51 protein-coding genes, 2 tRNA genes, 1 other RNA gene and 1 pseudogene (1 of these 55 only partly in view) are annotated in these 56,577 nt (G+C 60.6%); 42 read left to right on the top strand and 13 right to left on the bottom strand.

The genetic code is table 11. The features are described from left to right. The 3 genes from JMJ97_RS03355 to JMJ97_RS03345 all read left to right on the top strand — a co-directional run. Nucleotides 1–672 carry the 3' portion of a cell division protein SepF gene (locus JMJ97_RS03355; RefSeq protein ID WP_022094497.1) on the top strand. 51 nt of this gene lie to the left of the window's left edge, so only the last 672 of its 723 coding nucleotides appear in the window; its start codon lies beyond the left edge, outside the window; it ends in the stop codon at nt 670–672. Nucleotides 673–687: 15 nt separating this feature from the next. Further along, the gene (locus tag JMJ97_RS03350; protein WP_338404614.1) at nt 688–975 is read left to right on the top strand and encodes a YggT family protein; all 288 of its coding nucleotides are present in this window, start codon (nt 688–690) and stop codon (nt 973–975) included. Between the two features lie 61 nt (nt 976–1,036). Next, the gene (locus JMJ97_RS03345; protein ID WP_148346099.1) at nt 1,037–1,711 is read left to right on the top strand and encodes a DivIVA domain-containing protein; all 675 of its coding nucleotides are present in this window, start codon (nt 1,037–1,039) and stop codon (nt 1,709–1,711) included. A 166-nt stretch (nt 1,712–1,877) separates the two neighbouring features. On the opposite strand, the gene JMJ97_RS03340 is transcribed toward JMJ97_RS03345, so the two are convergent. The 3 genes from JMJ97_RS03340 to JMJ97_RS03330 form a co-directional block, all read right to left on the bottom strand. Further along, a complete protein-coding gene (locus JMJ97_RS03340; protein ID WP_260699163.1) occupies nt 1,878–2,408 on the bottom strand; it encodes a nitroreductase family protein in 531 nt (176 codons plus the stop codon). Between the two features lie 280 nt (nt 2,409–2,688). Continuing rightward, on the bottom strand, nt 2,689–3,312 hold the full coding sequence (locus JMJ97_RS03335; protein WP_055309822.1) for a DUF47 domain-containing protein: 624 nt from the start codon (nt 3,310–3,312) through the stop codon (nt 2,689–2,691). A gap of 67 nt (nt 3,313–3,379) precedes the next feature. Next, entirely contained in the window at nt 3,380–4,429 is a 1,050-nt protein-coding gene (locus JMJ97_RS03330; protein ID WP_117640318.1) for an inorganic phosphate transporter, read from the bottom strand. A 250-nt stretch (nt 4,430–4,679) separates the two neighbouring features. Between JMJ97_RS03330 and JMJ97_RS03325 the strand changes: the two genes are divergently transcribed. From JMJ97_RS03325 to JMJ97_RS03310, 4 genes are all read left to right on the top strand, one after another. Next, entirely contained in the window at nt 4,680–5,018 is a 339-nt protein-coding gene (locus JMJ97_RS03325) for a hypothetical protein (protein ID WP_006234236.1), read from the top strand. Nucleotides 5,019–5,102: 84 nt separating this feature from the next. Then, complete coding sequence (locus tag JMJ97_RS03320) at nt 5,103–5,798, top strand: Bax inhibitor-1 family protein (RefSeq protein WP_260699162.1); 696 nt, start codon at nt 5,103–5,105, stop codon at nt 5,796–5,798. Nucleotides 5,799–5,938: 140 nt separating this feature from the next. Then, nucleotides 5,939–7,072 carry a TIGR02452 family protein gene (locus tag JMJ97_RS03315; protein ID WP_260699161.1) on the top strand — a complete coding sequence of 378 codons (1,134 nt, stop codon included), beginning with the start codon at nt 5,939–5,941 and terminating at the stop codon, nt 7,070–7,072. A gap of 84 nt (nt 7,073–7,156) precedes the next feature. Beyond that, nucleotides 7,157–7,816, top strand: coding sequence for an SGNH/GDSL hydrolase family protein (locus tag JMJ97_RS03310; protein ID WP_260699160.1), 660 nt, complete (start codon nt 7,157–7,159; stop codon nt 7,814–7,816). Between the two features lie 326 nt (nt 7,817–8,142). On the opposite strand, the gene thiD is transcribed toward JMJ97_RS03310, so the two are convergent. Both thiD and thiC read right to left on the bottom strand, forming a co-directional pair. Then, nucleotides 8,143–8,973 carry a bifunctional hydroxymethylpyrimidine kinase/phosphomethylpyrimidine kinase gene (gene thiD, locus JMJ97_RS03305; protein WP_260699159.1) on the bottom strand — a complete coding sequence of 277 codons (831 nt, stop codon included), beginning with the start codon at nt 8,971–8,973 and terminating at the stop codon, nt 8,143–8,145. A gap of 182 nt (nt 8,974–9,155) precedes the next feature. Continuing rightward, complete coding sequence (gene thiC, locus JMJ97_RS03300; RefSeq protein ID WP_006234165.1) at nt 9,156–10,490, bottom strand: phosphomethylpyrimidine synthase ThiC; 1,335 nt, start codon at nt 10,488–10,490, stop codon at nt 9,156–9,158. A gap of 171 nt (nt 10,491–10,661) precedes the next feature. Between thiC and JMJ97_RS03295 the strand changes: the two genes are divergently transcribed. Continuing rightward, a complete protein-coding gene (locus tag JMJ97_RS03295; protein WP_260699158.1) occupies nt 10,662–11,177 on the top strand; it encodes a hypothetical protein in 516 nt (171 codons plus the stop codon). 23 nt (nt 11,178–11,200) lie between these two features. On the opposite strand, the gene JMJ97_RS03290 is transcribed toward JMJ97_RS03295, so the two are convergent. Continuing rightward, entirely contained in the window at nt 11,201–12,010 is an 810-nt protein-coding gene (locus JMJ97_RS03290; RefSeq protein ID WP_260699157.1) for a YaaA family protein, read from the bottom strand. A 103-nt stretch (nt 12,011–12,113) separates the two neighbouring features. After that, nucleotides 12,114–13,511: an aminopeptidase gene (locus tag JMJ97_RS03285; protein ID WP_260699156.1), complete on the bottom strand. Its 1,398-nt coding sequence runs from the start codon at nt 13,509–13,511 to the stop codon at nt 12,114–12,116. A 166-nt stretch (nt 13,512–13,677) separates the two neighbouring features. Here JMJ97_RS03285 and polA point away from each other — a divergent pair, with 166 nt between their 5' ends. After that, a complete protein-coding gene (polA, locus tag JMJ97_RS03280; RefSeq protein WP_260699155.1) occupies nt 13,678–16,428 on the top strand; it encodes a DNA polymerase I in 2,751 nt (916 codons plus the stop codon). A 343-nt stretch (nt 16,429–16,771) separates the two neighbouring features. On the opposite strand, the gene JMJ97_RS03275 is transcribed toward polA, so the two are convergent. Beyond that, entirely contained in the window at nt 16,772–17,599 is an 828-nt protein-coding gene (locus tag JMJ97_RS03275) for a Cof-type HAD-IIB family hydrolase (RefSeq protein WP_260699154.1), read from the bottom strand. Between the two features lie 554 nt (nt 17,600–18,153). Here JMJ97_RS03275 and JMJ97_RS03270 point away from each other — a divergent pair. The 4 genes from JMJ97_RS03270 (at nt 18,154) to ndk (ending at nt 22,123) form a co-directional block, all read left to right on the top strand. After that, nucleotides 18,154–19,380 (top strand): argininosuccinate synthase, encoded by a 1,227-nt coding sequence (locus tag JMJ97_RS03270; protein ID WP_035138001.1) that lies wholly within the window; start codon nt 18,154–18,156, stop codon nt 19,378–19,380. Between the two features lie 233 nt (nt 19,381–19,613). Next, nucleotides 19,614–19,784, top strand: a complete 171-nt coding sequence (locus JMJ97_RS03265; protein WP_260699153.1) for a hypothetical protein — start codon at nt 19,614–19,616, stop codon at nt 19,782–19,784. Between the two features lie 118 nt (nt 19,785–19,902). After that, nucleotides 19,903–21,333: an argininosuccinate lyase gene (gene argH, locus JMJ97_RS03260; RefSeq protein WP_260699152.1), complete on the top strand. Its 1,431-nt coding sequence runs from the start codon at nt 19,903–19,905 to the stop codon at nt 21,331–21,333. A gap of 385 nt (nt 21,334–21,718) precedes the next feature. Further along, nucleotides 21,719–22,123 carry a nucleoside-diphosphate kinase gene (gene ndk, locus JMJ97_RS03255; protein WP_260699151.1) on the top strand — a complete coding sequence of 135 codons (405 nt, stop codon included), beginning with the start codon at nt 21,719–21,721 and terminating at the stop codon, nt 22,121–22,123. Nucleotides 22,124–22,300: 177 nt separating this feature from the next. Here the strand turns inward: ndk and rpiB are convergent, their stop codons facing one another. Further along, a complete protein-coding gene (gene rpiB, locus JMJ97_RS03250; RefSeq protein ID WP_055251633.1) occupies nt 22,301–22,768 on the bottom strand; it encodes a ribose 5-phosphate isomerase B in 468 nt (155 codons plus the stop codon). A 271-nt stretch (nt 22,769–23,039) separates the two neighbouring features. Between rpiB and JMJ97_RS03245 the strand changes: the two genes are divergently transcribed. Next, nucleotides 23,040–24,359 carry an L-cysteine desulfidase family protein gene (locus JMJ97_RS03245; protein ID WP_260699150.1) on the top strand — a complete coding sequence of 440 codons (1,320 nt, stop codon included), beginning with the start codon at nt 23,040–23,042 and terminating at the stop codon, nt 24,357–24,359. Between the two features lie 189 nt (nt 24,360–24,548). On the opposite strand, the gene JMJ97_RS03240 is transcribed toward JMJ97_RS03245, so the two are convergent. Next, on the bottom strand, nt 24,549–25,307 hold the full coding sequence (locus tag JMJ97_RS03240) for an HAD family hydrolase (protein WP_260699149.1): 759 nt from the start codon (nt 25,305–25,307) through the stop codon (nt 24,549–24,551). 314 nt (nt 25,308–25,621) lie between these two features. Between JMJ97_RS03240 and rpsA the strand changes: the two genes are divergently transcribed. The 3 genes from rpsA to JMJ97_RS03225 all read left to right on the top strand — a co-directional run bounded on the left by rpsA (nt 25,622) and on the right by JMJ97_RS03225 (nt 28,193). Next, nucleotides 25,622–26,788, top strand: a complete 1,167-nt coding sequence (rpsA, locus tag JMJ97_RS03235) for a 30S ribosomal protein S1 (RefSeq protein WP_022095232.1) — start codon at nt 25,622–25,624, stop codon at nt 26,786–26,788. 326 nt (nt 26,789–27,114) lie between these two features. Then, nucleotides 27,115–27,476: RNase P RNA component class A (gene rnpB, locus JMJ97_RS03230), an RNA gene on the top strand. 78 nt (nt 27,477–27,554) lie between these two features. Continuing rightward, nucleotides 27,555–28,193, top strand: coding sequence for a YigZ family protein (locus tag JMJ97_RS03225; RefSeq protein ID WP_260699148.1), 639 nt, complete (start codon nt 27,555–27,557; stop codon nt 28,191–28,193). Nucleotides 28,194–28,261: 68 nt separating this feature from the next. Here the strand turns inward: JMJ97_RS03225 and JMJ97_RS03220 are convergent, their stop codons facing one another. Next, nucleotides 28,262–28,708, bottom strand: a complete 447-nt coding sequence (locus JMJ97_RS03220; RefSeq protein WP_260699147.1) for a C-GCAxxG-C-C family protein — start codon at nt 28,706–28,708, stop codon at nt 28,262–28,264. 231 nt (nt 28,709–28,939) lie between these two features. On the opposite strand from JMJ97_RS03220, the gene JMJ97_RS03215 reads away from it, so the two are divergent. From JMJ97_RS03215 to JMJ97_RS03200, 4 genes and pseudogenes are all read left to right on the top strand, one after another. Continuing rightward, nucleotides 28,940–30,223, top strand: coding sequence for an O-acetylhomoserine aminocarboxypropyltransferase/cysteine synthase family protein (locus JMJ97_RS03215; protein ID WP_006234141.1), 1,284 nt, complete (start codon nt 28,940–28,942; stop codon nt 30,221–30,223). A 140-nt stretch (nt 30,224–30,363) separates the two neighbouring features. Then, complete coding sequence (locus JMJ97_RS03210; protein ID WP_260699146.1) at nt 30,364–31,668, top strand: MFS transporter; 1,305 nt, start codon at nt 30,364–30,366, stop codon at nt 31,666–31,668. Between the two features lie 157 nt (nt 31,669–31,825). Continuing rightward, nucleotides 31,826–32,404 carry a xanthine phosphoribosyltransferase gene (locus JMJ97_RS03205; protein WP_055286127.1) on the top strand — a complete coding sequence of 193 codons (579 nt, stop codon included), beginning with the start codon at nt 31,826–31,828 and terminating at the stop codon, nt 32,402–32,404. 152 nt (nt 32,405–32,556) lie between these two features. After that, a pseudogene (locus JMJ97_RS03200) lies at nt 32,557–32,868 on the top strand (peptide chain release factor-like protein); the annotation flags it as partial. Between the two features lie 86 nt (nt 32,869–32,954). Here the strand turns inward: JMJ97_RS03200 and JMJ97_RS03195 are convergent. Both JMJ97_RS03195 and JMJ97_RS03190 read right to left on the bottom strand, forming a co-directional pair. Beyond that, nucleotides 32,955–33,917: a diacylglycerol/lipid kinase family protein gene (locus tag JMJ97_RS03195; RefSeq protein WP_260699145.1), complete on the bottom strand. Its 963-nt coding sequence runs from the start codon at nt 33,915–33,917 to the stop codon at nt 32,955–32,957. 87 nt (nt 33,918–34,004) lie between these two features. Beyond that, nucleotides 34,005–35,426: a chloride channel protein gene (locus JMJ97_RS03190; protein WP_260699144.1), complete on the bottom strand. Its 1,422-nt coding sequence runs from the start codon at nt 35,424–35,426 to the stop codon at nt 34,005–34,007. 210 nt (nt 35,427–35,636) lie between these two features. Here JMJ97_RS03190 and JMJ97_RS03185 point away from each other — a divergent pair, with 210 nt between their 5' ends. The 21 genes from JMJ97_RS03185 to JMJ97_RS03085 all read left to right on the top strand — a co-directional run bounded on the left by JMJ97_RS03185 (nt 35,637) and on the right by JMJ97_RS03085 (nt 56,414). Further along, complete coding sequence (locus JMJ97_RS03185) at nt 35,637–36,899, top strand: molybdopterin molybdotransferase MoeA (protein WP_260699143.1); 1,263 nt, start codon at nt 35,637–35,639, stop codon at nt 36,897–36,899. A gap of 10 nt (nt 36,900–36,909) precedes the next feature. Next, nucleotides 36,910–37,389 (top strand): MogA/MoaB family molybdenum cofactor biosynthesis protein, encoded by a 480-nt coding sequence (locus JMJ97_RS03180; RefSeq protein ID WP_022095222.1) that lies wholly within the window; start codon nt 36,910–36,912, stop codon nt 37,387–37,389. 203 nt (nt 37,390–37,592) lie between these two features. Then, a complete protein-coding gene (gene modA / locus JMJ97_RS03175; protein ID WP_260699142.1) occupies nt 37,593–38,468 on the top strand; it encodes a molybdate ABC transporter substrate-binding protein in 876 nt (291 codons plus the stop codon). 68 nt (nt 38,469–38,536) lie between these two features. Further along, entirely contained in the window at nt 38,537–39,979 is a 1,443-nt protein-coding gene (gene modB / locus JMJ97_RS03170; RefSeq protein WP_260699141.1) for a molybdate ABC transporter permease subunit, read from the top strand. A gap of 3 nt (nt 39,980–39,982) precedes the next feature. Further along, entirely contained in the window at nt 39,983–41,053 is a 1,071-nt protein-coding gene (locus tag JMJ97_RS03165; protein WP_260699140.1) for a sulfate/molybdate ABC transporter ATP-binding protein, read from the top strand. A 429-nt stretch (nt 41,054–41,482) separates the two neighbouring features. After that, nucleotides 41,483–42,766, top strand: a complete 1,284-nt coding sequence (locus JMJ97_RS03160) for a double-cubane-cluster-containing anaerobic reductase (RefSeq protein WP_260699139.1) — start codon at nt 41,483–41,485, stop codon at nt 42,764–42,766. A 184-nt stretch (nt 42,767–42,950) separates the two neighbouring features. Continuing rightward, on the top strand, nt 42,951–44,561 hold the full coding sequence (locus tag JMJ97_RS03155; RefSeq protein WP_260699138.1) for an ABC transporter substrate-binding protein: 1,611 nt from the start codon (nt 42,951–42,953) through the stop codon (nt 44,559–44,561). Nucleotides 44,562–44,649: 88 nt separating this feature from the next. Next, a complete protein-coding gene (locus JMJ97_RS03150; RefSeq protein ID WP_260699137.1) occupies nt 44,650–45,603 on the top strand; it encodes an ABC transporter permease in 954 nt (317 codons plus the stop codon). Beyond that, entirely contained in the window at nt 45,603–46,430 is an 828-nt protein-coding gene (locus JMJ97_RS03145; RefSeq protein WP_260699136.1) for an ABC transporter permease, read from the top strand. The genes JMJ97_RS03150 and JMJ97_RS03145 overlap by 1 nt, the downstream gene beginning before the upstream one ends. A gap of 3 nt (nt 46,431–46,433) precedes the next feature. Continuing rightward, the gene (locus tag JMJ97_RS03140; RefSeq protein WP_260699135.1) at nt 46,434–47,429 is read left to right on the top strand and encodes an ABC transporter ATP-binding protein; all 996 of its coding nucleotides are present in this window, start codon (nt 46,434–46,436) and stop codon (nt 47,427–47,429) included. Beyond that, complete coding sequence (locus tag JMJ97_RS03135) at nt 47,419–48,204, top strand: ATP-binding cassette domain-containing protein (protein WP_260699134.1); 786 nt, start codon at nt 47,419–47,421, stop codon at nt 48,202–48,204. The genes JMJ97_RS03140 and JMJ97_RS03135 overlap by 11 nt, the downstream gene beginning before the upstream one ends. 76 nt (nt 48,205–48,280) lie before the next feature. Further along, on the top strand, nt 48,281–49,444 hold the full coding sequence (locus tag JMJ97_RS03130; protein ID WP_260699133.1) for a double-cubane-cluster-containing anaerobic reductase: 1,164 nt from the start codon (nt 48,281–48,283) through the stop codon (nt 49,442–49,444). A gap of 155 nt (nt 49,445–49,599) precedes the next feature. Further along, nucleotides 49,600–50,364: an acyl-CoA dehydratase activase gene (locus tag JMJ97_RS03125; protein ID WP_260699132.1), complete on the top strand. Its 765-nt coding sequence runs from the start codon at nt 49,600–49,602 to the stop codon at nt 50,362–50,364. A gap of 14 nt (nt 50,365–50,378) precedes the next feature. Beyond that, nucleotides 50,379–51,596, top strand: a complete 1,218-nt coding sequence (locus JMJ97_RS03120; protein ID WP_260699131.1) for a glycosyltransferase family 4 protein — start codon at nt 50,379–50,381, stop codon at nt 51,594–51,596. Further along, on the top strand, nt 51,589–52,638 hold the full coding sequence (selD, locus tag JMJ97_RS03115) for a selenide, water dikinase SelD (protein WP_260699130.1): 1,050 nt from the start codon (nt 51,589–51,591) through the stop codon (nt 52,636–52,638). Before JMJ97_RS03120 ends, selD begins: the two co-directional genes overlap by 8 nt. A gap of 58 nt (nt 52,639–52,696) precedes the next feature. Further along, on the top strand, nt 52,697–53,323 hold the full coding sequence (yedF, locus tag JMJ97_RS03110) for a sulfurtransferase-like selenium metabolism protein YedF (RefSeq protein WP_260699129.1): 627 nt from the start codon (nt 52,697–52,699) through the stop codon (nt 53,321–53,323). Between the two features lie 19 nt (nt 53,324–53,342). Continuing rightward, a complete protein-coding gene (locus JMJ97_RS03105) occupies nt 53,343–53,594 on the top strand; it encodes a putative Se/S carrier protein (RefSeq protein ID WP_117746402.1) in 252 nt (83 codons plus the stop codon). Further along, nucleotides 53,591–54,730: an aminotransferase class V-fold PLP-dependent enzyme gene (locus tag JMJ97_RS03100; protein ID WP_260699128.1), complete on the top strand. Its 1,140-nt coding sequence runs from the start codon at nt 53,591–53,593 to the stop codon at nt 54,728–54,730. Before JMJ97_RS03105 ends, JMJ97_RS03100 begins: the two co-directional genes overlap by 4 nt. A gap of 77 nt (nt 54,731–54,807) precedes the next feature. After that, complete coding sequence (brnQ, locus tag JMJ97_RS03095) at nt 54,808–56,166, top strand: branched-chain amino acid transport system II carrier protein (protein WP_260699127.1); 1,359 nt, start codon at nt 54,808–54,810, stop codon at nt 56,164–56,166. 91 nt (nt 56,167–56,257) lie between these two features. Beyond that, nucleotides 56,258–56,334, top strand: a tRNA-Pro gene (locus tag JMJ97_RS03090). Nucleotides 56,335–56,340: 6 nt separating this feature from the next. Next, nucleotides 56,341–56,414, top strand: a tRNA-Gly gene (locus JMJ97_RS03085). The last annotated feature ends 163 nt before the right edge of the window (nt 56,415–56,577 follow it).

Here is a 56,577-nt window from a genome sequence, read left to right as displayed (position 1 = left end):
GGTTACGACCAGGGTTATGGCCAGGACGACGACTACGGCTACGATGATGGCTATGACGATGGCTATCAGGGCAACGGCTACAGCGGTGCTTCGGGCGAGGGCTTCTACACCCAAGACGAGCCGAGCAACGGCCTGCTTGGTCAGACGCGCCGTGGTGAAGCTGAGTCGGTTGCCGTGTATACACGCTCCGGACAGCTGGTCGGCGATGACTCTCGCCATGCCACGACGTATAACCCGCCTTCGCGCTCGCAGGACAGTGTTGCGAGCGGTTATCGTCCTGGTGCTTATGACACGCCGTCGAGCTACGCCGAGAACACCCGCGCCCGTGCCGCCGCTGCGCCCGCGCCTGCACCGAGCGATGCCTCGGCTTATGCGAGCAATATCATCAACGCCACGCCGCAGCTGCCGGCCTATGTCCTGCGCCCCGAGAGCTATGATGACGTGGAGACCGTGGTGCGCCGCGTTCGCACCAAGCAGCCTGTCGCACTGATTTTTGTGGGCGTACGCACCGAAGTTGCCAAGCGCGTCTTGGACTTCTCTTACGGCTTTGCCTGCGGTCTGGGTGCCACGGTCAAGGAGGTGGGCGACCGCGTGTTCATGGTGCTGCCCGCCGGTTGCGAGGTCAAAGATTCCGATCTCAAGAAGCTTCGTGCCGACGGCTACCTCAAGTAAAGACAAGACGAGGAGATTCCCATCAACATCTACACTATCGTCCAGCTGGTCAACACGCTGTTCAACTTCTATTCCACGCTCATTATCGTCTACTGCTTTATGACGTGGATCCCCATGAAGCAGGGTGGTTTGCTTCAGGATATTGCCGCGGTGCTTGATAGCGTGTGCGGTCCGTGGCTCAACCTGTTCCGTCGTTTCATCCCGCCGATGGGCGGTATCGATTTTTCGCCGGTCGTTGCGATTATTGCGTTGCAGTTGGTGCAGAGGCTGGTTCTGCAGCTTCTTATAGGTATACTCGTGTAGAACTGACTTAGTAACTTACGTCGGGCGTGTAGCGCCGAGGCGATGAAAAAGGAGACTTGTTATGGCTATTACCCCTGCAGACATCCAGGCCCAGACTTTCTCTGAGGCCAAGCGTGGCTACGATCCTGCCGAGGTCGACGTCTTCTTGGAGACGCTGTCTTCCGAGGTTGACGCTATGCTCGCTAAGATCGTTGACCTTAAGGGTCGCCTGACTGCTACCGAGCAGCAGCTTGCCGATGCACAGGCTCAGCTTGCCCAGGCTCAGGATACCGCCGACCAGGCCGTTCCTGCCGCCCCCGTGGCTGCTCCCGCCCCTGACTTCTCCGCTCAGGAGCGCCAGATTTCCGCTGCCCTGATCGCTGCCCAGCAGACCGCTGAGACCATCGTCAACGATGCAAACGAGAACGCTGAGCGCATCCGCAACGAGGCTGACGCCAAGGCCCGCGAGGTTATCCGCCAGGCTCTGACCGAGAAGCAGGCCGAGCTCGAGGAGATCGATCGTCTCAAGGCTTCCCGTGAGGAGTTCAAGGCCGAGTATCTCAAGCTCATCCAGCACTTTATGGACGATGCCCAGAACTCCTTCCCGGCCGATCTGATGGCCTCTACGCCGGTCGGTTCTGCCGCTTCTCCTGCGGTGACTGTTCCCGCCGAGCCGCTGCCCGTCGCTGACCCGGTTGTCCCCGTGGCCGATCCCTTCGCCCCGATCGATAACTTCGCTGCCGACGACCTGGACTAACATTCGGCCTACAATTTAGTGCCTAGAAAGGACCCGCAGCTTGCGGGTCCTTTTTTATGACTGTGCCGGGGTGCGTAACATAAAAAACCGAGCCCTGCACATAGTGGCGCAGAACTCGGCGAACGGGTGAGCGGTAAAAGGTAGGTTTTAGGGCATGTGCCAAAAACTACTTGAGGAGGAAGTCGGGGAGGGGAATGGTACGGGCCTCGCGATGCTCGGGATCGGCGATGTGGTCGGCAGGATAGCCACAGACGAGCATGTGATAGGGATAGACGCCCTCGGACAGGTTGAACCGCTCCTGTGCCACCTCAGGCTTAAAATGGCATACCCAGCACGTTCCCAGACCCTGCTCGGTGGCCTCCATCATCATCTGATCACACACGATGGACGTATCGATTTCACTGGAATTCATCTGGTCATACGGGCGCACCCAAGCATCATCGGTAACGCTGCAAATAAGGAAAACAAGCGGAGCCCCAAAGATAGACCCATCACGAGCAAACCGAGGCTGACAAGCAGCAGCCTTCTCCAGAAGCTCAGGCGTATCCAACACCATCACACGGGTTGGATGATTATTACAAGCAGAAGGAGCAATACGCCCAGCCTCAACAATGGCATCCACCACCGACTGCTCAACAGGACGATTCTCAAACTCGCGACAAGAATACCGAGACCGAGCCAGATCCAAATACCCCATAACCAAACCCTCCAAAGTCAGCAAATTTATCCAAAGTAAACCAAAGGGTACCCAAAGCCCCATCCACCCAAACGTTTAAGGCGGTCCCAAAGTTTCCAATTGGGCCCCAAGGTCCTGTCAACAAAGGCCCCATCGCTTTCAAAGTATCAGCCAAAGTTCCCAATGGTGGTACGTAAGGCGAAGGGCCGGCCACGGTTTACTTTCGAACGACTCTGCAAAGCAGCCGGAGTGAGAAAGCAAACCGTGGCCGGCCCTTCGCCGCCGGGACACGTACCCCCAATTAACTGTTCTTCATGACAATCGAATCCACAACATCGGCCACATTCTCGCAGCAGTCGGCGCAGTACTCCAGGAAGGCGTACACGTCACGCCAAGCGATGACCTCGAGCGGATCCTTGCCGTTAACGTGCAGGTTGCGCATGGCGTTGATGTAGAGCTCGTCGGCCTCGGACTCGATGGTGTTGATCTGGATGACCAGTTCGCGCAGCGTTTTGGACTTGCGGTAGTTGGGCAGCTCGACCATCAGGTCCTTCATGGCGCGGCAGGCATCGGTTACCTTGTGAGCGATGACGATGGCATCGGGGTGGATGCTCTGGATGTTGGTGAAGTAGACGCGTTGCACGACGCCTTCGATGCGGTCGAGTACGGTGTCGAGCGAGCAACTCATCAGGTCCAGATCCTCGCGCTCAAGCGGGGTGATAAAGGCGGTGAGCAGGGCGTCTTCGAGCTCATGGTGCTTCTTGTCTGCCGCATGCTCAATCGCATGCATCTTATCGAGCATGTCGTGGATCTGCGCGGGGTCAAAGTTCTCAAAAATCTTGGTGAGCAGCTCGGCTGCCTGAACGGCGAGGTCAGCGCAAGCGACGTAGTTGTCAAAGTAGAACGAATCGGGTTTCTTTGCCATGGGTGGGTCCTTTCGAGGCGAAGACGGGTGGGCGAAGCATTGCAGTCCGGATGGACGCTCGGTTTGACTAGATGAACATCATGAACAGCTTGGCCATAACAAAGCTGATGAGTCCGCAGGCGGGGAAGGTGAAGAACCAGGTGAACATCATGTCCTTGACGACGCCGAAGTTGATGGCCGAAAGGCGCTTGACGGCACCGACGCCCATGATGGCGCAGGTCTTGATGTGGGTGGAGGACACGGGGATGCCGGTAAGGGTGGCAAGCAGCAGGTTTGCGGCGCCCGCCAGGTCGGCGGAGAAGCCCTGGTACTTTTCGAGCTTGACCATGCTCTGGCCGACGGACTTGATGATGCGCTCGCCGCCCACGCTGGTGCCGATACCCATAGTGGCCGAGCACAGCAGCATAATCCAGATGGGGATGCCTGCATCGCCGACGCTCGTCTGGCCGCTGGCAAAGGCCACGCCTAAAAAGAGCACGCCGATGAACTTCTGTCCATCCTGCGCGCCGTGCATAAAGCTCATGGCCGCAGCGCTCGCGATCTGAGCGTATTTAAAGAAGACATTGGCACGTCGCCTGTTGGCGGCGGCGAAAAGAATCGAGACGAGCTTGCACAGGACCCAGCCCATGACAAAGCCCAGGCCGATGGAGAGCGCCAGGCCGTAGATGACCTTCATCCACTCGTGGACGTTGACGCTGCTCGCGCCGCCGAGGGCGATAGCGGCACCGGTCAGGCCGGCGATAAGGCTGTGGCTTTGCGAGGTGGGGATACCAAAACGCGACGCTGTGGCGCCGTAGACGACGATGGAGAACAGCGCCGCGCAGAGGCACGCGAGCGCCATGGTGCTGTTTCCGCCAAAGTCGACGATATGCGAGATGGTATTGGCGACGCTCGCGTTAAAGTGCGTCATGATGAGCACACCGAGGAAGTTGAATGCGGCGCTCATGAGAATGGCGGCGCGGGCGGGCATGCAACGCGTAGTGACGCAGGTCGCGATGGCGTTGGGCGCGTCGGTCCATCCATTGACGAAGATGGCGCCCAACGCGAGGATCACGGTGACGGCAAGGACTGGGTTCGACACAATTTGGCCGAGGAAGGTTGAGAACGTTACGTCCATATATGGGCTTTCTCGAAGTTTGCAGACACGTTACAAAAACATGATAAATCGTATCACCTCCTGTGGGTTTCTTTACCGAGTTCTGATGGGAGAAGTGAACTTTTTGGCACTAAAATTGAATATTAGCCCTGTTGACCGCGGGTGTTCTTTTTGCTAACACGCCATGCGGACACGTGCGATTACTACGACACTCCAAAACCACAGTCTGTTCGCTTTACAACATGCAAACATGCGTTCGATAATAGGAGGCATGGAATATCGACAGACAGATGGCAAAACTCGGCGCGTGCACAAGCAGTATGTGGACGTCGTGGCTCGCATCCTCGCGGGCGGACAGGTCGTGCCGGTCACCGTCTGCTGGGTCGACGGTCGTTGCTTTACGATTGACGAGATTGTCTCGACCACTGGGTTTGGCCTGACGGTTCACGGCATCCGTACGGCAACCTATAAGGTGCGTTTTGGCGGGCACGCGACCGAGTTGTATCTGGAGGACCAGACGCGCGAACGACCAGATGGTTCGCAGGCCCATCTGATGCGTTGGTGGGTGTGGGCATTCGACCGTACACTCGAGGGCGAGCGCCGTGGGTAAGGACGTACGGCATTCGGGTACAATGACAGGAATCTTGTCACCTGCTGCGCCGTCTTTCACGGCACTTTTTGAAAGGACGAACCTATGAACGATATCCAGGGCTATCAGAACGGCCCCGTCGAGAGCGGCGCAAGCCGCGCCAAGGAGATGTCGCCGCGCGCGTACAATCTCGCCATGTCTGCCCTGATCTTCTTGGGCTTTTGCGCCATGGGCGCCGGCGCCTACTTTACGAGCACCATGTCGTTTGCGCGCATGATGATGAGCGGCGCCGCCCTGCCGCTGGTCTTTGGCTCGTTTATTTTGACCATCGTCGGCATGGTCATGATGTCGGCCGCCGCCAGCAAGCAGTCCGTGGGCCTGTCCCTTGTGGGCTACGTAATCTTTGCGAGTACCTTTGGCCTGACCGCGTCGTTTGGCCTTGCCAACTACGACCTGCCCACCATCAACACTGCCTTTATCGCCACGGCCGCCATCGCCTTTGTCTTTGGCACGCTTGGCGTGACCTTCCCCAAGTTTTTCCAGCGTGTGTATGGCATCGGTTTTGGTATTCTGCTCGCCACTATTCTGGTTGAGATCGTGCTGATGTTCATGGGCGTGTCGCAGTCCATCACCGACCTGATCGTGATTGTGGTGTTCGCTGGCTTTATTGGCTACGACACCTATGTTGCCACGACGGTGCCGCCTACGCTGCCCAACGCCGTGCTCATGGCCTCTAACCTGTTCGTGGATATTATCAACGTGTTCCTGCGCATTTTGAACATCCTCGGCCGTCGCGATTAAAGCGCGGCATTGCGACGCTTCCTGCCGGACACGGTAAAACGATGCGAAAGGCGGTCCTTCGGGGCCGTCTTTTTTGTGCGCGGCGGGGTATCATGGATGGGAAAAGCCGATAGCGGCAGCGACAGGAAAGGTGACCATGTATGGCAGACGTCGACAACAGGAACCGTAACCGCAGGTCCAACCGAGCGGGTCAGCCCAATCCCAAGCGCGAGGCCCGTGCCAAGGCCGCCGAGCGTCACGTGGCAACTGTGTCCGAAGCGTGCGCCAAGGATATCGAGCGTTCGCTTGCCGGCGTGTGCGAGTTCGATGGTATGCCTGCCGGTTTTGTCGCGGCGATGAAGGCCAAGGCCCAAGCGGCCGACGCTGTCGAGGAACAGGTTGCCGAGGAGTCTGAGGCCGCCGAGGCCGAGACCGCTGAGGTTGCGTCCGCCGAGACCGAGGTTACGGCCGAGCCTGCACACGCAGAGGAGGCCACGGAGACCGAGTCCGCGCCTGCCGCCGAGGAGCCCGCTCCGGTCCTGCCCGAGGTCACCGTGCTCGACGCCTCTGCCACGCAGGCCATTCTGGATAACGGCCGAGGCTATGCGCAGTTCTGCGACATGGCCGTGCTCGACTTTGCCTCGTTCACCAACCCGGGCGGCGGCTACATCCAGGGCTATCTGGGTCAGGAGGCCACGCTCTGTGCCGATTCGTACCTGTACAACGTGCTCGATAAACAGCGCAAATGGTACGGCGAGAACCGTCGCCGCAACATCAACTGCGAGCTTTACCGCAACCGTGCGCTGGTGGTGCCTGCGGTGCGCTTCGACCGCAACCACGTGCATGCGTATGCCGACGTGATCGTGGCCGCCGCGCCCAACGCCAAGCGCGCTCGCCAGGAGTATCGTGTGGGTGACGATGCCCTGCTGGACGCCCTGCGCGATCGCATCCGCTTTGTGCTTGCCATCTGCGACGAGCTGGGTCGCGAGAAGCTCGTGCTGGGCGCTTGGGGCTGCGACAACAACGGCTTTGACGCCGAGGCCGTGGCCGAGCTCTTCCGCAAGGAGCTCGCATCGGGCGACTTTAAGGTCAAGCAGGTCTTTTTTGCCGTGCCCTCTACGCGCTGGGACGAAGATTTTGCCAAGTTCGAGCATGTGCTGGCAAACTTCCCCGAGCGCAACGAGGAGTCCTATGCCCAGGTTGCCGCTCGCGCTGCGGCTGCCCGCGCCGCCGAGCAGGCCCAGGCTGCCGCCGAGGACGATGAAGACGATGACGATTGGCGCAAGTACCTGTAATCGGTATGTGCTGACAGATAGGTCGATTCGGCGGGAGAGACTGCTCCCGCCGACTTTTTCTTTTTACTAGAGGAAGGGCTTACGATGAAAAACGTTCTGTGCTTTGGCGACAGCAATACCTACGGCTATGATCCGGCGGGCATGCGCGACGGCACCGCGGTACGCTATGCGCACGATGTGCGCTGGTGCGGCGTGGCCCAGCGCGACCTGGGCGAGGGCTGGCACGTGATTGAGGAAGGCCTCAACGGCCGCACGACGGTGCGTGACGACATGTGCCATCTGGACACTAATCTCAACGGCATCCGCGCGTTGCCGATGCTGCTCGAGACTCATAAGCCGTTGGATGCGATCGTGATTATGCTGGGCACCAACGACTGCAAGACGGTCTTTAGCGTGGGGGCTGCCGATATCGCTGACGGTGCCATGGCGCTGATTCGCACCGTCCGCGCGTTTCCCTGGACCGAAGCCGCGCCCTGCCCGCGTATTCTGCTGATGGCGCCTATCAAGATTAAACCGCAGATCGCCGATGTGTACATGACCGACTTTGACGAGCGCTCCGTCGAGGCCTCGGAGCATTTTGCCGAATACTATGCGTATGCTGCTAAACAGTTTGGCTGCGACTTTTTGAATGCCGCTGATTTTGCCGAGCCGGGCGATATCGATTATCTGCATATGATGCCCGAAAGCCACGAGAGCCTGGGCCACGCCGTGGCAGCCAAGCTCCAAGAGATGCTCGGTGAGTAGCGCGACCCAAAGCAGTACAGAAGTTCCCCTTGCGACGGCTTGTTTCGTTGGTTTGTTTTGATCTGTAACAGTTGTAAGGCCGAAAACGGGCTAGATGTTACAGATTGAGATTATTTAGGTCGATATCGGTCGTTTGTCTCGATCTGTAACATCTAGGGTCGATTTTGCCGAGTTACTGTTACAGATCGAGATTTTCTTCTCAGCGGAATTTGAATGTCTCAATCTGTAACAGGTGGGCGGCTAAATCGTCCCTATCTGTTACAGATTGAGACATTTGCAGGAACCGCCACAAAGGTGTTCTTTGCGGCGGTTTTGGGCTGCGAATCTTAATACTGCCACATGTGGTTGACGGGGCCGGAGCCTTTGCCCATGTCAAAGCCGGCGGCCAGAGCGCCCGTTAGGTAGGCCTTGCCGGCGTTGACGGCATCGGCAAGATCCATGCCCTGGGCCAGCGCGCAGGCGATGGCGGACGAGAGCGTGCAGCCGGTGCCGTGTGTGTTATTGGTATCGATACGCTTGTGGCGGAACCACGTGGTGAGTGGATCTCCCAGATGGTTGCCCTCGTCATCGAGCGGCGCGGGTTCGGCCAGTACATCGTTGGCCTCGTTGACAAGATGCCCACCCTTAACGAGGGATGCACAACCAAAGCGGCGGGTGAGGAGCATGGCAGCATTTTGCTGCGTGCGCTCGGAGTCGACCTCGTAGTCGAGCAGGGCCATGGCCTCGGGAATATTGGGCGTGATAACCGTCGCTAGCGGGAACAGGCGGCGGGTGAGCGCCTCGGCGGCATCTTCGGCAATCAGCCGTGCGCCCGAGGTGGCGACCATGATGGGGTCGACGACCACGTTTGTCGCGTTCCAAGCGCTCAGGCGGTCGGCGATAACATCGATAATCTCGGCAGAGGAAACCATGCCAATCTTGACGGCGTTGGGGCGGATATCGTCAAAAACGGCATCGATCTGCGCCGCTACGATATCTGGCGAGATATCCTGCACGGCGGTAACGCCCAGGGTGTTTTGCGCTGTGATGGCGGTGATGGCCGTCTCGGCATACAGGCGGTGCGCCGTGATGGTCTTGATGTCGGCCTGAATGCCGGCGCCACCGCTGGAATCGGATCCCGCGATGGACAGGACGGCAGGTACCTTACTACGATCCATGTTCGCTCCCTTGTTCGGTCGGAATCAAATGGGTCTTTAAGCCAGCATTATAAAGATGCCCGGGCCGACTCTATGCCGAACCCGGGCGGGCGATGCAATCTCTACGCAAGTGTAAGTAAATGTTCACAAGTCAACAATTGACAGGCACCAGCTCGCCGCCAGAAGCGGCCGCGGCGACAGGGTTAGTCCTCCATGCCGAGGTCGATCGTGGTGCCCTCGAAGATCTTGTTGACGGTGCGGACGGCGCACATCTTGCCACACATGGTGCAAGTGCCCTCGGTGGCGGCGGGGGACTCCTCGTAGCGCTTCTTGCCCGTAACCGGGTCGAGCGCGCACTCCCACATGGCGTCCCAGTCGAGCTTGCGGCGTGCCTGGCCCATCTTGTCGTCCATGTCGCGGGCGTGGGGCACCTTTTTGGCGATGTCGGCGGCGTGTGCGGCGATCTTGGTGGCCATGAGGCCGTCGAGCACATCCTGGGCGTTGGGCAGGCATAGGTGCTCGGCCGGTGTCACGTAGCACAGGAAGTCGGCACCGGAGCTGGCGGAGATGGCGCCGCCGATGGCGGCGGTGATGTGGTCGTAACCCACGCCGATATCGGTTACCAGCGGTCCGAGCACATAGAACGGAGCATTGTGGCACAGGCGCTTCTGCAGTTTCATGTTGGCGGCGATCTCGTCGAGCGCCATATGACCCGGGCCCTCGACCATGACCTGGACGCCGGCGGCCCAAGCGCGCTTGCACAGCTTGCCCAGCTCGATCATCTCAGCGGTCTCGGTGGCGTCGTTGGAGTCGTAGAGGCAGCCCGGGCGGCAGGAGTCGCCGAGCGAAATCGTCACGTCGTACTCGTGGCAAATCTCGAGCAACTCGTCGTAGAACTCATAGAACGGGTTCTCGTTACCGGTGACCTCCATCCAGCCAAACAGCAGTGAGCCGCCGCGGCTCACGATGTTCATCAGGCGGCCGGTCTCCTTAAAGGTCTTGGTGACCGACTTGTTGATGCCGCAGTGAATGGTCATAAAGTCCACGCCGTCCTCGGCATGCGCGCGCACGACTTCGAACAGGTCGTCCTTGGTGAGCTTGACCAGCGGCTTTTCCATGTAGCCGATGGCGTCGTACATGGGGACGGTGCCTACCATGAGCGGCGTCTCGTCGATGAGCTGCTGGCGGAACTGGCGCGTCTTGCCCGAGTTGGAGAGGTCCATGATGGCGTCGGCGCCAAAGTCCTCGGCGATCTTGACCTTCTTCCATTCCTCGGCGGCATCGGCCTTGTCGCCCGAGATGCCCAGGTTCACGTTGACCTTGGTGGACAGGCCCTCACCGACGCCAAAGGCGCGCATGCCCTTTTTGATGTGCACGATGTTGGCGGGAATGGCGATGCGGCCGTCGGCCACGCGCTCGCGGATGTACTCGGGGTCGCGATGCTCGCGCTCGGCGACCTCCTTCATCTGCGGTGTGATCTGCCCGGCGCGGGCGAAGTCGATTTGCGTGACGAGCTTGGGCTCGGTCTGTGTGCTCATTGGCACGGCTCCCTTCGTTGGCATTACCCATATCAGGTTTGCGGGTCAGGGCGGGCGCGCCCAGTCTCAGCCTGCCGTCTTGTCCTGCAAGCTCCCCGTTTATGTAATGGGCTCAAGTATAGCTCGAATGGGTACGATTGGCCTAACGAGCGTGCCTGTGGGGAGGCGTACATGGAAGACAAGCATCTATATCGAGAGACGCAATGGGATGTATCGGCCGAGGAAAGCCGTGCGCACCATGGGTTGGTCGCGATTGGTTTTGCGGTGCTTGCCGTGCTGGTGATTGCCTTTTGTATTTGGACGTTCGGCGGTCGTGGCGGCGCCGCCTGGGAGTTTGAAGCCGACGAGGGCCTGCCGATTATGACCATGAAAGTTTCTGGTGGCAACACGGTTGCCGCACCCGGCGACTATTGGTATCCGTGCGACGAGTTTGTGCAGCTGCAGCTGAGCGGCGGGTCTATTCCGGGCGAAGAAATCGAACGCGTGACGTTTGATGCGGCAATCAAAACACTCACGGTGAAGCTCAAAGATCAAGGGGGCGTGCCCACGACCATGGATTTCGCTCTGACGGAGTGGCGTCTGGAACCTCCGTCGGGCGTTACGGTATCCGACGTAGAGCACGTTAAGATTACCTACCAAGATGGCTCGACGAGCGAGATTGCAAAGGCCGATGGCTTGGCGGAGTAATGGGGTGTTTGGAAACGGCGGGCCTATTGTGCCTGCGCGTTCATGAAAACCAGGGTGTTTTTGTCTGAAAGCTCGGGGATGTGCCGATAGCCGATATTGAATGCGGTGAGTTCGCTTGCATCCTCGAGCTTGTTTTCTGCCATCCACCGCACCATGGAGCCGCGCGCCTTTTTGCTGGCGGTCGACCGTTGGATGGGCTTCCCGTTGCGGATACCCTCGCCAAAGAGGCATGTGACGGCCGTGGCGTCGCCCGCGAGGTGGGGCAGAACGGCTTTGGCATACTCTACGCTGGCGAGGTTGACGATCGTGGTGTTTGAGCCTGCCGGGGCGATAGCCCGCGCGAGCTTGTCGCTCCAAAACGCGTAGAGGTCTCGGGCATCGTCAACGGCGAGCTTCGCGCCCATCTCCAGCCGATACGGTTCGACGGCATGAAAGGGACGAACGCACCCGTAGAGGCCGGAGAGGATCCACAGATGGTCTTGCAGCCATGCGAGCTGCGCGGAATCCATCACCTCGGGTGCCATGCTCTGGTATTGAATGCCGTGATAGGACATGACGGCAGGGGAGAGGTGGCGAGCGAGTGCGGGATTGTCGAGATCGCCGCTTTTCAGGATGGGCCCGAACTCATGCAGGGTGTTGAGGCAAGGCCCCAGCAGTTTGTCACTCACGTTCCACAGCGCCTGCAGGCCGCCGCTGCCTTCATTCCGCTCGATATCTAGCAGTGCGCGGTGGAGGCGAGCCGTCTCGCGCACAAAGGGTGGGATGCCCAGGACTTCAAAAGCATCTTGGGCCGCGCGCATCTGCTTGGCGGGCGAAATGATGACCTGCAGCATGAACTCTCCTCTGCCAAAAAAGAAATTGCGGTGGAATACGGTCTGTTTTGGCCGTTTATGGGCCAGTTTAGTCCGTATTTCACCGCAACTGATGAAGGGTTGGTTAGGCTCGCTCGATGAAGGCCTTGTAGCCGCGGTAGGCCTCGTAGATGTCGGCCTTGTTGGCGACCTCCCACAGGGCGTGCATGGACAGGACGGCAACGCCGGAGTCGATGACGTTCATGCCGTACTTGGCCATGATGTAGGCGATGGTGCCGCCGCCACCCGCGTTGACGCGGCCGAGCTCGCAGGTCTGGAAGTCCACGCCTGCCTCGTCCATGATGTCGCGGACGAGGGCCACGTATTCGGCGTCGGCGTCGTTCGAGCCACCCTTGCCGCGGCTGCCCGTGTACTTGTTAAAGCACAGGCCGCGACCCATAAAGGCGGCGTTTTTGGTCTCGAACTTGCCGGCATAGCCCGGGTCGAAGCCGGCGGACACGTCGGAGGAGAGCATGCGGCTGCGGGCGAGTGCGCGGCGCAGGGCCAGCGGGCTATCCTCGCCGGCGAGCGTCATGATCTCGGCGACGGTGTTCTCGAAGAAGCGGCTCGTCATACCGGTGGCACCCACGGAGCCGATCTCCTCCTTGTCGACGATGAGCGTGATGCTCGTGCGCTCGACATTGGCCACATTGATCTGGGCGAGCATGGAGGGGTAAGCGCAGACGCGGTCGTCGTGACCATAGCCCAGAATCATGGAACGGTCGAGGCCCATGTCGCGGGCGGGGCCGGCGGGCACGACCTCGATCTCGGCGGAGAGGAAGTCCTCCTCCTCGACGTCGTACTGCTCCTTGAGGATGTCCAGGAACATCTGCTTGACGGGCTCCTTGGGGGCGTCCTTGTCGTCCTCATCGAACTTGACGGGACGGCCGCCCACGATCACGTCGAGGATCTCGGCGTCGACGGCGTCCTTGGCGGGCTTGGCCATCTGCTCGCTCGAGAGGTGGATCAGCAGGTCGGAGATGGTAAAGACCGGATCGTCGGCCTTGTCACCGATGTTGATGTCGACGGTGGTGCCGTCCTTTTTGCAGATGACGCCCACGAGTGCAAGCGGGGAGGCCACCCAGTGGTAGCTCTTGACGCCGCCGTAGTAGTGCGTGTCGAGGTAGGCCATGTCGCCGGCCTCGAAGGCGGGATTCTGCTTAAGGTCCAGGCGCGGCGAGTCCACGTGGGCGCCCAGGATGTTAAAGCCCTGCTCGAGCGGGGCGGTGCCCAGGTTGACGAGCATAAGGTCCTTGCCGTGATTGGCGGCGTACACCTTGTCGCCTGCCTTGAGCTCGCGGCCTTCGGCGATCACGGTCTCCAGGTCGACGTATCCCGCCTCCTCGGCCATCTTGATGCCGGTCTTGACGCACAGGCGCTCGGTCTTGTTCTCGCTCAAAAACTGCTTATAGCCGCGGCAAAGCTCCTCGAGCTCCTCGACTTGCTGTGGCGTGTACTTTTTCCATGCGCAGGGACGCTCCATGACGCAGGCTCCTTTCGGATCGATCGTGCTGGTTGATGTACCGTGAGCCATCGTATCACGCGCGGGCTCACGGTGGCGGGGGAGCTTGATGTGAGGTGGCCGCGGGGCGGGGAGCGTGTAAACTGGAGTGAGCAAACCGTGCCCAGCCCAAAGCGAGGTATTCAATATGTCTGACAAGCGCCGTACCTTTGCCGTTATCGACGGCAACTCGCTCATGCATCGCGCCTTCCACGCCGTGCCGCCGACCATGAACGCGCCGGACGGCCGCCCCACCAACGCGATCTTCGGCTTCCTGAACATGTTTCTCAAGATGATCGATGCCTTTAACCCCGACGGCGTGGTCGTGGCGTTTGATAAGGGCAAGCCGCGCGTGCGCATGGAGATGCTGCCGCAGTATAAGGCGCAGCGCCCGCCCATGGACCCCGATCTGCATGCGCAGTTCCCTATGATCAAGGAGCTGCTCGTCGCACTCAACGTGCCGATTCTGCAGTCCGAGGGCTGGGAAGGCGATGACATCCTGGGTACTATGGCGCGCCTGGGCGAGCAGGCCGGCTGTGACATGCTGCTGGTGACCGGTGATCGCGACATGTATCAGCTAGTTACCGAGCACGTCAACGTGGTCTCGACCCGTAAGGGCCTGTCCGACGTGGCGATCATGACGCCCGAGAGCGTGGATGACCTGTATCACGGCATTACGCCGGCGCTCGTGCCCGATTTTTACGGTCTAAAGGGCGATACGTCGGACAACATTCCCGGCGTACCGGGCATCGGCCCCAAAAAGGCGAGCGCGCTCATCGCACAGTACGGCAGCTTGGACGAGGTCATCGCGCATGCCGACGAGGTCAAGGGCAAGATGGGCGAGAACCTGCGTGCTCACATCGACGATGCGCTGCTGAGCCGCAAAGTCGCAACCATTCGCACCGATGCGCCCGTCGAGCTCGATTTTGAGGCGACGTCCTTCCCGGCGTTTTCTGCCGACGAAGTGTCCGCGGCGCTGGGCACGCTTGGTATCACCGCCATGCAGAACCGTTTCTTGGCGCTGATCGGCGGCGAGGGTGGCGCTGCTGCCGCTGCTAGAACGTTTGAGATGCCCACGATTGAGCGCACCGCTGCCGGCGATGCCGAGGCGCTTGCTGACGTGGCGTCCGAGGTTTCGCGTGCGATCGAGGCGGGCGAGTGGGTCGCCGCCGTGGTGGACGATGACAAGGAAGAGGGCGCGCTCTTTGGACTGACGCGCACGCTGTGGTTGGCGACGTCCAAGGGCCTCTTCGCGCTCGAGGAGGGCGACAGCTGCGCGGCGGCTGAGGTTGAGGGCTTCAACTTCGTTCACGGCGTGATTGCTGGCGTGCTCGCGCGTCTGTTTATGGAGGGTCGCGTGGCGAGCCCGGATATGAAGGTGCTGTTGCACGAGCTTTCGCCCATCGATTCTTCTGAGCCCGAGCTCATGGATCCGCTCGCTGCCGATTCCACGCGTATCTTCGATACCGTGGTCGCTGCCTATCTGCTGGATTCCGATCGCTCCGAGTTCGATGAGGCATATCTTGCCGATACGTATCTGCAGATGGCGTTGCCTGCGGCGCGCGGCGCAGAGGGTGCTGGTGAGGACGCTCCAGCGCCTGCCGCCCGTACTGCGGCTCTGACGCTGGCGCTCGTGACGCCGTTGCGCGAGTGCATGGCCCGTGAGAATGCCGCCAACGTGTTCGATGGCATCGAGATGCCGCTCGTGCCGGTGCTTGCCAAGATGGAGCGCGCGGGAATGCTCGTGGATCCCGACCGCCTGCGTAATCTGTCCGAGGGCCTGGCGACCCAGATCACCGAGGTCGAGCGCAGCATTCGCGACCTGGCGGGTGACGAGACCTTTAATATTGGCAGTCCCATGCAGCTGTCGCATGTGCTCTTTGATGTGATGGGGCTTCCGACCAAGGGCCTCAAGAAGACTAAGCGCGGCTACTATTCGACCAACGCCAAGGTGTTGAGCGACCTTGCCCGCGACCACGAAATCGTGCGTCTGATCTTGGATTGGCGTGAAAAGTCCAAAATCAAGTCCACCTATCTGGATACGCTGGGCCCGCTGCGCCGTGGTGACGGTCGCGTGCACACCACGTACAACCAGACCATCACGGCAACGGGGCGTCTGTCCTCGAGCGACCCGAACCTGCAGAACATCCCGACGCGCTCGGAGCTGGGTCGTACCGTCAAGACGGCGTTTTCGGCAGGCGAGGGAAGCGTCTTTTTGGCGGTGGACTACTCGCAGATAGAGCTGCGCCTGCTGGCACATCTCTCGGGTGACGAGCACTTGGTGCGCGCCTTTAACGAGGGCGAGGACTTCCATGCCGAGACGGCGGCGCGCGTATTTGGTGTGCCGGTGTCCGAGGTAACGCCCGACCTGCGCAGTCGCGCCAAGGCCGTGAACTTTGGCATCGTGTACGGCCAGCAGGCCTATGGTCTGTCACAGTCGCTGCATATCTCGATGGCCGAGGCGCGCGACATGATCGACCGCTACTACGAGGCCTACCCGGGCGTGCGTACATTCCTCGACAACGTGGTGGCGCGCGCCAAGCAGACGGGCTACGCCGAGACCATGTACGGCCGCCGTCGTCATATTCCGGAGCTCAAGGCCAAAAACCCGCAACTCCGCGGTTTTGGCGAGCGCACGGCCATGAACCACCCCATGCAGGGCACCGCCGCCGACATCATCAAGATCGCGATGGCCCGCGTAAGCCGCCGTCTGGAAGAGGAGGGCTTTGCCGCCCACATGATCTTGCAGGTACACGACGAACTGGACTTTGAGTGCCCCATCGACGAAGTCGAGCGCCTAACCACCATGGTCCGCGACGTCATGGAGCACGTCGTAGACCTCCGCGTTCCCCTAATCGCCGAAGCCAGCACCGGCATAACCTGGGCCGATGCCAAATAGGAAAGCGCTCCGTAAGGTAAGCTCGCTCAAGACGCAAGCCCCCACATACTTAAGATTTGGGACAAACACTACTGATTAATTTGTCCCACAGTAACCAAAACAGAGGGGAGCCCCTTCCAACAAGGAGCTCCCCTCTGCTCAAATCATTTCAGCTAAGTACTTAGACACTCAAGACGTCATCTTGGCGGCGAGTAAGTAAACCTAGGGCCTGGCCGGGCGGCACGGGTTAACTTTTCGTAGATTCCGCACGCAAAGAAAGCCACTTAATGTGGCTTTCGTCTTGCGCAGGACCTGACCGAGCGAAAAGTTATCCCGTGCCGCCCGGCCAGGCCCGATGGGACGGCTACCGAGCCGCCAAGATGGCGTCGATGAGCGTCAGTACGCCCCCGTCGTTGTTGCTCGGAATGCGCCACTTGGCGTGCGCGTTCATATGCTCCTCGGCATTGTCCACGATAAAGCTGTGCCCGACGCGCTCCAGCATGGGGATATCGTTGTAGGTGTCGCCCACGGCGGCGGCGTCGGCGATATCAATGCCGAGCTGCTCGCACAGATGCGCGACGCCGGCGCCCTTGTCGACGCCCAGGTTCATAAAGTCGATCCACTCGCGCCCGGCGTTGGTGACGTAGAGCTTGTCCGAGAACTCGGGGCTGTAGGTCTCGCGGAATGCGGGCTCGGCATCGTAGGCAGGGAAAAAGACCGAGATCTTATTGGACTCGATATCAAGGCCCTCAAAGGTGTCGACATAGTTGATCGTGTTGTAGTACACACTGATTTCGTCGTGGTACTGATGGTCGCGGGCGAGCACATAGAACTCGTCGTAGCAGCACAGGACAGGAACGGCGCGCGGGTCCTCCGAGGCACGAGCGAGCACCTGCTGATACAGCGCCACATCGATGTTGCTCTTATAGATATAGTTGCCGCGATAGATGACGCAGGCTCCGTTGTCGGGACAAAAAGCAAGGCGGTTTTTGATGCTCTCGAACATCTCCTCGAGCTTGGGGGCGGGACGTCCGCTGGCGGGGCAGAATACGATGCCGGCGTCGGCGAGCTTGTCCAGGCGCTCATCAAGACCCTGTGGTAACACGCGCTCGTCGGTCAGTAACGTCTTGTCCATATCGACGGCGAGAATCTTAATGATTCCGATATTGGCGTCCGATTCGTAAGTTTGCATAAAAGCGAGCCTTTCGTTTCGAGTTTGTTTCAGACGTTATAACCATCAACTCGTAGTCGGCCGTATTTTCGCAGGATTGGCGCGTATTTGCATCACTATTCACAAACTAATGAAAAAACTTTTCAGAAATTTGAATTTGTCGCTTGTGCTGCGGGCGCTTTAGCGTAATATAGCGAACATCGAAAACGGAGACGGCGAAAGCACCGCTTACCGAAGAAAAGGTACCGTTTGCGATATTTGAATTGCGCCCGGCGATAGGTGAAAGGAGAGGCAAATGCAGTTCGTAAAGATCATCACTACTGCAGACAATGCCATCCGACGCCAGCGCGCAATTTCCCGACGACGATAACAATCGTCTCTGCCCGCATGGGGCGAATTGCCTCAACAGAGTCATTTTGAGGTCGTTGGGTTTTAGCACGACATTGCTGCATGTTTCTAGGGCATGTATGTGCTGGTTTTTGCTATTTAACCTGATATTGCACGGTATTCGGCCTTGAAATGACTTGCAACTGACCGATGTTCTAACTAGCTACCAAGGGCGAAAGGAAACAGCCATGAGCAAGGAAAAAGTCGTTCTCGCATATTCCGGTGGTCTTGATACATCCGTATGTGTCAAGTGGCTCCAGGACGAGAAGAATCTCGATGTCGTTTGTGTCTGCGGCAACGTGGGCCAGGAGGAGACCGGCCTGGATGCCAAGAAGCAGAAAGCGCTCGACCTGGGCGTTCTCGATTGCCAGGTGCTCGACCTGCGCGACGAGTTTTCCGATGAGTTCCTGACTAAGGCCATCGCCGCAAACTCCATGTACGAGAACAAGTACCCGCTGCTCTCCGCCCTGTCACGCCCGCTGCTCGCCAAGAAGCTTGTCGAGGTCGCTCACGAGTTTGGCGCGACCTACGTCGCCCACGGCTGCACCGGCAAGGGTAACGACCAGGTTCGTTTTGAAGCTGCCGTCAAGGCCCTCGACCCCGAGCTCAAGGTTATCGCTCCGGTTCGCGAGTGGGATCTGAAGTGCCGTCCCGACGAGGTCGCCTATGCTCACGCCCACAACGTGCCGGTTCCCGAGGGTGCCAACGATAACCCCTATTCTATCGACGACAACCTGTGGGGTCGTGCCATTGAGTGCGGCCACCTGGAGGATCCCTGGAACGAGCCGCTCGACGACGCCTGGGTTATGACCAAGAATCCCGAGGACACGCCCGACACCCCGACGTATACCGAGATTGAGTTTGAGGCCGGCAAGCCCGTCGCCGTCGACGGCAAGAAGATGAAACTCTCCGAGATCGTCATCGCCCTCAACAAGATTTCGGGCGACAACGGCTTTGGCCGTCTCGACCTGGTCGAGGATCGTCTGGTTGGCCTCAAGAGCCGCGAGTGCTATGAGGTTCCCGGCGCCCTGACGCTCATCACCGCCCACAAGGCGCTCGAGGACATTTGCGTCGAGGGCGACCTGCTCAAGACCAAGATCAAGCTCGAGCAGGATTGGGCTACCGCCGTGTACAACGGCCAGTGGTACAGCCCGCTCAAGAACGCGCTCGACGCCTTTATGGCCGACACCCAGAAGTTCGTGACCGGCACCGTCCGCCTGAAGTTCTTTAAGGGCAACTGCCATGTCGTCGGCCGCAAGAGCCCGTTTAGCCTGTATGACTACGGTCTGGCTACCTACGACCGCGACACCACGTTTGACGAGAAGGCCAGTGCTGGCTTTATCGAGATCGATACGCTGTCGCTCAAGACGTGGGCTAAGGTCCAGGGTCCCAGCTCCGCTGCCGCCCAGGCTTAAGTCTTCCTTTCCTTGGTATCCGCGCGGTCCATCCGCGTGATACATAACGGGCGCACGGGGTCCCTACCTTTCGTTATGCTTGCTGACACTTCTTAACATCGGTGGCCCCTACGTTCCGCCCGCATATATGATGCCGCGACTGCGGCTGAGTCCGAGCCCCGCCGGGGTTGTCCGGCGGGGCTCCTTCTATCAATTTGGCGGCTCTGCGCCTATATATATGAGGAGTATCCATTATGTTCAATGCTATTGCGCATGCTTTACTTGCCCTCGCGCCCGAGATCGATGCTGCAAAGGTCGAGGACGTCCCTATGAGCCTGAAGGCCTGGATCGATGGTTCGCAGGGCAACATCCGGAGGGAAACGTTGGGCGCCAAGTGCATGGTGCGTCACTTCTTTGCAAATTAGATACATGGCCCCGCGCACGGCAGGGAGTGTGTAAAACTAGCGGTTGAAAAATCGCTTTAGCGACAGGGCGCATTGCTTTGGGCGCTTGTTTTGGTATTTGATGAAAGGGGACGGTTCCATGGCTCTTTGGGGCGGTCGTTTTGAGGCGGGTGTGGCCGAGGTCACGCAGGAGTTTGGCGCGTCGCTGCCGGTCGACAAACATCTCTATAAGCAGGATATCGCCGGATCTAAGGCACATGCCAAGATGCTGGCCGCCCAGGGCATCATCAGTGCCGAGGACGAGCAGGCGATTGCCGAGGGCCTGACCGGAATCGAACAGGATATCGATGCCGGTAACTTCACCTTCGACATCAACGATGAGGACATTCATATGTCCATCGAGAGCGAGCTGACGCACCGTATCGGCGAGGCGGGCAAGCGCCTGCATACCGGGCGTTCGCGCAACGACCAGGTGGCGACCGATACGCGCCTGGGCGTCAAGGCACTGGCCAAGGAGCTCATGGAGGCCAATCTTGAGCTGCGCCATGTGCTGGTGGATGCGGCCAAGAAGTATGACAAGGTGATCCTGCCGGGCTACACGCACATGCAGCATGCTCAGCCCGTGCTGCTGTCGCATCATCTACTGGCGTATTCCTGGATGTTCGCGCGCGACTTTACGCGCCTGAAGGCCGCCTTTGATGCCGCCGACAACTGCCCGCTGGGTGCTGCCGCGCTTGCCGGTACGAGCTATCCGCTCGATCGTCAGATGACGGCTGCCGAACTTGGCTTTGCGGGCGTGATTCCCAACTCGCTCGATGCGGTTTCCGACCGTGATTTCCTGCTCGATCTGCATTACGCCGGCTCCGTCATGGCCATGCATCTGTCGCGTCTTTCCGAGGAGATCGTGCTGTGGTCGAGCTCCGAATTTGGCTTTATCACACTTTCCGACTCCTACTCTACCGGCTCGTCCATCATGCCGCAGAAGAAGAACCCCGACTTTGCCGAGCTTATCCGCGGCAAGAGCGGCCGAGTCTATGGCAACCTGGTGCAGCTGCTCGTGACCATGAAGGGCTTGCCGCTCGCTTATAACAAGGATTTGCAGGAGGACAAGGAGGGCGCGCTCGATACCGCTCACACGCTCATGCAGTGCCTGTCCGTTATGGCCGGTATGATTTCGACCTGGACTGTCAACGAGGATGCCATGGCGCGCGAGTGCGGCGTAGGGCACCTTGCCGCCACCGATGTTGCCGATTACCTGGCCAAGCGTGGTCTTCCGTTCCGTGAGGCGCATGCCGTTGTGGGCCATCTGGTCTTGATGTGCGAGAAGCGCGGCTGCAATCTTGAGGACCTGCCGTTTGAGGTGTTCCAGGAGGCAAGCCCGCTCTTTGAGCACGACATTACCGAGGCGCTCGACATCCCGTCGATTGTCGCCGCGCGCACGACCGAGGGCGGCACCGCTCCTGCCGCCGTTGCCGTGCAGCTTGAGCGCGCCGAGGCACAACTCGTTGCCGACGAAGGCGTGTTTGGATCGCTGACCAAAGTCGTCGAGATGGGTCACGGGGCAAAGTAGGGGTCTGACTGAAGCGGCTTTGGCCATTTATTGATAAATCGTTTTTGCTTTTACGGGCGTCTGCTGGTGCGGGCGCCCGTATTTTGTTGCTATGGGGGAGGGGCTTGTCGAGAACTTCTGTAGGACCTTTGGGCAGGTTGTGAATGGGGTACGTTCGCGGGCGGCAACCGACCGTCTGCTCTGTTCGATGCGGTTGATGGGCAGTCGGATGGTACTCTAATCGGGCTTCGAAACAGAAGTGACACATATGGAACGCTTTAATAAATTGTAACGTTTCAATAAACAGCTTTTTGTTTAACTGCAGCTAAAACTCTGTTACGATGCAGTCCAGGCGGGTGCCGGAATGGGACTTGGGCACACGCGAACCTACTTGAAAGGCTACCTTATGGCTATCGAGAAGACCTTCATCATGATTAAGCCCGACGCCGTGCGCGACCGCAAGATCGGCGAGATCGTTGCTCGCATTGAGCGCAGCGGCCTTGTCATCGAGCGCATGGAGATGACCACGCTCGAGCGCGCTACCGTCGAGGAGCACTACGCCCATCTGGCCGACAAGCCCTTCTTTGGCGGTCTCTGCGACTTTATGACGAGCGGTCCGGTCGTCAAGATGGTCGTTTCCGGTCTCTCCGCTATCTCCAAGATGCGCACCCTTATGGGCGCTACCAACCCGCTTGATGCTGCCCCCGGCACCATTCGCGGCGACTTCGCTGTCGATGTCAACGCCAACGTGATCCACGGATCCGACTGCCTGGAGAACGCCGAGATCGAGATCAAGCGCTTCTTTGGCTAAACCAGCTTTGACTCCTTAAAGCTGTTAGCGTGTGGCTTGGGCGCCGCGGAACTCCATCCGCGGCGCCCTTTTTATTCCAGTAGATTTTTGGTAAACGCCTAGAAATCTACTAAAGAGCCCCCGTCCGGATGTTTCTTCCGGGCGGGGGCTGGCGTTAGCGTATGACTTTGTAGGTCTTTAAGCCTCGTCGACGACCTTGAGTCCGCGGGTCTGGTCGATCTCGTTGAGGAGATTGACGCGACGCTCGTGGCGACCACCCTCAAACTCGGCGTCGAGCCACTCGTCGACGATCATCTTGGCGAGCTCGGAGCCCACGACACGGGCACCAAAGGCGAGCACGTTGGTGTTGTTGTGCATGCGCGAGAGCTTGGCACTGAAGGGCTCGGAGCACACGACGGCGCGAACGCCCTCGACCTTGTTGGCGGCCAGACTGATCCCGACGCCGGTGCCGCAGATCAGGATGCCCAGATCGACGTCGCCGTTGGCTACTGCCTTGCCCACCTTGTAGCCGGCGATGGGGTAATCAAAGCTCTCGGAGGTGTCGGTGCCAAAGTTCACGACCTCACAGCCACGCTCCTTCAGGTGCTCGGAGATAATGTTCTTGAGCTCGACGGCGGCGTGGTCGTTACCGATACCGATCTTCATGGATGGTTCCTCTCTGGTCTGTGCGGCGCAAATGCTAAAGGTTTTACCGCGTTCGACTGCATGATAGCGCGACTTTTGTGTAAACGCTCGGGCGTTTTTTGGTCAAACGCTTTAGCAGACAACAAGACTGGCTTCTTGTGAATGAATGCCGCCAGTTTGCGCTTGAGCGCCGTCCGCCGGAACCATGGTTGCGGTTTTTGATGCATTGTTATCAAATAAAGGAGCTAACTATTTTTGAGAGCCAAGCCCGTTATGCAAGCAGGAGATACCTATGCCTACCGATTCCCTTCGTGATGCCGCGTTTTGCGATGTTTTGAACCGCGAGCTTGTCTGTGCACTCGGCTGCACCGAGCCCATTGCCGTTGCCTATGCAGCGGCGCTGGCGAGTCAGACGCTCGGTTGCGAACCCGATCATATGGATGTTGCCTGCTCGGGCAACATCATCAAGAACGTCAAGAGCGTGACCGTGCCCAACTCGGGCGGTTTGCACGGTATTGAGGCCGCGGCCGTGCTGGGTGCCGTGGGCGGCGACGCCAAGAGCGCGCTCGAGGTGCTCGAGAGCGTTAATGATGAAGACCGCGCTCGCGTGGCCGAGCTCCTCGCCGACGCCGGCTACTGCGATGTGTCACTTGTCGAGGGCGTGCCCAACCTCTACATCAAGGTGACTGCCACGGCCGGGGGCCATACAGCGGTCGTCGAGATTACCGACCACCACACCAATGTCACGTGCCATACGCTCGACGGTATTCCGGTATGCGGCAAGTCGGCGGGGGAGTGTGCCGCCTGCGCAGAGCGCGTGGTGGCCGAGCATGCGGCAGATAGCGCCGACACGCCCATGTCGATTGAGTCCATCATCGACTTTATCGAGGACGGCGACATCGATGGCGCCCGCGCTGCCGTTGAGCGTCAGATTGAGCTGAACGGCGCGATCAGCGCCGAGGGCCTGGCGCACGCTTGGGGTGCCGAGGTGGGCCGTACGCTGCTGGGTGCTCGTGCCGATGACGTCGCCTGCCGTGCCCGTGCCCGTGCAGCCGCCGGGTCCGACGCCCGCATGAACGGCTGCGCGCTGCCGGTCGCCATTGTGTGCGGCTCGGGCAACCAGGGCATTACCTGTGCATTGCCCGTTATGGAGTATGCCGAGTACCTGCGCTGCGACCACGATCGCCTGGTGCGCGCCGTGATGCTGTCCGATCTTATCGCCGTGCATATCAAGAGCTATATCGGTGCACTCTCGGCGTTTTGCGGTGCTATTTGCGCCGCATGCGGTGCCGGTGCCGCGATTACCTGGCTGTGCGGCGGCACGCGCGAGCAGATTGGCGCGACGGTCTCGAATACGCTTGGCAACGTGGGCGGCATCGTGTGCGACGGCGCCAAGGCGAGCTGTGCCGCCAAGATTTCCGCTGCCGTTGATGCGGCGATTCTGGGCCACGATATGGCCATGCAAGGCCGCGGCTTCCGTGCCGGTGAGGGCCTGATCCAAGATACCGTTGAGCAGACGATCGCCAGCATGGGCTATGTGGGACGTGTGGGCATGAAAGATACCGACGTCGAGATCCTCAACATCATGATCGGCAAAACTCGAGTTTGCTAGTTACGCGGTTTTACCAAACCGCGTAACCAGTCGACGCTGCAAACGCCCCTAAGCGGCAATCTGCCTTTCAATCGTCGGGCATGGCCAGAAGGCCTATGCCCTCCTCTTTCAAGGCACATTGCTCGCTTAGGGGCGTTTTCGCTGACTTATGCTCAACCTGCGGCGTTATTTTGTTTGGAGCGAGGGGTCCTACGACAGTTCGTCGGCTACTTGGTGTTCGTAGAAGGCTTCGATTACGGCGTTGAAGTCGCGGGCGAAGTCTTCCATGGTTCCGCGCCAGGTGGCTCGGCTGGGCTTGCCCTGGCCCACAAAGGCGGTTTGGATGCCACAATCGGGGGACGGGAAGTCGCGCTTGGGATCGTTGCCCACCATAAGGACCTCGTGCGGCTCGAGCCCCATCACCTGAAGCTGCTCTAGATAGTAGGTGGCATCAGGCTTGCAGCGGGTGGCGTTTCCCATGTGCGTGACGAGCTCAAAGGGAGCGTCGGCCAGGTCGCCCCAACCCATGCGGCACTCGATGGCCCCCTGGGGAAAACTGGGGTTGGTAAAGAGCGCGCAACGCAGCCCTGCGTCCTGTACGGCCTGGAGCGCGGCGTGTGCGCCCGGCATGGCGTGGGCGTTAATGATATCGTCGTTCTTGTACGGAAGAACTTCGCGCTCGTAGTAGGTAAACGCCTCGTAGATGAGTGGGTCCGAGAGGCAGATGCCGCATCGGCGCTCGACCTCGGCGCGGTAAAACTCAAGATTGGTGCGATTGTCCGTGCCGCTTCGGCGATTGGCGTTGAGGTCGACCAAGATGGTGCCGAGGCGTGCCATCGTGCCACCGCGGCTGCGGCGCCCGATATCCGCGAGCATCGACGAGACATCCTTAAAATAGCGAAGGATGAACGCGTTGAGGTTGATGCTAAGAAGCGTCTCGTCCATATCGAAAACGACTGCTTTGAGCACGCGGGCACCTTTCTCGAAAAATCGTTCTAGAATCGTTGCTCCGGATACTTTACCCCAAAGCCGTATGCCTAACTGCCTTTCGTCAACTTATGGAGACGGTCGTCCACAAGATTGCGAAAAAGTCTCCATACGAGTAAAAAATCGCAGTTCACGCTTGAAATCGAAATGATTTCCCCGTAACCTATACGAACGTGATTGCATAAGCGTCACATTAGTATCTGTCGGCTCCCGAGTGTTCCTAAACGTTGTGTGCTTGTCGCACCCTTCTGTAGGTCCTAGCAATCGGGGCCCCGTAGTTCGAAAGGGGTCCACCTTTGAGTGAGATTCAGAACTCGTCCATTTTCTCTCTTGACGATGTCAATGAGGAGGAGATGAACAACCTCATCGACGGTACGATTACCGACTTTGATGAGGGCGATCTCGTTAACGGCACTGTCGTTAAGATCGAGCATGACGAGGTGCTCGTTGACATCGGATTCAAGTCCGAGGGCGTTATCCCGGTCCGCGAGCTGTCCATCCGCAAGGACGCTAACCCTGCAGACATCGTTGCACTCGGTGATCCCATCGAGGCTCTGGTTCTCCAGAAGGAGGACAAGGACGGTCGTCTGGTCCTGTCCAAGAAGCGTGCCGAGTACGAGCGTGCTTGGAACCGCATCGAGGAGAAGTTCAACTCCGGCGAGAACGTCGAGGGCGAGGTTATCGAGGTTGTCAAGGGCGGCCTGATCCTCGACATCGGCCTGCGTGGCTTCCTGCCCGCTTCCCTCGTCGACCTCCGTCGTGTCAAGGACCTCACCTCCTACATGGGCACCCGTATTGAGGCCCGCGTCATCGAGATGGACCGCAACCGCAACAATGTCGTCCTCTCCCGTCGCGTCGTGCTCGAGGAGTCCCGTAAGGCCGAGCGCTCTGAGATCCTGTCCAAGCTCAAGTCTGGCATGCGTCTCCAGGGCACCGTTTCCTCCATCGTCGACTTCGGCGCCTTCGTCGACCTCGGCGGTATCGACGGCCTCATCCACATCTCCGAGCTCTCCTGGAACCACGTCAACCATCCTTCCGAGGTTGTCAAGGTCGGCCAGGAGGTCGAGGTCGAGGTTCTCGACGTCGATCTCAACCGCGAGCGCATCTCCCTGGGTCTCAAGCAGACCACCGAGGATCCGTGGCGCGCACTGGTCAAGAAGTACCCCGTCGGCGCTATCGTCGAGGGCACTGTGACCAAGCTTGTCCCGTTCGGCGCTTTCGTCGACCTGGGCGAGGGCATCGAGGGCCTGGTGCACATCTCCGAGATGGCCAACAAGCACGTCGATCAGCCTTCTCAGGTCACCCACGTGGGCGACAAGGTTCAGGTTAAGGTCATGGAGATCGACCTCGACCGTCGTCGTATCTCCCTGTCCATGAAGTCTGCTGCTGAGACTCTGGGCGTCGAGATCGAGGTTACCCCGCTGCCTTCCGAGAAGAAGGACGAGGAGACCGACGCCGAGTAAATCGGTTTGACGATCACTTGTTTTAAGGGATCCGTCCGCAATGGACGGGTCCCTTTTTGCATTTGGCGCCGAGATGCGCGATGCTGCCCGGGCTATTCACAGGCTATTGGGTTGTCGATGCATGAAAAATGCCGACATCCCGCCTCGGGGAGGAGGCGGGAACACACCGAGTAGACGGAGGGGTGTGGAGCGCGGTCGCGTCTCGACTGACGACGTTGCCCATCGACAACCCTATTGTACTGCATGGCGTGGTTCTTGGTTTATCGTGTCGAACGCTTGTGTTGTGCCATTGCCTGCGGCAACGGTGTGCTACACTCTTGCACTGCTGAGTGGGCCAGACGGTCGCGCGATGTGCTGCTTGCAGCACGCGTGAGGAAAGTCCGGGCTCCAGAGGGCGGGATGCCGGCTAACGGCCGGGCGGAGTGATCCGACGGAAAGCGCCGCAGAAAAGAAGACTCCCACCTGCGCCGCAAGGCGTAAAGGGAAAAGCTGAAACGGTGGTGTAAGAGACCACCAGCGTCGTGGCAACACGGCGGCTTGGCAAGCCCCATCCGGAGCAAGCGCGAATAGGAACGCTATGGGCCGGCCCGGTCCGCGTTCGGGTAGCGTGCGTGGAGCTGCACGGTAACGTGCAGACAAGATAAATGACCGTTCACGACAGAACCCGGCTTATAGGCCCACTTGGCATTTTTGTTACCCTAACAATCGATATGTTGTTTGCCGTATTATTGAGGCTGTTTGTTGCTTTGCTTGTTGTTGAGGGGCTTTGTTGGACAGCTATTTTACTCTGCAATCGAATATTGAGGCTTCGGGCGAGTTTGTGGACCGCAAGAGCCGGTTTATTGCCCAGCTGGTCCATATTGAGTCCGAGGACGAGGCGAATGCCTTTATCGAGATGGTTCGCAAGCGTCATTACGACGCTCGACACAATGTTCCCGCGTGGATTTTAGTCGATGGACGCGAGCGCCAGAGCGATGATGGTGAGCCGAGCCACACAAGCGGTATGCCGACGCTCGAGGTGTTGCGCGGCGCGGGGCTCAAAAATGTTTGCTGCGTAGTGACGCGCTATTTTGGTGGCACGCTGTTAGGGCCCGGTGGCTTGGTACGCGCCTATACCGCGGCGACGCAGACGGCGGTGGCCGCGGCTCAGGAGGCCGGGCAGATCGTTGAGATGACAAGCGTCGTGCCGGTTGACGTGCATGTGGCCTATCCGCAGTACGAGCAGGTGCTTCGTTTGGCGCAGGATTCGGGTGCCAAGGTTTCGGGCACCGACTACGCGGATGCCGTGACGATTCATTTGGTGTTCAAAGCGGGGGAGCAGGAGCCGTTTTGCGCTAAGATGCGCGAGCTTATGGCGGGGCGTGAGGAGATTGAGGTCGGCGCTCCCGAATTTGCCGAGTTCTAACGGCGACGGCCGGCGTGCTTTTGGATGGATCCCAAGCGCGCCGGCTGTCGTTTTTCTGTTGCTGCCGTTTACTCGGCGAGCTGCTTTAGCACATCGCAGGCGATCTCGACGGCATCGTCGATGCAGCCGGGGCAGCTGCGGAGCGGACCCTTGTCCGATCCGATACCCTTGAGCGTGCCGCAGACGGTCGTCGTGTTCTTCTCGCCAAAGCGCTTGGCGATTTCGCGCGACAGCTTGTAGGTCTGGCCCTTGGTCTTGGGGTTTTCCATGCCGTCGCTCATTACAAAGCCCATGATGGCCACGGCGCCCGAGATGGCGCCGCAAGTTTCGGTCATGCCGCCCATGCCGGCGCCAAAGCCCTCGGTGAGGGTAAAGGCGACCTGGGGGTCGAGCCCGACGGCGGGCGCGAGCGTGCAGGCGACGGCCTGGGCGCAGTTAAAGCCACGGGCGTGATATTCGGCAGCTTGAGCCTGACAGGCGGTGATGCCGAGCTGGGCCGTATCGATTTGCTTCATCGTTGTCTCCTTGGTCACGGTGTACCCGCCTATGGTACCCGTGACGGGGCATGTAATCATCGAGAGCTTCATGTATGCCTCGTTTTTATCTATCGAGCAAATGCCCAAAGCTTGAGATAAATACCCCTGATCAATTTGTCCATTAACCTACCTTGGGGATGGGTTGAGAGGGGTGCGGGGTAGCGGTATCGTGAACCGAATAAAACTAAAACCCAGGCAAGGGAGCTAGATATGAGCGAGCAGACCATCGGTACTACATGTGTTCAGGGCGGCTATCACCCGGGAGATGCCGAGCCGCGCCAGGTGCCCATCTACCAGTCCACCACGTGGAAGTACGACACGTCCGAGCACATGGGCAAGCTGTTTGACCTGGAGGAGTCGGGCTACTTCTACAGCCGCCTGCAGAACCCCACGTGCGATCTCGTTGCCGCCAAGATCTGCGAGATGGAGGGCGGCACCGCTGCGATGCTCACGAGCTCGGGCATGGCTGCGAACTTCCTCGCGATCTTTAACGTGGCCGGTGCCGGCGATCATGTGGTTGCTAGCTCTGCCATTTACGGCGGTACGTATAACCTGCTCGCCCACACCATGGGCCGCATGGGCGTGACCTGCACGTTCGTCGCCCCCGACTGCACCGATGAGGAGCTCGAGGCAGCCTTTGAGCCCAATACCAAGCTCGTCTTTGGCGAGACGATTGCCAACCCCGCCCTTGCTGTGCTCGATATTGAGCGCTTTGCCAAGGCCGCACATGACCACGGCGTGCCGCTGATGGTCGACAACACCTTCCCGACGCCCGTGATGTGCCGTCCCTTTGAGTGGGGCGCCGATATCGTTACGCACTCCACCACCAAGTACATGGATGGACATGCTGCCTACCTGGGCGGCGTGATCGTTGACCACGGCCAGTTTGACTGGATGGCTCATGCGGACAAGTTCCCGGGTCTTACCACGCCCGATGAGAGCTACCACGGCGTGACCTATGCCGAGAAGTTTGGTCGCGAGGGTGCCTTCATTACCAAGGCAACCGCTCAGCTCATGCGCGATCTTGGTCCTATGCAGAATCCGCAGGCGGCCTTCTTCCTGAACAGCTCGCTCGAGAGCCTGCATGTGCGCATGCCGCGTCATTGCGAGAACGGCCTGGCCGTTGCCAAGTTCCTGCAGAGCCATCCCAAGGTGCGCTTCGTGAGCTATCCGGGCCTGGAGGGCGATAAGTACTATGACATCGCTCAGAAGTACATGCCCAACGGTACCTGCGGCGTTGTGAGCTTTGGCTTTAACGGTGGTCGCGCGGCGGCCGAGACCTTTATGAAGAGTCTCAAGCTCGCCCAGATCGCCACGCACGTGGCCGACGCCCGCACTTGCTGCCTGCATCCCGCTAATGCCACGCATCGCCAGATGAACGATGAGGAGCTCATCGCCTGTGGCATCTCCGCCGACATGGTGCGCCTGTCGTGCGGCCTCGAGGACACGGCCGACCTGATTGCCGACCTTGAGCAGGCACTCGAGCAGTGCTAGGCTAGCTCCGTATAAGGTGCCGATGCTGGCAGAAAGCTTCGGCGACCTTTCGTTCCGATTCCGTAGGCGGGACCCCAATCGCGACTGTTTGCAGGCGATTGGGGCCCCGTTTTTGTGTTGCGCCACTCGAAAGGATGGATATGGAGAAAACCGCAGAGCAGCTGCGCCGCGAGCACATTGCCCTTGAGGGCGACACCCATGGCAAGAACAAATGGGCGATTCTGTTTACCGTGCTCATCATGACGTTTATGGTGTGTCTGGATTCGACCGTCGTGACCGTGGCGCTGCCCGTGATGCAAAAGGAGCTGGGCGTGGGCCTCGATCGCATTCAGCTGGTGAGCTCGGTGTATCTGCTTGCGACTTGCGTGGCCATGTTGCCGTTTGGCCGTCTGGGCGACGTGCGCGGCAAGGTGAATGTGTTCCAGTTGGGCGTCATCGTCTTTTCGGTCGGTTCGCTGCTGTGCGGCCTTTCGGCCTCGCTCGAAGTTCTTATTCTGGCACGCATTGTTCAGGGCGTCGGTTGCGCGGCGGCCATGGCTAACAACATGGGTATCATCACCGAGTCGTTTCCGGCGCGCGAACGAGGCCGTGCCATGGGTATTCTCGCGACCTTCGTGGCCCTCGGCATGATGTGTGGCCCCGTGCTCGGCGGCGTGCTGGTGGCAAGCTTTCCCTGGGAGAGCATCTTCCTCATCAACCTGCCCATTGGCGTCATCTCGTTTATCGTGGGGCTCTACACGCTGCCGCATGTTAAGCCGGAGGCCGGCGAGCGTCCCATGTCCCTGATCGAGGCTGCTCGTCGCTGCTTTGCAAATTCGGCCTTCACCATCAACCTTGCCTGCATGCTCATCGTGTTCGTTGGTATTGGCGCATCCGAGTTTATTCTGCCGTTCTATTTTCAGGACGCCCACGGCTTCGGTTCTGATATCTCTGGACTACTCTTTTTGGCGCTGCCGATGGTGAATGCCTTTATCGGCCCGCTTTCGGGTACGGTTTCGGACCGTGTTGGCTGCGAGGGCCCCACGGCGGTCGGCCTGGGCGTGTACGTGTGCGGTCTCTTTGCGGTGAGCACGCTCGACGAGCACTCTTCTATCCCTGTGATCGTGTGTTGCGTCGCGTTTATGTCGTGCGGCACGTCGATTTTCCAGAGCCCCAATAACTCGTTGTATATGGGCTCGGCTCCGCGCGAAGCGCTCGGCTTTGCGGGCAGCCTGGGTAGTTTGGCACGCTACGCCGGCATGGCGCTCGGCATTACGGCGGCGTCGCATATCCTGTATGGGCAGATGAGCGTGGCAATGGGCGAGGCCGTGACCAGTTTTGTTACAGGTCGTCCGGACGTATTCCTATTCGGCTTTCGCTCGGTGTTCTACGTACTCATGGCTGTGGCCGCCGTGGGCTTTGTGCTTGCCATGGTGCGTTTGGTGAAGATGCGCGCCCGCCATTAGCATGTTGGGAGGCTGTCTGCCACGATTCGCGCCGTCCCAAAAAGACTGGTTTGTGGTGCGATGTGGCTTGTGGGGCGGGCGGGGGTCGGTCCGTGGTAGACTATCGAACAACGTTTATTAATCGCGCGGTATCGTTGCCGCGAGAAGGGGTTGCGCCATGCAGGAGCTTGAGGATCGTATTCGCCATGACGGCATCGTAAAGGCCGGTAACGTCCTTAAGGTTGATGCCTTCCTCAACCACCAGTGCGACGTTGAGCTGTTCGACCACATGGGCGCCGAATGGGCCCGTCTGTTCGAGGGTGTCGAGATCAACAAGATCCTGACGATTGAGGCTTCGGGTATTGGTATGGCCTGCATCGCAGCTCAGCATTTTGGCGGCGTGCCGGTGGTCTTTGCCAAGAAGGCCCAGTCCATCAACCTTGACGGCGAGCAGTATGCCACGACCATCTATTCCTTTACCAAGCAGAAGGAGTACCCGGTCATTGTCGGCAAGCGCTTTCTGTCCGAGGGCGATAAGGTCCTGATTATCGACGACTTCCTGGCCAACGGCTGCGCGCTTGAGGGCCTTATTAAGATCTGCGAGGCTGCGGGCGCCGAAGTTGCCGGCATTGGCATTGCCGTTGAGAAGGGCTTCCAGGGCGGCGGCGATAAGCTCCGTAAGCGCGGCTTCCGCGTTGAGAGCTTGGCCCGTATCGCCGATATGGACTGCGAGAACGGCGAGATCACCTTCGCCTAAGCGCGCAACACAAGCGATTGGTATGCGATGTGACAAAGGGACTGTCCCTTTGTCACATTTTTTGTATGAGGGGAGGTGTTGATATGGACGAGAACAAGATGGGCTGGCGCGAGTATGCGCGCTTTGCCGAGATGTCGGTTGAGGAGCTGGCGCGCGATTGCGAGGTACAGGTGTTTCGCGCGACGGGTCCGGGTGGGCAGGGCGTGAACACGACGGACTCTGCGGTGCGCATGAAACATGGGCCCACGGGGATTGTCGTGACGGCGCGTGAGAGCCGCAGCCAGTTTCAGAATCGCGCGAGCTGCCTGCGTAAGCTGCGCGCTGAGCTTGAGCGTCGCGGGCGTCCACCGCGTCGACGCGTAAAGACCAAGGTGCCTCAGCGCTCTCGCCAGCGCAGGCTTAATGACAAGCACTTCAACGCCATTAAAAAGGCCAACCGTCGCAAGCCGGGCGGGGAGGAATAGCCTCCTCGTAAGTTGCGGTGAAATAGGGACTGTTTATGCAGCTAAAGCCGTAAGACAGTCCCTATTTCACCGCAACTTAGGTGGGGTTAGCGGGTGGGGTGCCAGACCTCGAGGGCGCCGGCGAGGATGTCGACCTCGATGCGTGAGGCGACAACGGGCTCGCCGTCGGCCTGGATGGGGTAGTCGGGCTCCTCCAAGGTGAGCGCGGCATGGCGGCATCGGCGCATGCGAACCGGTGGCAACTTGGTATGGTGGCCGTCCTTAGCCGAAAGAAACATAGGCAGGGCAACCGCGCGAGGGACGGGGCCGCAGGCGTAGCAGACGTCGAGCATGCCGTCGCAGGGGTCGGCATCGGGGCAGATACGATAGCCCGAGCCATACGTGGGGCCCAGCTGAATCGCCATGATGATCGCCCTCACGCGCTCGGCGGGCGCGCCGTCAAAGCTGGCTGTCATGGGGTAATTGCGATAGCGTAGGCCAAACTGCTCAAGTCCCGAGAGAGTGTAGAGCGGAGTGCCGGCGAGACCCGTCTTTTTGCGCAGCTCGGTGGTGCCCAGGCCGATGGCGGCATCGATGCCGATCGAAAGCGTCTGGTCGTAGTACTCAACGGAAGCCTCGCCGCTACCGCTTGCGGGGTTCCATGAGCGAATGCGCCCGATGTCCTGACGCTGCAGCTCGCAGGAGAGCAGCGCGCCAAAATTCTTACCGGAGAAATCGTCGATGCCGAGTGTTTGGGCAAAATCGTTGCCGGAGCCCACGGGTAGGATGGCGAGAGCGGGGCGGACCGCCTCATCCTGCGTCATAAGCCCGTTGACGACCTCGTGAATCACGCCGTCGCCGCCAAGGGCGATAACGGTGCGATAGCCCTGAGCCTGTGCGGCAAGCTCCTTGGCGTGTCCCATGCGCTCGGTTAGCACCAGGTCAAACTGGGATGCGCGTGCAGTCATGTCCATAAAGCGTTGCAGGCGCTCGGCAACTTCGCGCGCCGCACCCGACTGGGCGGCTGGGTTGGCGATGATGAGCGTGAGGCCAAAATCAGTTGCGTGCATGGGGCGACTCCCGGCGTATGACGTGACGGTGCGGTCGCGCTCAGGTCGAATTGCCCCCGATTGTGGCTGCACGTCGAATACTTACGTCTACTCTATCAGGTCGTTGTGGCGCTCGATAGCATCCGCTACCGTACCGCCCTCATCTACAATAAGCGAACGGCGCTTGGGCGAGATAATGCGCTGGGCGGGGTACACGCCGCGGTGTCCGGCGGTTAGGTAGCTGATAAAGGCCACGATGACAAAGAACCCGGCAGCCGTGCCGTGGAACAGGTCGATGGCCATCATACAGGTGGTGATAGGCACGTTAAGGCCGGCGCAGAACACGCCGAGCATGCCCAGCGCTGCCAGAAAGCTGGGATCGATTCCGACGAGGCAACCGATCCAGCCGCCGAGCGCCGCACCGATGCCAAACAGGGGCGTGACCTCGCCGCCTTGGAAGCCCGCGCCCAGGGTAAGCGCTGTGACGACCAACTTGATGGCTGCGTCCGCCAGGGTGGTGTTGCCGGCAAATCCGGCGCCGGAAAGCCACGTGGAAAGGCCGGCGTAGTTCCAGGCGTCGAGGAGGGCATAGGCGGCCAAAACCACGAGTGCGCCGATGAGTGCGCGATCGAGGTAATTGGTGATAAAGCGACCGTAGAGGCTCTTGACGGTTCGAACCGACCAGGCAAAGAGGCGTGCCGTCAGACCGAAGATAATTGCGCTGATAACAACGATGACGACCGTTTTGGGCGTCATAGCGGGAACGCTGGCGATGACATTCGCTTCGTACTCGGTACCCAGGGCGAGTGATGTGAAGTAGCCGGTAAACGAGGCGACCAGGCAGTAGATGCCCGCGGTGTAGTCGATCTTGCCGATAAAGCACATCTCCATGCCAAAGAAAGCCCCGGCAAGGGGCGAGCCGAATACGGCGCCAAAGGCCGACGAGATGCCGGCGAGCATGAGGTCGTGGTGGTCATGCTTTTTGAGGTGGGCGAGGCTCGAGATGTTGCTGGCGATGGTGCCGCCAATCTGCACCGCAGCTCCCTCGCGACCGGCCGATCCGCCCGTTAGGTGCGTGAGCGTGGAGCAGACGAAGGTGAGGACGGCCATGCGCATATGGATGAGGCGGGTGCCCAGAGCGGAGTCGATGACCAGGTTGTTACCGCGTTTGGCGGCGAGACCGTGGTTTTTGTACACCCATGCGGTGACAACGCCCACAACGGGAAGCAGCGCGTAAATCCACGCATGCTGCTCGCGATAGTCGGTCGCGATATTCAACGAGGCCAAAAACGCCCAAGCGGCAACGCCCATGGCGAGCGAGACGATGACGACGAGTGCGAGCAACTTGGCGCTCGCGAGTAGGTTGCGGGCGTTGCGGCGCGTGTCGGCAGCCAAGAGATGCTCAGAGCGGGTGAGCTGATGCCTGCCTGCCGCGATGACGTCGTTCAGAGAGAAAAAACCGCCTTCGTCGAGCGGCTGGGAATGATCCTGCGCTTCGTTTGCGCTTTCGGGTTTGTCGTTATGAGCCATACGTTCCTCTTTTAGGTTGCAACGCAAGCATTATAAAACGCGGTAAACGCGACGAGCCGGTGGGTTGGTTTCCATTCTGTTTCGCGGCCTGCAACTGACAGGTGTATTTGCGGGTGCAGGCCGAGTCGCGGTCGTGCGTCGGGGGATTATACTGAGACAAGCATAAAGAATCGGCGCCCCTGTTGTGCGCCGTGGCATTAAGAGGTGCATATGGCAGAGAAACTCATTCCGCTGGAGGACGCGCAGTCGATTGTTCTGTCGCACGTTGCTCCGACCGATCTCGTCGAGATTCCCGTGTGGCAGGCCGCCGGTCTTCCCTTGGCCGAGGACGCGGTGGCCGATATCGACATCTCGCCGTTTGCCAACAGCGCCATGGACGGGTATGCCGTGCGCTCGGCGGACTTGGCGCAGGCATCTGGCGAGGCGCCGGTGACGCTCGATGTTATCGGACATGAGGCCGCGGGTCATGTGTTTGGGGACGCAATCGGCGCGGGCGAGACGGTCCGCATCATGACGGGCGCGCCGGTGCCCGAGGGTGCCGATGCCGTGGTGAAGTACGAGATCGTCGATGTGCTCGACGGTGACGGCAACGAGGGCTCGCGTGTGAGGTTTTTGGCGCCGGCCAAGGTGGGGAAGAACGTTCGCTCTGCCGCCGAGGAGGCCCATGCCGGCGAAGTCGTGATGCGTGCTGGCGAGGTTGTGACTCCGGCCGGCGCCGGCCTGCTGGCAAGCGCCGGTTACGCGAGCGTGAAGGTCCATGCCGCTCCGCGCGTGGGCATTATCTCGCTGGGCACGGAGCTGGTCGCGCCGGGTGAGCTGCCGGCGCGCGGGCAGATTCGCGACTCCAACTCCTCGGCGCTGATGGCCGAGGCGCTCGATGCCGGCGCCGAGCCCGTGTTCTACGGTATTGCGCCCGACGATGAGCAGGCGATTGGCGAGCTGGTGCATCGCGCCACGCGAGAGTGCGATTTTGTCATTACGAGCGGCGGCGCCTCGGCGGGCGATTACGACTACGTGACGGCGCTCGTCCGGCGCGAGGGCGTGGTGCTGTTCGATCGCATCTCGATGCGTCCGGGCAAGGCCATCACGTTTGGCTTGCTCGGGGGCAAGCCCTACCTAGGGCTTTCAGGCAATCCGGCCGCGGCGTATGTGGGCTTTGAGATGCTCGCCCGTCCGGCGATTCGCAAGATGCGCGGCTTTGCCGAGGGCGTGCGTCCCGTGCAGCAGGCGACGCTCACGCACGGCGTGAAAAAGCGCCAGGACCGACGCTTCTTCGATCGCGCCACGGTTTTGCGCGACCCCGAGACCAGTGAGCTGTTGGTGACCGAGGCCAAGACGCAGAATTCGGCTCTGCTCGGCACGATGCAGCGGTCCAACTGCCTGCTGCGTATTGACGAAGGACCGTGCGAGCTCAAGGCGGGCGACGTCGTGGATGTCGTGCGTGTCGACCTGCCCGAGGGCACGGTGTTGTAGGAGGAAGACTATGGAGTTGAAGATTTCGATCGTGACGTGCTCGGATACGCGCGATCTTGCTCAGGACGAGGCTGGAGCCGCACTCGAGGAACTTATCGAGGCGCAGGGCTGGACGGTCGTCTCACATGTGGTCGTGCGCGACGACGCCAGCGAGATCGGTGATGCCATTGTGGAAGCTGCCGATGAGTGCCACGCCAACGTCGTCCTCACCTGTGGCGGCACGGGACTTTCGATGCGCGACGTGACGCCCGAGGCGACGCGTGCCGTCTGCGACCGCGATGTGCCGGGTATTGCAGAGGCAATCCGTGCGTACTCCATGACCAAGACACGCCGCGCTATGCTCTCGCGCGCCGTGTGCATGCAGCGTGGGCATACGCTTGTCATCAACTTTCCGGGATCCACGAAAGCGGCCCGCGAAAGCTGGGAGGCCGTGAGCGATCAGCTGGAGCATGCGGCCCAAATGACGGCGGGCGGCGGACATACCAAATAAGCGGTTTACCTGCGGCGGGGCGACCTGAACGGCTGCTCCGCCTTTGTTTTCCGCCGAAGCGACGCCGAGGTGCACGGCAACTCGAAACTATATTCTCTAGCGAGAATAATTTCTCATTATCATTATTCGCGCGGAAGTATAATCTAGTAACAGAATAAAGCCTGCGGCGGGGTGCCCGGGCATAGCGTTCGAAAGGGTTGAATATGTTCGATATGGTTTCACGCCGCGGTTTTGTCTCGCTTTCTGCTGCCGCTGCCGCCGGCCTTGGCCTTGCCGGCTGCTCGGGCAACAAGACGTCCGAGCCCGCTGGTTCCGATGCCGGCTCCGTCAAGTCTTCCTCTAAGAAGAAGGCTGTCGAGCTGCAGGTCTTTGCCGCCAACTCGCTCGAGAAGGCCCTGCCCGAGGTTCAGGAGTTCTACACCGAGCAGACCGGCACCACGTTTGCCGACACGCAGTTTAAGGCGTCTGGCGACCTCGTCGAGCAGATGCGCGCCGGTGCCACGGCCGACGTGCTCATCACCGCTTCCAAGGGCACCATGGATGACGCTGAGACCGCCGAGCTCGTCGACGCCGGCACCCGTGAGGACATGTTCGTCAACGACCTCGTGATCATTCGCGCTGAGGGCTCCGACACCAAGGTCGAGGCCATCGCCGACGTCGCGAATCTGGACGGCAAGATTGCCATCGGCGACGCCAAGACCGTTCCCGCCGGAAAGTACGCCAACCAGGCTCTGGCCTCCGTGGGCCTCTACACTGGCACCGAGGGCGACGACGGCGAGTATACTCCCGAGATCGCCGACAAGGTCGCGCTGGCCGATAAAGTGGGCACCGCAGCTGCCTATGTGTCCACAGGCGACTGCGTGGCCGGTTTTGTCTACAGCTCCGACATCTTCCGCTACGACGGCATCGAGGAGGCCTTTGTGTGCCCCGAGGATTCGCACAAGCCCATTGTGTATCCGGGCGCTGTTGCCGAGAGCTCCGAACATGCCGACGAAGCCAAGGCGTTCATCGATTTCTGCCTGACCAACAAGAAGGCTCAGAAGATTTGGGCTAAGTACGGCTTTGAGCTTTCCGCGTAGTGCGGCTTGGCGCGATAATTCCATCGTTTTGTGTTTCACTCCGTCCTTGTATTCGCTTGGAGCTTTTCGTGCTTAATAGATTCCGCATGCTTGTCGCCTGTGCTTTGACCTTCGCACTTTGCTGGGTGCCGGGATTTGCGTTTGCTGGGGACGCTGAGGACGGGGCCCAGGCTGCTGCGACCGCTCATGGGCTTTCCTATGGGATCGAGGGTTTTGAGCGGTTGGCTAAGGGGACCGCTCGTGCCATGGAGGGCCAGCCTGAGGGCTACCGGTTTCCCGTTGACGAGGACGTGGACCTTGTAGTGGCGCCTGCTGCCGATCGCGTTGTGGTGTGGATATCGCCCAAGGCGGTCGAGAAGTATGGATTGGATCCGCAGGACAACGAGTGCGTATCGGGTCTCAAGGCCCTCGTCTGTGAGCTCGACAGCGCAAACTGCATGGGAGGTGCGCAGCTGGAGGACGTGGATCTTCCTTGGTATGTTACGGCGGAAACAACGTTTGATGCCGGCGGGTATACCTATGGCTTTGACGAGCGCGGTGCGGATGGGGACCGCTATGTGGTGATTGCATCAGCCTCGGGTGATGCCAAGGGCGGCGCGCGTTGGCTTGATAGCGCTCAAATGGTAGAGGCGTCGTCTGTCGTGTTGCGGGATGAGCGGGGGCCCTTGACCTCTCTGGCCTCCTTTTTGGGCGACATCGACTATCGCCCGTTTTGGGTGTCCATAAAAACGAGCGGCCTTGCCCTGCTGATCTCCTTTGCGCTGGGCCTGTTTGCCGCGTGGAAGACCATGGGTACCTCGAGTCGCATCAAGGGCCTGCTCGACTCGGTCTTTACCATCCCTATGGTGTTGCCGCCTACGGTGTGCGGCTTTCTGCTCCTCATGCTGTTTGGCCGCTCGACCGGGGTGGGCCAGTGGCTCATCGCGCACGGTATCTCGATCGTCTTTACCTGGCCCGCGGCGGTGATCTCTGCCGTGGTGGTGTCGTTTCCCCTGGTCTACCGCACGGCGCTCGGTGCCTTTGAGAGCCTCGACATGCAGATGCTCGACGCCGCGCGAACTCTGGGATGGTCCGAGCGTCGCATCTTTACCAAGCTTATGATGCCGCTTGGCTGGCCCTCGATTGCCGCCGGCACGGTGCTCGCCTTTGCCCGCGCGATGGGCGAGTTCGGCTGCACCCTGTTCTTTGCGGGCAACTACGCCGGCATTACGCAGACCATTCCGATTGCGATTTACTTTGAGTGGATGGGCGGTAACACGTCGGTGGCGCTCTTTTGGGTCATCGTCGTAATTGTGTTCAGTTTTCTGGTCATTCTGTTCATCAACATGTACACCGCGCATTCGCAAAAGTATCGCGAGCGGGGCCTTTCCCGTGCGGAACGCAAACAGGCCAAAGATCTCGCCGGACAGGGCGATTCGCTCGACCCGGCGGGCGGCGATGCCTTGCGTATCGATCGCGAGGCGCTGGCCGAGCTCATGCGCGATGATACGGTGCCGCAGGGAGGTCGATAGGCCATGTCGCTCGTTTTGGATATCAAAAAGCGCTATCCCGGGTTTGTGCTCGACATGCAGCTTGAGGCCGGCGAGGAGCGCGTGGCCCTGCTGGGCGCCTCGGGTTGCGGCAAGAGCTGTACGCTGCGCTGCATCGCCGGTGTGGAGACGCCCGACGAGGGCAAGATTGTCGTCAACGGCGTGACCTTTTTTGACTCGGCGGCGGGCATCAACCTGTCGCCCCAGGCGCGCAAATGCGCTCTGCTGTTCCAAAACTATCAGCTGTTCCCTAACATGACAGTGGCCGATAACGTATGCGCCGGTGTAAAGGACGCGGGTGACGCCGCCGCGCGCAAAAAGCTCGCCGAGCGCTATCTGAGCATTTTCGGTCTGGCCGATTTTGCCGACCGCTATCCCGCACGACTCTCGGGCGGGCAGCAGCAGCGCGTGGCGCTTGCCCGCATGGTGGCGGCGCATCCGGGCATTTTTATGTTCGACGAGCCCATGAGCGCACTCGATTCCTATCTTAAGAGCGCCCTCGAGCAGAACATGCTCGACCTGTTCGATGTGTGCAACCGCACCGTACTCTACGTGAGCCACGACATCGACGAAGCGTGCCGCCTGTGCCAGCGAATCTGCGTGATGCACGACGGGCATGTGGAGGAGATCGGCTCCGTCGAGGACGTGGTTCGCCGCCCGCAGACGCTGGCGGCGCTGCGCCTGACGGGCTGCAAGAACACAAGCCGGGCGCGCAAGATCGGCGACGAAGAAGTTGAGGCCCTCGACTGGGGCATGACCTTCAACGTGGGCCGCGAGGTTCCCGATGACGTGGCATACCTGGGCATTCGCGCAAGCTACTTCCATGTTGACAATCGCGCTGAGCGGGGCCGCAACAGCTATGACTTGCACGTGGCCCGCGTGAGTGATTCGCGCTTTGAGCGGCTGGTGTTGCTGGACGTGCCGCGCGTCGATGCGCCCACGCGTCTGCAGTGGAAGGTCAACAAGGTGGGCATGCCTGTCGACGCGCTGCCGCAAGCAGGCGAGACGCTGCGCATGCATTTTGATGCCAGCAGGATCCATTTGGTTTGTCGATAGCGCCGGGTAATGCCGTCGGGGATATAAGCCTCGGCGGCTTTGTCTTGCCGCTCGCCGAATGAGGGACGACAAACTCTTACCAATCAAGATAATTTTTTATTAAACGACGACGCACGACGCTGTCGTACGAATGTCAACGGTGTTCGTCTGGACGATGACCGTTGATATAGTTGACCTTAACTTGTAAAGGAGGGTGCGCACATGCCGCAGACGACATACATTCGCCGCGTTGCCGCGCGTGCCCTATATATAGCTCGGAGTCGCATATGAGCAGGTATGTTCACGGCTCCGGGAGAGACGACGAACAATTAAATAATCGACCGCAAAGCAGGTTCCCTAAAATTCCGGGTTTAGGCGCGGCTGGGTTTTCGCCACCCACCGTGCAGCAATACCGTAGCTATTCAATTTTGGTTCGAGAGGGGAACCGTCATGGCTGAAGAATTCGATTTCCATTCGATGTGGGAGAGCCTCGGCATGAATCTTGCCGACCACGACATGCTGCTGGGCGCCGTGGGTCAGATGTACGGCGATATGTTTCTGATGCAGCACAATCGCCCCAAGTCCACGTCCTACCTGGACTTTGTGGCCACCAACATCCATAGCGGCCGTATTAAGGAGATGCTCGACAAGAAGGAGGCCGGCGAGGCCACCAAGATCGTCGGCTCGTTCTGCGTGTACGTGCCCGAGGAGATCGTGCTTGCCTGTGACGGCATTCCCGTGGGCCTGTGCTCGGGTGCCGATTGGGCAACCGATAAGGTCGAGGAGCACCTGCCGCGCAACACCTGCCCGCTTATCAAGAGCTTTGCCGGCTTTAAGCTGGGCGAGGTCTGCCCCTACATTGAGTCGAGTGACCTGGTGGTAGGCGAGAACACCTGCGACGGTAAGAAGAAAGCCTACGAGTTCTTTGCCACGCAAAAGAACATGTACGTCATGGATATTCCCAACGTGCACGACGAGTCGACGCTCGTGACCTGGAAGGCCGAGGTCAAGAAGCTCGCCGCCAAGATCGAGGACGAGTGCGGCGTCAAGATTACGCCCGAGGGCCTGAAGGCTGCCATCCACGCCGTCAATGAGAAGCGCCGCGCCCTGCAGCGCCTCGCTGCGACCCGCGCTGCCGACCCTGCGCCCATCAGCGGTCTCGACAGCCTGCTGACCGTTCAGGCCGCCTTTATGGACGACACACCGCGTCTGACCGGAGCCATCAACGATATGGCGGCTGAGTGCGAGCAGCGTGTCGAGGCCGGCGAGGGCGTGGCACCCAAGGGGACCAAGCGCATCCTGTACACCGGTACGCCCATGGCCGTGCCCAACTGGAAGCTGTTCAACCTTATCGAGAAGGCCGGCGGCGTTGTGGTAGGCGAGGAGTCCTGCACGGGCTCGCGCTACTACAAGGACCTGGTCGACGAGTCCGGCGAGACGGTCGACGAGATGCTCGACGCCATCGCCGAGCGCTACTTTAAGATCAACTGCGCCGTCTTTACGCCCAACAATCAGCGTATGAAGGACATTGTCCAGATGGCCAAGGACCTGCATGCCGACGGTATCGTCGACGTGGCCTTGCAGTTCTGCACGCTCTACGAGATGGAGTCGTTTGCCGTGGAGAAGGCCGCCGAGGAGGCCGGCATTCCGTTTATGCACATCACGACCGACTACGCCGGTGAGGACGCCGGTCAGCTCCAGACCCGCATCGAGGCCTTCCTCGAGACGATTTAGCCGCACCTGCGCTAAGCTGTGCCGCCGGGTGTTCCTATCCGCGCGATAGGGATTTCTCTGTTGCCATGCCGGCCGGTGTCCGGATGCACCGCAGGGTGCCGACCGGCTTCGCATAGCTGCCGGGGCGGGGATTTCCGCCGTCCCGGCAGATTCTATCCGTTTGTTCAGTCACGAAAGGAACTCAATGAACAACGACCTTTTCAAGGCGGGCGTCTCCCGTCGCGGTTTTCTGACCGGCTCCGCTGCCCTGTGCGCCATGGCGGGCCTCGGCCTCGCCGGCTGCGGCGGTTCGGGCGCCGAGAGCGGTAGCGCCGCTGCCTCCGGCCAGGATGTGGAGTATCGCGACGAGCTGCAGATCGCGCTCCCGGCGAGCCCGGACGGCCTCGATCCGCACACCACGTCGTCGCTTGTGACCATGGACATCATCTGCAACGTCGTCGAGCCGCTCTTTGGTCTCGATAGCGACTACGAGCCCCAGCCCGTGCTGGCCAAGGGCTATGAGGTCTCCGACGACGGCCTGACTTACACCATCAAGCTGCGCGAGGGCGTCACCTTCCACAACGGCAAGGAGTTTGGCTCCGAGGACGTCGTGGCCTCGATGAACCGCTGGCTCACCGTCAACGACCGCGCCGCGAGCCTGCTGCCCGGTGCCACCTTCGCCGCCTCGGGCGACCACGAGGTCACCTGCACACTGACCGAGCCCGCCATCGACTTCTTGATCATCCTGGGCAACCACTCCCAGTATCCGGGTATCTTCCCCTCCGAGGTCATCGAGGCCGCGGGCGATTCCGGCGTGACCGAGTACGTGGGTACCGGTGCCTACAAGTTTGCGGAGTGGAAGCAGGACCAGTACGTCCATCTCACCCGCTACGAGGACTATGTCGCCGCCCACGGCAAGGCTTCGGGCTACACCGGCAAGGTCTCCGCGCCCACCAAGGACATCTACTATCAGTTCGTGACCGAGGCCTCCACGCGCGTGAGCGGGTTTGAGACCGGCGAGTACGATATCGCTGGCGAGATCCCCACCGAGAACTACCACGACTTCGACGGCAACGACGACGTCAAGCTCTACACCCATAACGCCGGCGTTCTGACCGCCTTCCTCAACATGAACGAGGGCATCTTCGCCGACGAGGAGATCCGCAAGTGCGCCCTCATGGCTATCGACTGCGAGGCGGCCGCCCTTGCCGCCTATGGCGAGAAGGAGCTCTTCAACATCGATCCCAACCTTGGCAACCCCGAGAACACTCAGTGGGCGACCGACGCGGGCAAGAAGTACTTCAACCAGGCCGACGCCAAGGCCGCCAAGAAGGCTCTGGCCAAGACCTCCTATGCCGGTGAGACGGTCAAGCTGCTGACCACCCCCGATTACAAGGATATGTACAACGCCACCGTCGCGCTGCAGGAGCAGCTCGAGAAGGCCGGCTTCACCGCCGAGGTCGACAGCTACGAGTTCGCGACCTTTATGGACATCCGCTCCGGCAAGCCCGAGCAGTGGGACCTCTTTGTGGCCTCCACCAACTACAAGCCCATCCCGGCCCAGTCCCTCTCGGTCTCCAAGGCCTTCTATGGCCTGTCCGACGAGAAGGCGCTCAAGCTCGTGGCCGAGACCCGCACCGCCAAGGACACCGACGCCGCGGCCAAGAAGTGGGCCGAGGCTCAGGAGCGCCTCTATGAGATCGCCGTCATCGAGCCGCTTTGCCACTACGCTTCCATCACGGGCACCCAGGCAGACGTCGAGGACGTCGAGGTGCTCGACGGCGCCATCGTTTGGAATGCCAAGCGTCCGGAGTAATGCAATAGATGGCGTGGCGGCTTGAGGGATCTGGTCCCCTGTGGCCGCCACGCCCTGTCCACGTTCAGAGGGGAAATAGACGCCTCGCATGTTGAAGTACACGCTCAAACGTATAGGCGCGATGGTTCCGGTGATGCTCATCATCTCGGTCGTCGTGTTTTTGATTATCTATCTCACACCGGGTGACCCGGCTTCTTCGATGCTCGGCATGGAGGCTTCGGCCGACCAGATCGAGCGCGTCAACGATAGCCTGGGACTCAACGAGCCGCTGCCGCAGCGCTACGTTGAGTGGATGGGCGGCGTGCTTACCGGCGACCTGGGCGATTCGTATTTTATGCGCCAGCCCGTCACGCAGGCGATCGCCGAGCACTTTGGCCCCACGCTATCGCTCGCGCTTCTGGCACAGCTCATCGCGCTGTTGATTGCACTGCCCTGCGGCGTCGTCGCTGCCCTCAAACATGGGTCTCGCACCGACGCTGTCTTGCGAGTCGTTGCTCTTTTGGGCGTGGCGATACCCGGCTTTTTGATGGCGCTCATGCTTATGTGGCTGTTTGCCGTCACGTTGCGTGTGTTCCCGGTGGCCGGCTATGCGCCGCTATCGAAGGGCTGGTTCAGCCATTTACGCTATCTTGCGTTGCCGGCCATATCGCTTGGATGCGTGCAGGCGGCCCTGCTCATGCGCATGACCCGTTCGAGCGTGATCGAGGCCATGCAGCTCGACTGCGTCAAGACGGCGCGTGCCAAGGGCGTCTCCGAGGTTCGCGTGGTGCTGGCCCATGCCCTGCGCAACGCAGCGCTGCCGATTCTCACCTCGGTCGGCTATTCTTTTGGCGCCCTGATTACGGGTGCCGTGGTGACTGAGGCCATTTTTAACATCCCCGGTTTGGGCCAGCTGGTCACGAGCTCTATCGAGCGTCGCGACTATCCGGTGATTCAGGGTGTGCTGCTGGTCATCGCCTTGTTGAATTCGGTGATCAATCTGGTCGTCGACCTTGCCTACGGCGCTTTTGACCCGCGCGCTCGCAAATGGGGCGATGCATGATGGCAAACTTTAAGAAGGCTCTTGCCAACAAGGGGTTTGTGGTCGGCGGCTGCATTTTTCTGGCGATTGCGCTGATCGCGCTCGTCGGTCCGCTGGTGTGGACGGTTAATCCCAATGCGCAGGAGATGGCGTTGCGACTTTCGGCACCTTCGCCCGCGCATCCCTTTGGCTGCGATGACTTTGGCCGCGACCTGCTTGCCCGCGTCATCGCGGGCGCGCGCGTGTCGCTTGGTGTTGGCATTGCCGTCACGCTCGCGACGAGTGTGCTCGGCTTGGTGATCGGCGCCTATGCGTGCTACAACGAGAGGCTCGATCATATTCTCATGCGCATCTGCGACGGCCTTATGTCCATTCCGGGCGTGCTGCTGGCCATCGCGCTCATGGCGATGATGGGGGCGAGCGTGTGGAACGTCATCATCGCGCTCTCCATCGTCTATACGCCCAGCATGGCGCGCATCGTGCGCTCGCGCGCGATGGTGGTCAAGGAGGAGCCCTTTGTGGAGGCCCTGCGCGTGCAGGGCGCCTCGACCGCGCGCATCGTGTGGCTGCATATCGTGCCCAACGTTATGGCGCCCTTCCTGGTGCAGGCGACCTTCGTCTTTGCCGAGGCCGTGCTCTCGGAGGCCGCCCTCTCGTTTCTGGGCCTGGGTATCAAGGCGCCCGACGCCAGCTGGGGAAACATCCTGCAGGCGGGCAAGAACGTGATGCGCAAAGCCCCGTGGATGATCTTCTTCCCGGCAGCGGCCATCATCGCGAGCGTGCTTTCGCTGAACCTTGCCGGCGACGGCCTGCGCGACGCCCTCGACCCCAAGACCAAGGAGGACTAGCCCATGAGCGAACATCTTTTGGACGTGCGCGACCTCTGCATCTCGTTTGTGGGCCGCGATGGCAACGCGCTGGAAGCCGTCAACAAACTCAACCTACATATCGATGCCGGCGAGATCGTTGGTGTTGTCGGCGAGTCCGGCTGCGGTAAGTCGGTGTTTGCCCAGAGTGTCATGCGCCTATTGGAGCATGAACAGAAGATGGCCTATACCGGTCAGATTCTCTTTGACGGGGAGGACCTGCTCGCGCGCCCGCTCAAGCGCATGCGCGAGGTGCGCGGCTGCGATATTGCCATGATCTTCCAGGACCCGTTGTCCTCACTCAACCCCGTCATGACGGTGGGCGCGCAGGTTATCGAGGCGGTGAGGGCCCACCGTAAGGTGAGCCGACGCGAAGCCCGCAACGAGGCTCTATCGCTGTTGAAGCGTGTGGGAATTCGAGATGCCGCGGCTCGCTTCGACATGTATCCGGGCGATTTTAGCGGCGGTATGCGCCAGCGCGTGATGATTGCCATGGCGCTTGCCGGTCATCCGCGACTGCTTATCGCCGACGAGCCCACCACGGCACTCGACACGACGACTCAAAAACAGATTTTGGACCTTCTGCGCGACCTCAACAGTTCCGAGGGCATGGCGGTGCTTTTTATCAGCCATGATTTGGGTGTCGTCACGAGCATCTGCTCGCGCGTGCACGTCATGTATCTGGGCCAAATCGTAGAAGAGATCGACGCCTGCGGCCTTATGGAGCGCCCGAGCCACCCGTATGCCCAGGGGCTCATCGCGAGCATTCCGCCGCTCGAAGGCGAGCGAGTTGACACGTTGGCGGATATTCCGGGCACAGTGCCGCCGCTTACGGCAATACCCTGTGGATGCCGCTTTGCGCCTCGTTGCGCCCGGGCGGACGAGCGTTGCCGCGCACAGGAGCCTCCGCTGGTTGCCGTGAATGCGTGCGACCGGTCTAAATGCTGGCTTGTCGAGAAAGGGGAGTGCCATGGCTGTTGATAGCGAAGCCCTGCTTAGGGTCTCACATCTGACTAAAACGTATCCCATGCCGGGCTCAGGTTTTAAGCGTCAGGTCTTTACCGCCGTGGACGATCTGTCGTTTGAGATCGCGCCGGGCGAGGTCTATGGCCTGGTTGGCGAATCCGGATCGGGCAAGTCGACGACTGGACGCTTGATCTGTGGTCTCGAGCGTGCGGATTCCGGCTCGATTGTCTATCGCGGGCACGACCTCGCCACGATGTCGGAGCGCGAACGCAAGCCGTTTCGCCGCGAGATCCAGCTGGTATTCCAGGATAGCTCTACGGCTTTTGACCCGCGCAACCGTGTCGGCCGCATTTTGGAGGAGCCGCTGATTATCGCCGGCGTGCGCGATGCGGATGAGCGCCATGGGCGCGCGCTCTCGGCCCTGACCTCGGTCGGTCTTCTGGCAGAGCATTATGACCGCTATCCGCATGACCTTTCGGGAGGACAGCGTCAGCGACTCAATCTGGCACGGGCGCTTATTTGCGAGCCGCGCCTTGTGGTATGCGACGAGCCGGTCTCGGCGCTTGACGTGTCCGTTCAGGCCCAAGTGCTCAACTTGCTTCGCGACCTGCAGCGCACGACGGGTGTAGCGCTGCTGTTTATCACGCATGATATGCGTGTGGTTCGGCATATGTCCGACCGGATTGGCGTGCTCTACCACGGTCGTCTTGTCGAGGAAGGCGCGGCCGAGGACGTGATCGCGCACCCGAGCGATCCGTATACGCAGGAGCTTATCGACGCCATTCCCTAGAGGATGCTTCCTTTTGGGTATGGCGTGGGTTTGTTGTTTAATTGTCGGTATATCGGTGCAAGAGAGGGGAACTACTATGGCCGATATCGAGGAACAGCCGTTGCCGCGCACGTTTGAGGAGTTCAACGAGCAACGCAAGGCGGCGTTTATTCGCGTCAAGGATTATAAACAGGCGGGTAATCGCCTGGTCGGCTTTTTGTGCAGCTATACGCCGCTCGAGATTATCGATGCCGCGGGCGCTGCAAGTGTGGCCTTGTGCGGTACATCCGACGAGGTGATTCCCGAGGCCGAGAAGGTGCTGCCGGCAAACCTGTGCCCGCTCATCAAGTCGACATACGGTTTTGCCTATTCTCAAAAGTGCCCGTTTACGTACTTTAGCGACATGATCATCGGCGAGACCACCTGCGACGGCAAGAAGAAGATGTACGAGCTACTCAACGAGCTCAAGCGCACGCACATTTTGCATCTTCCGCAGGGTCGTGATCGCGCCTACGAGCGTGAAGGCTGGTACGAGGAGTGCCGCCTGCTCAAGGAAGAGCTTGAGGGCTTCTACGGCATCACGATTACCGACGACGACCTGCGCGCTGCCGTCCGTCGTCGAAATCGCCTGCGTGCTGCCCAGCTCGAGATGTTTGCGCTGCAGGCCAACCAGCCGGCGGCCATGAGCGGCGTCGACCTGATGAGCACCATGTTTGCCGGCACGTTCAGCTTTGATATCGAGGCCTATACGCAGCAGCTGGAGCAAAAGGTTGCCAAGCTGCGCGAGGCCTACGACGCGGGCGAGCGCCCGGTTGCGGCGGATGCCAAGCGCATTCTGATCACCGGTTGCCCGGTGGGCGGTGTGATCAACAAGATAGGTCGCACCATCGAGTCCAACGGCGGCGTGGTCGTGTGCATGGACGACTGCTCGGGCGAGCGCACGGCGGCCATGATGATCGACCCGGACGCGCCCGATATCCTGCGCGCCATCGCCGACCGCTACCTAGACATCAACTGCTCGGTCATGACGCCCAACGACGGCCGTATGGACAACACCCTGGCCATGTGCGAGAAGTATCACGTCGATGGCGTAGTGGAGAGCGTGCTCCAGGCCTGCCACACCTTTAACGTGGAGAGTGCACGCATGCAGGAGGCTGTCGAGGGTGCAGGTATTCCGTATATGAAGATCGAGACCGACTACAGCAACGGCGACATGGGCCAGATCGAGACGCGCATCGCCGCCTTCATCGAAACCCTCTAGCTTCCTCAGGCACCGGATCTTGCTCCTCAAACCGTCGCTTGCGTACCCAAAGTACGCTGCGCTCCTCTTTCGGGGCAATCTCCGGCACCTGAGAAACCTAGAGCTAAGGCGCCTGAACGCGCCGCTACCTTTGATGTTTAGATTGGGAGAGAGCCATGATAGGGATCGGGATCGATATCGGGTCTACGGCGGCTAAGGCTGCTGTGGTCGATGGGGAGGGTTCGGTGGCGTGGACGTGCGTGCAGCCAACCGGGTTTTCCTCGGTCGATGCTTCCGAGCGGCTGCGCGAGGCGCTGGCAGCGGCCGGCTATGACGTGGCTGCCGACGACGTGCGCGTGGTTGCGACCGGCTACGGTCGTGTCGCCGTGCCCTATGCGCACAAGGTCGTGACCGAGATCACCTGCCACGGTACCGGTGCCGTGCTCCTGTTTGGCGATCACGGGACCGTGATTGACGTGGGCGGCCAGGACACCAAGGTCATCCAACTTAAGGGTGGTCGCGTGGCCAAGTTTGCCATGAACGACAAGTGCGCCGCCGGCACGGGGCGTTTTTTGGAGATCATGGCCGACCGCCTAGGCATTTCCCAGCAGCAGATGGCCGACCTGGCGCGTTCCGGCGAGCCCACCAAGATCAGCAGCATGTGCACGGTGTTTGCCGAAAGTGAGGTTATCAGCCTGATCGGTCGCGGCGAGCCGCGCGAGAACATTGCGCGTGGCGTGATCGACAGCGTGGTCTCGCGCGTGGCGACCATGGCCGGGCAGGCCGTGGGCGCCCCGTACTACCTGACCGGTGGCCTGTGTGAGAACGCCTTCGTGGTGGAGCGGTTAGGCGAGCTACTGGGGTCGCCGGTGACCACCTCGCCCCAGGCTCGCTTTGCCGGAGCGATCGGCGCGGCTGTCCGCGCCGCCGCCTTGGCCTAGGGGTGTACCGCGACATGCGCATCCTCAATATCTCGGCACAAAAACCAGATAGCACCGGCAGCGGCACCTACCTTGCCGCGCTCGTGCGCGAGCAGATCGAGACGGGGTATCGCGCCGCCGTGCTTTGCGGCGCGGCACCGGGTGATACCCAAGGCGAGCTGGACCGGCGTGCTGCCGTGTTTGCCGTACCGTTCGAGTCGCCCGAGCTGCCGTTTCCCATCTGCGGTATGTCCGATGTCATGCCCTATCCCTCCACGCGCTATCGTGACCTGACACCTTCGATGCTCAAGGCATTTGAGCGGGCATTTGCTGCAGCAATCGATCGGGCGGTGGCTGAGTTTCGGCCCGATCTGGTGCTCTGCCATCACCTGTATCTGGTGACCGCATTGGCGCGCGAGTGTGTCCGGGGCGTGCCGGTTGTTGCCGTGTGCCATTCGACCGACCTGCGCCAGCTGCGTTCGCATGCGCTCGAGCGCGATCGCATCGTACGTGCGGTTCGTCGGCTCGATGCCGTCTTTGCGCTTCATGCTGAGCAGGCTGAGCAGATTGGCCTGGTGTGCGGCGTCGATGCCGATCGCATCCACGTGATTGGGACGGGCTACGACCATCACGTCTTCTGCCGCGACGCAAGTGTGGCGAGGCAGCCGGGATCGCTTGTGTACGTGGGCAAGATTTGCTTTAAAAAGGGCGTCGAGTCGCTGGTTCGAGCCGTGTCATTGCCGATTGACGATGACGTCCCCCCATCTGGCTTGGTGCTTGTGGGCGGTCGCGGGGACGATGCCGAGTACGCGCGTGTCGAGCGCTTGGCCGCGGCCTCGGATGTGCCGGTGACGCTGGCGGGGCGCCTGGATAGCGATGGGCTCGTGCATGCCTATCGCAGTTCCGACGTCTTTGTGCTGCCTTCGTTTTACGAGGGTCTGCCGCTCGTGACGATCGAGGCCCTCGCGTGCGGCTGCAAAGTTGTGGCGACCGATTTGCCCGGCGTTCGTCCCTGGATGGAGGCGATGCTTCCCGGTGCTCCCGTGACGTGGGTGGCGTCGCCGCGTATGACGGATGTCGACACGCCCGTGGCGGCCGACCTTCCGTTGTTTGAGCGCGCACTGGCAGATGCTATCGCGCAGGCGCTTACGGCGCCGCCTTCGACGTTTGAGTCGTCGGCGGTCTCTTGGGAAGCGTGCCTGGGGCGTATACTTAAAGTCATTGATTTGTTGGAAGGGGGTTCGTATGGCTAAGGACACCATTAAGCTCACGTCCATGACGGCCGCGAGCGGTTGAGCCGCTAAGTTGGCCCCCGGAGCCCTCGCCCAGGTCCTGGGCGATTTACCCAATGTGCATAACGACAACTTGCTCGTGGGGTTCGATACCTCCGACGATGCGAGCGTCTTCCGCGTAGGGGAGAACCTGGGACTCGTGCAGTCCATCGACTTCTTCCCACCGATGGTCGACGACCCGTTTCTGTTTGGCCAGATCGCCGCGGCAAACTCACTGTCGGACATCTACGCCATGGGCGGGCGGCCGAGCTATGCCATGAACCTGCTGTGCATTCCCAGTTGCTTGGGCGTTGAGGTTGCCGGCGAAATTCTGGCGGGCGGCGCCGACAAGTGCGTCGAGGCCGGTTGCTCCATCGCGGGCGGCCACACCATCAACGACGACGAGCCCAAGTACGGCCTGTCCGTGAGCGGTTTTGTCGCGCTTGACCGTATGCTCGCCAACAGCGGCGCACGCGTGGGCGATGCGTTACTGCTGACCAAGGCGATCGGATCGGGCATCATTACCACGGCCATTAAGGGCGAGCTCATCGAGCAGGACGAGGCCGCAGCAATGTTTGACTCGATGCGCACCCTCAACGAGGCCCCGATCCGTTTGGCCGAGGGGCTCGAACTTCATGGCTGCACCGACATTACGGGCTTTGGTCTGATCGGGCACGCGTGCGAGATGGCCGAGGGCTCGGGCGTGCAAATCGAGCTCGCGTCGGGGGCGGTGCCGCTCTTTGACCAGGTGCTCGACATGGCGCGTCTGGGCATTATCCCTGCGGGCTCCTACCGCAACCAGGACTTCTTTGGCCCGCGTGCGGCTGCCGACGAGGACCTGGAGCCGGGCCTGTTGGATGCGCTGTACGATCCGCAGACCTCGGGTGGTTTGCTCATCGCGGCGCCCGCGGCGGATGTAGATGAGCTTGCGCGTCGCCTGGATGCCGAGGGGTGCATCGCGGCCGTTGTCGGGCGCGTGTGCGAGGCGGTGCCGGGCGGTCCTGCCGTTCGCATTGTCCGTTAACGACACGTTTATTGAACTCTGTACCGTTCTAAAACGATTTATTCGAAAGGAATTTGCTATGTCTACCAAAATTGAAGTCAATGCCATGGGCGATGCCTGCCCGCTGCCCGTCGTCAAGACGCTCAAAGCCCTGAAGCAGCTCGATGGCGAGGGCGCCGTCGTGACCTCGGTCGATAACGAGACCGCAGTCAAGAACATCTCCAAGATGGCGCAGGAGAAGGGCTGCACGGCCTCGGTCGAGAAGGTTTCTGACGCCGAGTGGCACGTGACCGTCTCGACCGCCGGTGCCGTGGCCGTTGCGGACCCCGAGCAGGACGGCGCTGCTTTCTGCGACGCCAGCGCCGGCAAGGGCAAGCTCGTCATTTCCGTCTACACCGACTGCATGGGCCGCGGAGACGACGAGCTGGGCCACAAGCTCATGAAGGCGTTTATTTTTGCTGTGACGCAGCAGGAGGAGCTGCCCGCGACCATGCTGTTTTACAACGGCGGCGCCAAGCTCACCGTCGAGGGCTCGCCGGTGCTCGATGACCTGAAGGGTCTGGCCGAGCAGGGCGTCGAGATTCTCACCTGTGGTACCTGCCTGGACCACTATGGCATTAAAGACCAGCTTGCGGTGGGCGAGGTCACCAACATGTACGTGATCGTGGAGAAGATGGAGCAGGCCGTGCGCGTCGTGCGCCCGTAGCGTATTGGTTGGAGGTGCCATGAGGGAGAAGCGCCCGGCGCTTGTTATCACGTTTCCTACCACGGCGGCCGCCATGGGGTGCGAGACCTTATGCATCGAGCGCGGCCTTCCCGGGCGAACGATTCCCGTGCCCGGGGAGGTCGCTGCCGGCTGCGGTCTGGCGTGGAAGGCGTTGCCTGCCGATGAGGAGCTGCTGCGCAGCGAGCTTACCGCGGCGGGCGTTCCTACCGAGGGCTATACCGTGATCGATATGTGGGAGGTCGTGCGATGATCTACCTAGATAACGCGGCGACGACCATGCACAAGCCGCAGACGGTCATCGATGCCGTGACGCAGGCGATGTGTTCGCTCGGCAATGCCGGGCGCGGCGCCACGTCGGGTGCCCTCGATGCCGCTCGTACGATTCATGGCTGCCGTGCCAAGCTCGCGCGCCTTTTGGGTTGCCCGAGGGCGGACCATGTGTGCTTTACGCCCAACTCCACGGCGGCGCTCAACACCGTCATCAATGGCGTGGTGCGCCCCGGCGATCGCGTGGTCACGACGGTGCTTGAGCACAACTCGGTGCTACGTCCGCTCAACCGCTTGGCGACGGAGCAGGGTGTGACGGTTGAGCATGCGGGTTGCGATGCGAGCGGCGTGCTCGACTACGACGAGCTCGAGCGGCTGGTCACGCCTGGCACGCGTGCTGTGGTGGTGACGCACGCCTCCAATGTGACCGGTAACGCGGTCGACATTGCGCGCGTGGCGGCTATGGCCCATGCGGCCGGTGCGCTGGTGATCGTTGACGCCTCGCAGTCTGCCGGTACGGCGAAGATTGACATGGATGCTATGGGGCTCGACGTCGTGTGCTTTACCGGCCACAAGGGGCTCATGGGTCCGCAGGGGACCGGCGGCCTGGCCGTGGCGGAGGGCATTGACGTGGCTCCGTGGGCCATGGGCGGCACCGGTGTACACAGCTTCGATGAGCTGCAGCCACTGGAGTGGCCCACGCGCCTGGAGGCCGGTACGCTCAACGGCCATGGCATCGCGGGCCTTTCCGCTGGTCTCGACTTTATCGAGGCCCAGGGTGGGGTCGAGGCGATTGCTGCCCACGAGCGTACGCTCGCTGATCGCTTCCTTGCCGGTGTGCGCGAGATTCCGGGGATTAAGCTCTATGGTGTCTTTGACCAGCCGACGCGCTCTGCGATTGTGTCGCTCAACGTGGGCGATATCGACTCTGCCGAGATCTCGGATGCGCTCATGCAAGGGTGGGGGATCGCGACGCGCCCCGGCGCCCATTGCGCCCCGCTCATGCACCGTGCGCTGGGAACCGAGCGCCAGGGCGTCGTCCGCTTCTCATTTGGGTATTTCAACACGACCGAAGAAGTTGACACGGCTATCGATGCTCTGTGCGATTTAGCCTGCTAAAGCTGCTAGAGCGTATATACTTGCGGGACGGGTGTTTTTGCCCGTCCCGTTTTTGTTTCGACCCGAAAGGTGTGTCCATGGCCTCATCCGCGCCGCGCGGTCTGCGCTCCGACCATGTCGTCACCGTCGGCATCGCCCTATTCTCGATGCTCTTTGGCGCCGGCAACCTCATTATTCCGCCACTGCTGGCGCTGCAGGCAGGTTCTGCCATGCCGGTCGCCATGCTCGGCTTTCTCATCGCCGCCATCGGCCTGCCCGTCATGGGCTTTATCGCTGTGGCGCTTGCTGGAACGGCGCGCGAGCTTGCCGGCCGCGTGCACCCCAAGTTTGGTGAGTTCTTTGTCGCGGCGGTGTATCTGGCCATCGGCCCGTGTCTGGCTATTCCGCGCACGAGCTCCACGGCCTTTGAGATGTTGGTGCCGCTGCTGCCCGAGGGCGTCTCGCTTGGCACGGCTCGCCTGGTGTTTGCCGTTGGCTTCTTTGTCGTCGCGTTTGCGCTTACGCTGCGTCCGGGCGTCATCACGCGCGTACTCGGTCGCATTACGGGCCCCGCGCTCATTGCGCTCATCGTACTAGTCGTGGGTGCCGCCGTGATCTCGCCGCTGGGTCCCGCTGCCGCGCCGCAGGCTCCCTACAATGCCGGTGCCGCCGTGCAGGGCTTTTTGACCGGCTATCAGACCATGGACCTGCTCGCGTCGCTCGCCTTTGGCATTATCATCGCCGAGACCATCCACGAGCTGGGTGTTACCGATGACAATCGCGTAGCCTTCGAGATTTCGCGTTCCGGTGTGATCGCCGGCGTGCTCATGGCCGTCATCTACTGCGGCCTGGCGCTTGCCGGCACGCAGCTCAGCGCCGTGATGCCCGATGCCACTAACGGTGCTGCCATCCTCGCCCGTTCGGCGTCTATGCACTTTGGCCTTGTCGGCACGGTCGTGGTCTTTGCAATCTTTTTCCTTGCCTGCATGAACGTGTGCATCGGCCTCATCAGCTGCTGCTCGCGTTACTTCTGCGAGACGTATGTGGTTAAAGGCGGAGCGGAGGCCTCCGAGGAGGCCATGCGCCGTCCCTTTGCGGTTCTCGCCTTTGTGTTCGCGGCGTTTTCGTGCGTGCTTTCCAACGTGGGCCTCGATGTGATCCTTATGTTCTCGGTGCCCATGCTCAACGCCTTGTATCCCGTCGCCATCGTGCTGGTACTGATGGGCCTGGTGCACGGTTTTTGCGACGCGCATCCGCAAGTGTGGGTGTGGGTCGGCGGCGTCGTCGCGGTGCAGAGCGTGATTACCTCGGTCCGCGATGCGTTCTTTGCGGGCGCGTGGCTGCCGTTCGACGCGCTGCCGCTGGCGGATATCGGTGCCGCGTGGGCGCCGGTTGCCGTGGTTGCCTTTGTGATCGGCCTGCTTCATAGTCGTTTTGTTGCACATTCGAGGAGCTAAGGCATCAATGCTTGCACAGGCGGGGAGTCTCCCCTATAATTTCCTTCGCTTTGGGACACGCAAGGTTTAGACCTTAGCTGCTCAACACCTTCGGGACGTGGCGCAGTTTGGTAGCGCGCCTGCTTTGGGAGCAGGATGTCGCAGGTTCAAATCCTGTCGTCCCGACCATATCTTGCGGGCGTAGTTCAATGGTAGAACCCCAGCCTTCCAAGCTGATGACGCGGGTTCGATTCCCGTCGCCCGCTCCATAGGATAGTTTTAACGGCTTTGTTTCCTTCTGGGAATCAGAGCCGTTTTCATATACATGCCGGGGACCCCACATTCCCTCCTAAGTTGCGGTGAAATAGTTCCTGGATGGGGGTGCGGACAGAAAGTTGGACCGTGGGGCGGTCCGGACTGGAGGTTCGCATG

The organism is Collinsella aerofaciens (assembly GCF_025289055.1).
Classification (GTDB): domain Bacteria; phylum Actinomycetota; class Coriobacteriia; order Coriobacteriales; family Coriobacteriaceae; genus Collinsella.
Note: the sequence above shows the minus strand (reverse complement) of the source record. Positions and strands in the feature narration are given on the sequence as shown.

What these genes read in the sequence shown, in the direction of transcription:
- JMJ97_RS03205 (WP_055286127.1), top strand. Translation starts at nt 31,826, where the DNA reads ATGCAGGAGCTTGAGGATCGTATTCGCCATGACGGCATCGTAAAGGCC.
- JMJ97_RS03335 (WP_055309822.1), bottom strand. Translation starts at nt 3,312, where the DNA reads ATGGCAAAGAAACCCGATTCGTTCTACTTTGACAACTACGTCGCTTGC.
- JMJ97_RS03100 (WP_260699128.1), top strand. Translation starts at nt 53,591, where the DNA reads ATGATCTACCTAGATAACGCGGCGACGACCATGCACAAGCCGCAGACG.
- JMJ97_RS03265 (WP_260699153.1), top strand. Translation starts at nt 19,614, where the DNA reads ATGTTCAATGCTATTGCGCATGCTTTACTTGCCCTCGCGCCCGAGATC.
- thiD (WP_260699159.1), bottom strand. Translation starts at nt 8,973, where the DNA reads ATGGATCGTAGTAAGGTACCTGCCGTCCTGTCCATCGCGGGATCCGAT.
- JMJ97_RS03185 (WP_260699143.1), top strand. Translation starts at nt 35,637, where the DNA reads ATGGCAGAGAAACTCATTCCGCTGGAGGACGCGCAGTCGATTGTTCTG.
- JMJ97_RS03245 (WP_260699150.1), top strand. Translation starts at nt 23,040, where the DNA reads ATGCCTACCGATTCCCTTCGTGATGCCGCGTTTTGCGATGTTTTGAAC.
- JMJ97_RS03155 (WP_260699138.1), top strand. Translation starts at nt 42,951, where the DNA reads ATGAACAACGACCTTTTCAAGGCGGGCGTCTCCCGTCGCGGTTTTCTG.
- JMJ97_RS03135 (WP_260699134.1), top strand. Translation starts at nt 47,419, where the DNA reads ATGGCTGTTGATAGCGAAGCCCTGCTTAGGGTCTCACATCTGACTAAA.
- JMJ97_RS03295 (WP_260699158.1), top strand. Translation starts at nt 10,662, where the DNA reads ATGGAAGACAAGCATCTATATCGAGAGACGCAATGGGATGTATCGGCC.
- JMJ97_RS03325 (WP_006234236.1), top strand. Translation starts at nt 4,680, where the DNA reads ATGGAATATCGACAGACAGATGGCAAAACTCGGCGCGTGCACAAGCAG.
- argH (WP_260699152.1), top strand. Translation starts at nt 19,903, where the DNA reads ATGGCTCTTTGGGGCGGTCGTTTTGAGGCGGGTGTGGCCGAGGTCACG.
- JMJ97_RS03270 (WP_035138001.1), top strand. Translation starts at nt 18,154, where the DNA reads ATGAGCAAGGAAAAAGTCGTTCTCGCATATTCCGGTGGTCTTGATACA.
- thiC (WP_006234165.1), bottom strand. Translation starts at nt 10,490, where the DNA reads ATGAGCACACAGACCGAGCCCAAGCTCGTCACGCAAATCGACTTCGCC.
- JMJ97_RS03165 (WP_260699140.1), top strand. Translation starts at nt 39,983, where the DNA reads ATGTCGCTCGTTTTGGATATCAAAAAGCGCTATCCCGGGTTTGTGCTC.
- JMJ97_RS03180 (WP_022095222.1), top strand. Translation starts at nt 36,910, where the DNA reads ATGGAGTTGAAGATTTCGATCGTGACGTGCTCGGATACGCGCGATCTT.
- JMJ97_RS03220 (WP_260699147.1), bottom strand. Translation starts at nt 28,708, where the DNA reads ATGAAGCAAATCGATACGGCCCAGCTCGGCATCACCGCCTGTCAGGCT.
- JMJ97_RS03210 (WP_260699146.1), top strand. Translation starts at nt 30,364, where the DNA reads ATGGAGAAAACCGCAGAGCAGCTGCGCCGCGAGCACATTGCCCTTGAG.
- polA (WP_260699155.1), top strand. Translation starts at nt 13,678, where the DNA reads ATGTCTGACAAGCGCCGTACCTTTGCCGTTATCGACGGCAACTCGCTC.
- JMJ97_RS03195 (WP_260699145.1), bottom strand. Translation starts at nt 33,917, where the DNA reads ATGCACGCAACTGATTTTGGCCTCACGCTCATCATCGCCAACCCAGCC.
- JMJ97_RS03145 (WP_260699136.1), top strand. Translation starts at nt 45,603, where the DNA reads ATGGCAAACTTTAAGAAGGCTCTTGCCAACAAGGGGTTTGTGGTCGGC.
- JMJ97_RS03190 (WP_260699144.1), bottom strand. Translation starts at nt 35,426, where the DNA reads ATGGCTCATAACGACAAACCCGAAAGCGCAAACGAAGCGCAGGATCAT.
- JMJ97_RS03215 (WP_006234141.1), top strand. Translation starts at nt 28,940, where the DNA reads ATGAGCGAGCAGACCATCGGTACTACATGTGTTCAGGGCGGCTATCAC.
- JMJ97_RS03105 (WP_117746402.1), top strand. Translation starts at nt 53,343, where the DNA reads ATGAGGGAGAAGCGCCCGGCGCTTGTTATCACGTTTCCTACCACGGCG.
- JMJ97_RS03345 (WP_148346099.1), top strand. Translation starts at nt 1,037, where the DNA reads ATGGCTATTACCCCTGCAGACATCCAGGCCCAGACTTTCTCTGAGGCC.
- JMJ97_RS03315 (WP_260699161.1), top strand. Translation starts at nt 5,939, where the DNA reads ATGGCAGACGTCGACAACAGGAACCGTAACCGCAGGTCCAACCGAGCG.
- JMJ97_RS03340 (WP_260699163.1), bottom strand. Translation starts at nt 2,408, where the DNA reads ATGGGGTATTTGGATCTGGCTCGGTCTCGGTATTCTTGTCGCGAGTTT.
- JMJ97_RS03285 (WP_260699156.1), bottom strand. Translation starts at nt 13,511, where the DNA reads ATGGAGCGTCCCTGCGCATGGAAAAAGTACACGCCACAGCAAGTCGAG.
- modA (WP_260699142.1), top strand. Translation starts at nt 37,593, where the DNA reads ATGTTCGATATGGTTTCACGCCGCGGTTTTGTCTCGCTTTCTGCTGCC.
- JMJ97_RS03120 (WP_260699131.1), top strand. Translation starts at nt 50,379, where the DNA reads ATGCGCATCCTCAATATCTCGGCACAAAAACCAGATAGCACCGGCAGC.
- JMJ97_RS03125 (WP_260699132.1), top strand. Translation starts at nt 49,600, where the DNA reads ATGATAGGGATCGGGATCGATATCGGGTCTACGGCGGCTAAGGCTGCT.
- JMJ97_RS03150 (WP_260699137.1), top strand. Translation starts at nt 44,650, where the DNA reads ATGTTGAAGTACACGCTCAAACGTATAGGCGCGATGGTTCCGGTGATG.
- JMJ97_RS03330 (WP_117640318.1), bottom strand. Translation starts at nt 4,429, where the DNA reads ATGGACGTAACGTTCTCAACCTTCCTCGGCCAAATTGTGTCGAACCCA.
- JMJ97_RS03290 (WP_260699157.1), bottom strand. Translation starts at nt 12,010, where the DNA reads ATGCTGCAGGTCATCATTTCGCCCGCCAAGCAGATGCGCGCGGCCCAA.
- JMJ97_RS03130 (WP_260699133.1), top strand. Translation starts at nt 48,281, where the DNA reads ATGGCCGATATCGAGGAACAGCCGTTGCCGCGCACGTTTGAGGAGTTC.
- rpiB (WP_055251633.1), bottom strand. Translation starts at nt 22,768, where the DNA reads ATGAAGATCGGTATCGGTAACGACCACGCCGCCGTCGAGCTCAAGAAC.
- JMJ97_RS03160 (WP_260699139.1), top strand. Translation starts at nt 41,483, where the DNA reads ATGGCTGAAGAATTCGATTTCCATTCGATGTGGGAGAGCCTCGGCATG.
- JMJ97_RS03140 (WP_260699135.1), top strand. Translation starts at nt 46,434, where the DNA reads ATGAGCGAACATCTTTTGGACGTGCGCGACCTCTGCATCTCGTTTGTG.
- JMJ97_RS03275 (WP_260699154.1), bottom strand. Translation starts at nt 17,599, where the DNA reads ATGCAAACTTACGAATCGGACGCCAATATCGGAATCATTAAGATTCTC.
- JMJ97_RS03310 (WP_260699160.1), top strand. Translation starts at nt 7,157, where the DNA reads ATGAAAAACGTTCTGTGCTTTGGCGACAGCAATACCTACGGCTATGAT.
- ndk (WP_260699151.1), top strand. Translation starts at nt 21,719, where the DNA reads ATGGCTATCGAGAAGACCTTCATCATGATTAAGCCCGACGCCGTGCGC.
- yedF (WP_260699129.1), top strand. Translation starts at nt 52,697, where the DNA reads ATGTCTACCAAAATTGAAGTCAATGCCATGGGCGATGCCTGCCCGCTG.
- JMJ97_RS03320 (WP_260699162.1), top strand. Translation starts at nt 5,103, where the DNA reads ATGAACGATATCCAGGGCTATCAGAACGGCCCCGTCGAGAGCGGCGCA.
- brnQ (WP_260699127.1), top strand. Translation starts at nt 54,808, where the DNA reads ATGGCCTCATCCGCGCCGCGCGGTCTGCGCTCCGACCATGTCGTCACC.